We start from the raw sequence: 56,870 nt of genomic DNA on the forward strand, positions 1-56,870 counted from the left end.
CCGTCCGCGGCATCGGTGGGGGCTGGTCGTGCAGTTCCCCGCGCCCCTGAGGGTCCGCTGCCGTCCGCGGCGGGGTGGGTGGGCGATCGCGCAGTTCCCCGCGCCCCTGGGGGTGTTGCGGTGACCGCGTCCCGGAGGGGTGCGGGGAACTGCGCGCGCGACCCACGACGGCCCGCACCCGGGCCCCAAGGGCGCAGCAGGTCCCGCGCGGGCGGGCCCGGCGCGGGATTCGCGGAAGTGGTACGAGCACGTCACGCCCGCGCAGCACGCGGTTAACACAGCTTCGGCAGAGTGGTGGATGTCGGCAGGACGGGAGCGGCTCCCCGTTCCGGCCGACGGCCACACGGCGTCGAAGGACCTCCGGAGCGGCTCCCGGACCTCCATGGACGCCTGTGAAACGCACTACGCCCGTGGCGGAGCGCGTGTCCGCGGGGACCGCCGTCGTCCCGCCCCCCGGCAACGGGGGTGCGGCGGTCCCCGCGCAAATCCTTCCCAGGCCCCCGCGCCACTTCCCCGTGCGGCTCAGTCCTCCCAGGCGTCGTCGTCCCGTGCGGAGCGGCGGCCCCGGAACAGCGCCGGGTTGCCGCGCACCACCTGGACGACGTTCACGCCGACGATCCCGGCCCAGGCGACCAGCAGCCCCGGCAGGTCGGCCACGCCCCCGCCGATCGCGGACAGCGGCACCGCCAGCACCAACGACACGATCCCGAAGCCGAACCGCTCGCCCCAGGAGTCCGTGGCCTTCGGCGCCCGGGCGTCCCGGGCGGACGTCAGCTGATGCTCGGCCAGCTGCCGGCGCACCCGGCGCTCCACGGCGCCGTCGACGCGCTGGTCGACCTTCTCCAGGAACGAGTCGATCAGGGCGGACTCGTAGTCCTCGCCCAGTTCCCTGCGGGCCTGCAGGGAAGCGTGGAGTTCCTTCTTCAGCTCGGCGTCCCGCGCGTCCATTCCGGTCATGCTCCACAAGGTAGGGACGCGGAAGCCGGCGCGCACTGGGGGTAACCCCCGTTCCCGTCCTCGGGCGGGCCGCAGTCCCGCGGCCCTCGCGCGCCGGCCCGGGTCAGCCCTTGCACATCTTCTCGTCGGCCCGGGACTGCGGGACGTCGACCTTCTTCGGCGTCGCGACCGGCACCCCGGCCTTCGTGAAGTCGGGGCCGAGGGTCAGCGTCATCGGCGCGTCGCCCCCGGCCTCGCCCGCGGGCTTCATAGCGGCGGCGGGCAGGCCCATCAGGTCGGCCAGCTTGCGGGCCTGGTCCGCCTGGCCCGGGGCGTACACGAGCTGGGTGCGGGAGACCTCCGCCGGGGCGTTGCCCTGGTTCGCCGAACGGGACACCCCCTGGCTGTTCTGCAGCCAGGTGACCGTCTCCCCGGCCGCGCCCTGCGGGCCGCCGCCGTTGAGGACGTCGACGCGCACGGCGGACGCCTCGGCCCGCGCTCCCTTCAGCAGCGCGTCCTGCTTGTCCTTGGCCTTCTTCTTCTGCTTCTTCACCTCGGTGAACGACACGTCGTCCTGAAGCATGGAGAACACCTGCGGTGCTTTGGCCGGGTCCGGGACGACGGTGACGGGTTTCGGCTCGTCCGGGTTGTCGATCACCGGGAGCGTCATCAGGGTGATGTTCTTCAGGTCGATCTTGCCGAGTTCCTTGGCGAGGGTGAGCAGCTTGCCGGGGCTGCCGATGGCCTTGTCCACGGTGAGGGACTTGGTGGCCGCGTCGGCGACGTCCAGCATCTTCGTCGGGCTGCCGAGCGTGTCCTCCTTGAGACGGCGCAGCATCGACGCGACGAACTTCTGCTGCATCCCGATCCGGTCCAGGTCGCTCTCGTTCTTCAGCCCGTGCCGGTTGCGCAGGAACGACAGCGCGTCCTCGCCCGCGATGGTGCTCTTCCCCGCGGGCAGGTCGAGATCGGTGTAGCCCGAGCTGTCCTTCAGCGGCTCCTCCAGGCACACCTCGACGCCGCCGACCGCCGTGGACAGCGTCTTGACGGCGTTGAAGTCGAACATCATGAAGTGGTCCACGTCCACGCCGGTGAGCTGCTCGACCGTGCGCATGGTGCAGCCGGGGTCGCGGCCCTCGACGCCGTAGGACTCGTTGAACCGGGTGGTGCCCTCCGAGCCGGGGATCGTCTTCGTCGAGCCGTCGGACTGACGGGTCTCGCAGTCCGGTATCCCGGTCATCAGGTCCCGGGGGATGCTCACCACCGTCGCGTTGGACCGGTCCCCGGCGACGTGGAAGAGCAGCGTGGTGTCGGCGTGCCCGGTCACGTTGTCCCGGTTGCCGTACGCCTCGTTGCCCTTGCCGGTGCGGACGTCGTTGCCGATGACGAGGATGTTGGCCGGGCCGTCCCCGAGGACGGTGTCGCTGCCGACGTCACCGATGTCGACGGTGTCGATGTTCCCGCCCAGCCGGTCCCACCAGTAGTACGCGAACGCCGATCCGCCGACGAGCACCAGGCCCATCACGCCCCCGGTCCACATCAGCGCCTTGCGCCGGCCTGACCTCTTCGGCTGCTTGCGCTTGCGGCGGTGCGGGTCGCGAGGGCCGTCCGGGTCGGGAGCGCCGTCCCGGTCGCGCGGGTCCGGGTCACGCTCGCGCGGGCCGCCGGGACGCGGGCCGGGCTCCTGGCGGGTGCGCTGGCGCGGCACCGAAGGCGTCGGCGGCGGCGCGGCGCCCAGCCTCAGCTCGTACTCACCGGTCTGCGGATTGAGCACCCACTGGTCGGCGGGATCGGCCCCTTCCGCCCGCCCACGACTCTGCGCGTCCACGCCCCCACCCACTCCTGCGCCCTGTGCCCCGTGGGGCACCTGAGTCCTAAATTGCTTACTTGTTCGACGACTTACGCTATCCGGCCGTTCCTGGCCGCGCGGACCTCGTGGCGAAATCGTCGAGATCCGGACGTGTCCGGGAAGAGGGCCCCGGATCCGTGACATGGCGTGATCCGGGCAGGGGCCGGCGCCCGCCCGGCACGGTGCGGCGTTCGCCTGTATAACGGCATGCAGAAGTCACGACGGATGAATGGGCCGGGGACGGCCGAGGGGGAGTCAGGTCATGAGCGGCACCGAGAGCCCCGCGGCGCGTCTCCAGGCGCTCTTCGAGGGGCACCGGCTGACGCCCACCCAGCGGCGCATCGCCCACAGCATGGTGCGGCGCGCCGCGGACGTGCCGTTCCTGTCGAGCGTGGAGCTGGCCGAACTGGCCGGGGTGAGCCAGCCCTCCGTGACCCGCTTCGCGGTCGCCCTCGGCTTCGACGGCTACCCCGCGCTGCGCCGGTACCTCCGCGAGGTCGCGCCCGCCGAACCGGCCCCGGACACCGGCTCGTACAACGAGTACCAGCAGGCCGTCGAGGCCGAGATCGAGAACCTGCGCCATCTCGCGGAGGTGCTGGCCGACCCCGAGCCGGTACGGCGCGCGGGGCGGGTGCTCGCGGAGAGCCGCCCGCTGCCCGTCCTCGGCCTGCGGGCCGCCGCCGCCCAGGCGCACGGCTTCGCCTACTTCGCCGCCAAGGTCCACCCGGACGTACGGCTGCTCAACGAGGGCGGCACGATGCTGCTCGACCGGATCGACGCGGCCGTGCGGGCGGGGGCTTCGGCGCTGCTGTGCTTCGCGCTGCCGCGGCATCCGCGCGAGGTCCTCGACGCGCTCGTCCACGCCAAGGAGTCGGGGCTGACCGTCGTGACCGTCGCCGACTCGGCGTTCGCGCCCGTCGCCAAGGTGTCCGACCTGCTGCTGCCGGCAGCCGTCGGTACGGCGCTGGTGTTCGACACCGCGTGCGCGCCGATGCTGCTGGGGCGGGTACTGCTGGAGGCGATGTGCGACGACCTGGCCGACGCGCAGGCGCGGCTGGAGGAGTTCGACGCCCGGGCGGCGGCGCGCGGACTGTTCGTGGAGTGACGGGAGTGAGGCGGCGCGCGTCTTCTCAGACTCGTCTCAGTTTGCCCCGCTAGCGTCCGTCGCAGGGGACTTCCCTCGAAGGCGTTCCACAGGTAGGGACTTCCCACAGATGGACTTCCTCAGGAATCGGAAGACGGGAGGCTGGACGTGACGCGCGGAGGACAGGGGCTGGCCCGGGTGGCCGTCGTCGTACGGGCAGGGGCCGGGCCACTGTGGTGGCTGGGAGTCGTCGCCGCGGGCGCCGGGGCGTTCGTGCCGGGCCTGACGGGGTTGCGGATCGGCGCGCTCGGCGGAGCCGCGTTGTTCCTCGTGGCCGCGGCCCTCGTGGCGCTCACACGGCGGAACCGGTATCGCGCACTGGCCCGCGCGGCGGCCCGTGCGGGCCGCCACGACGTGCTGCAGGACCGCGCGGTCACCGCGCGCAACTGGCGCCGGGCGCACCGCTGGTGGCTGCTGCTCGCCTTCCTCGCGGCGCTCGGCTCGTCGTACGCGGCGCCCGCCGCGGCCGGACTGCTGCTCGCCGGGTGCGGCGTGGGGCTGTGGCTGAAGGCGGCGTGGATCGGCCGCCTGGAGCGGACCGAAGAGGTGCTGCTGTGGGTCCGCGTCGACTGGCTCCGCAAGGGCGCGGGCCGGCCCGCCGGCCGCGCCGTCAAGGGCTACCGCACGACGGGCATCGCCGCGGGCGACGCGGCCCCGGGCGGAGCACGCCGCAAGCTGACGACGGCGGCGTAGCGAGAACCCGGGCGCGTGGCGGTCACGCGCCCGGGGTGTTCCAGGCGTCCTGAGCCGCCGCGCGGCCCCAGGGTCGCCTTTCGCCGCAGGGCGCTCCGGCGCCTGCCGCGACGGGCGTTCTGAGCCGCTGCGTGGTCCGGGTTCGCCGGTGGCCGCGGGGTGCATCCGGCGCCTGCCGCGACGGGCGTTCTGAGCCGCTGCGTGGTCCGGGTTCGCCCTTCGCCGCGGGGTGCTTCGGCGCCTCGCGAGGGGCGTTCCGAGCCGACGCGCCCCGAGGTCCCTTTCGGCCGCGCGGGGTGCATCCGAGGCCTGCCGCGAGGGGGTCTCGAGCCGCCGCGTGGCCCCGGGCGCCACTCACCGCGGGTGCGTCCGGGCGCCTGCCGGGCCGACGCCCGCAGGAAAGCCCGGGCGCGACGGGCGCGGGAACCAGGGGCTCGGGCCTGACGCGTGCGCCGGCCCGTCGTCGTGGGGCCCGGGCGGGACCTGGGCCGGGGACGCCCGGGGCAGGCACGTCCGCCCGAGGCGCTGAGGGGCGCGGGCGGATGCCCGCGCCCCGTCCGGTCCCGCCGGAGGCGGCTCAGCCCAGGCCTGTCAGGGACTCGGTGTGGGCAGCGCCCGACTCCGTGACGATCTCCTCGATCGGCTGGGCCGGGCGGACCGTGGCGAAGGTGATCTCGCCCGAGGGAGACTGCGCGTAGCCGAGGACGGCCGGGCGCGGGAGCGAGTTGTAGGCGTAGTGGTGCGCGAAGTAGTACGCGCCCGTGTCCAGCGCCGCCGCGTGGTCGCCCTGCTCCAGCAGCGGCAGCTCCTGCCCCTGCGCCAGCAGGTCACCCGCGAAGCAGGCCGGCCCTGCGACGTCCTGGACGACCGCCGGGCCCTCCTTGGGCAGCCCCTTCGCGTCGTACGCGGCGATCCGCAGCGGCCACGACTGCGGCGCGTACACCGTGCGCGTCGCGACCTGCACGCCCGCGTGGGTCACCGCGACCGGACGGCCCCCCGCGCTCTTGGCGTACTCCACGCGCGTGACCACCGTGCCGTGCTTCGCCAGCAGGGACCGGCCGAACTCGGTGACCAGCCCGTACCGCCCGTCGAACAACCCCGGCACCGTCTCCTTCAGCAGCCGCGCGTACTCCGCGTAGGTCGGGCGGTTCTCCTCGGAGGCGAAGTTCACCGGCAGTCCGCCGCCGATGTCGAGGGTGTCGACCTGCCGGCGTCCGGCCCGCCGGTTGATCTCCTCCGCCAGCTCGTACGTCTCCACGACCCCGCGCGCCATCATCGTCAGGGCGATGCCCTGGGAGCCGGTGTGGGCGTGCAGCCGGGTCAGCCACGGACGGTCCAGGTACGCCTGGACCACCCACTCCCGCGCGCCCTCGTCCCGCAGCGCCACACCGAACTTGGAGGTGGCCGTCGCGGTCGACAGCGCCTCGATGGACCCGCCCCCGACCTGCGGGTTCACCCGGATACCCAGCGGCGACCGCACGTCCGTGCCGGCTACCAGCGCGTCGATCCGGTCGAGCTCCTGCGGGTTGTCCGCGTTGACGGCGATGCCCAGCTCCAGCGCCTCCCGCAGCTCGGCGGGCGTCTTGGCGGGCGAGTCCAGCACCGTGTGCCCCGGTTCCACGCCCGCGGCGCGCGCCAGCGCCAGCTCGCCCGGGCTGGCCACCTCCGCGCCGATGCCCTCCTCACGCAGCAGCCGCAGCACCGGCACCAGCGGGCTGGCCTTCACCGCGAAGGCGTGCAGCACCGGCGTGCCGGGCGCGGTCACGGCCTCGAAGGCGGCCCGCAGGTCCGCCGCCGACTCTCGGATGCCGGTGACGTCCAGCAGTCCCACGAGGGGCGCGTCGGTGTCCAGAAAGCCCTGCTCCACGGCCGCCCGCACCGCGGCGTCCCGGCGGGCCGCCCGCCCGGCGGCCCTCGGGTCGCCCCCGGCCGTCACGTCGCCCGTCCTGTCACGTATCTGCTCGTTCGCGCGCATGCATCCAGCCAAACATCCCCCGGACGGAGGCGCTGACGCACCCCCTGTATTGACTAGGTCTATTCAGCCAGTGAGGATGTGAATATCTGCAGACGTCGTGGCCACCTGGAGGCACCCCATGTCAGGACCTCTCCCTCCCGTCTCCCCCCACCACCCCCGACCGAGGCCATACGGGCCACCCCCCGGTGTCGTCCGAGCACCGCGCGGCAGCGAGCTGAGCACCCTGGGATGGCAGCAGGAGGCCGCCCTGCGGATGCTGCAGAACAACCTCGACCCCGAGGTCGCCGAGCACCCCGACAAGCTCGTCGTCTACGGCGGCACCGGCAAGGCGGCCCGCGACTGGCGCTCCTTCGACGCCATGGTCCGCACCCTGAGGACCCTCAAGCAGGACGAGACGATGCTCGTCCAGTCCGGCCGCCCCGTCGGCGTCATGCAGACCCACGAGTGGGCGCCGCGCGTCCTCCTCGCCAACTCCAACCTGGTCGGCGACTGGGCGAACTGGGAGGAGTTCCGCCGCCTGGAGCAGCTCGGCCTGACCATGTACGGGCAGATGACCGCAGGCTCCTGGATCTACATCGGCACCCAGGGCATCCTCCAGGGCACCTACGAGACCTTCGCCGCCGTCGCCGCCAAGCGCTTCGGCGGCTCCCTCGCCGGCACCATCACCCTCACCGCCGGACTCGGCGGCATGGGCGGCGCCCAGCCGCTCGCGGTCACCATGAACGACGGCGTCGTGATCTGCGTCGACTGCGACCCGCGCGCCATCGACCGCCGCATCGAGCACCGCTACCTCGACGTGAAGGCCGACTCCCTCGACCACGCGCTGCGGCTCGCCACCGAGGCCCGCGACGCCCGACGCCCGCTGTCCGTCGGCGTCCTCGGCAACGCGGCCGAGGCCGTCCCGCAGCTCCTCGCCATGGGCGCGCCGATCGACATCGTCACCGACCAGACCTCCGCCCACGACCCCCTCGCCTACCTGCCCGTCGGCACGGCCTTCGAGGACATGGCGGACGCCGCCGCCAAGGACCCGGCCGGTTTCACCACCCGCGCCCGCGAGTCCATGGTCAGGCACGTCGAAGCGATGGTCGGCTTCCAGGACGCCGGCGCCGAGGTCTTCGACTACGGCAACTCCATCCGCGGCGAGGCCCAGCTCGCGGGGTACGAGCGGGCGTTCGCCTTCCCCGGCTTCGTCCCCGCCTACATCCGCCCCCTGTTCTGCGAGGGCAAGGGCCCCTTCCGCTGGGCCGCCCTCTCCGGCGACCCCGCCGACATCGCGAGGACCGACCGCGCCGTCCTCGACCTCTTCCCGGAGAACGAGTCCCTCGCCCGCTGGATCAAGATGGCCGGGGAGCGCGTCCACTTCCAGGGTCTGCCCGCCCGCATCTGCTGGCTCGGCTACGGCGAACGCGACAAGGCCGGCGAGCGGTTCAACGACATGGTCGCGAGCGGCGAACTGTCCGCGCCTGTCGTCATCGGCCGCGACCACCTCGACTGCGGCTCCGTCGCCTCCCCCTACCGGGAGACCGAGGCCATGCTCGACGGGTCCGACGCCATCGCCGACTGGCCCCTGCTCAACGCCATGGTGAACGTGGCTTCGGGCGCCTCCTGGGTGTCCCTGCACCACGGCGGCGGCGTCGGCATGGGACGGTCGATCCACGCCGGACAGGTCACCGTCGCCGACGGCACCGCCCTGGCCGGCGAGAAGATCCGCCGCGTGCTCACCAACGACCCCGGCATGGGCGTCGTCCGGCACGTCGACGCCGGGTACGACATCGCCGAGTCGGTGGCGGACGAGCGCGGTGTGCGCATCCCCATGCGCGAGGGCGGGCAGGCATGACCCGCCCGACTCCCGCCGCCCCGGAAGCCTCCGTCCGGCCCGCGCCCGAGCGGGACTCCTTCCACGAGATGTGGCGGCAACTGCTGCCCGTCGGGCGGAACTCCGCGAGCGGCGGCTACCGCCGGTTCGCCTGGACCGGCGCCGACGCCGACTGCCGGGACTGGTTCCGCGAGCAGGCCCGCCGCCGCGGCCTCACGTACGAGGTGGACCGCAACGGCAACCAGTGGGCCTGGCTCGGAGACCCCGCCGAGGGCGACGCCGTGGTCACCGGGTCGCACCTGGACTCGGTGCCCGACGGCGGCGCCTTCGACGGGCCCCTCGGCGTCGTCTCCGCCTTCGCCGCCCTCGACGAACTGCGCCGCCGGGGAGTCCGTCCCACGAAGCCGCTCGGCATCGTCAACTTCGGCGACGAGGAGGGCGCCCGCTTCGGGCTCGCCTGCGTCGGCTCCCGGCTCACCGCGGGCGCGCTCACCGTCGACCAGGCGCACCGGCTCACCGACGCCGACGGCATCACCCTCCCGCAGGCCATGGAGAGTGCCGGTCACGACCCGGACGCCATCGGCCCCGACCCCGTACGCCTCGGCCGCATCGGCGCGTTCGTCGAGCTGCACGTCGAGCAGGGCCGGGCCCTGGACCTCACCGGCGACCGGGTCGGCGTCGCCTCCGCGATCTGGCCGCACGGCCGCTGGCGGTTCGACTTCCGGGGCGAGGCCAACCACGCCGGCACCACCCGGCTCGCCGACCGGCACGACCCGATGCTGCCGTACGCCGAGACCGTCCTCGCCGCCCGCCGGGAGGCCGAACGGGCGGGCGGGGTCGCCACGTTCGGCAAGATGGCCGTCGAGCCGAACGGCGTCAACGCAGTGCCCTCCCTGGTGCGCGGCTGGCTCGACTCCCGCGCGAGCGACCAGCAGCGCCTGGACGCGGTGGTCGGCGGGGTGGAGCGGGCCGCCCGCGCGTACGCCGCCGCCCACGGCGTCCAGCTGGACGTGGAGCGCGAGTCCTTCACCCCCGTCGTCGAGTTCGACCACGCCCTTCGCGACCGGCTCGGCCGCATCCTCGGCAAGGACGCCGGTCTGCGGGTGCCCGTCCTCGGCACCGGCGCGGGACACGACGCGGGAATCCTCGCCGGACGCGTCCCGACCGCCATGCTGTTCGTACGGAACCCCACCGGCGTCTCGCATTCCCCGGCCGAGTACGCCGCCGAGGACGACTGCGTGGCCGGGGTCCTCGCCCTCGCCGACGTACTGGAAGGACTGGCCGCCCCGTGACCGCCACCCCGCGGACGTACTGGCTGGAACACGCCTGGCTCGGCACGCACGTCGAGCCCGGCGTCGCCCTCGACGTGACGGACGGGTGCGTCGCCGCCGTCCGCACCGGCACCCCCGCACCCCCGCCCGGCGCCGAGATCCTGCGCGGACTGACCCTCCCCGGACTGGCGAACGCCCACAGCCACGCCTTCCACCGCGCCCTGCGCTCCACCGTCCAGGTCGGCTCCGGCACCTTCTGGACCTGGCGCGAGGCCATGTACGCCACCGCCGACCGGCTCACCCCGGACCGCTACCACGCCCTCGCCCGCGCCGTGTACGCCGAGATGGCGCTGGCCGGGATCACCGCCGTCGGCGAGTTCCACTACGTGCACCACGCGCCCGGCGGCACGCCCTACGCCGACCCCAACGCCATGGGGGAGGCGCTCCTCGCGGCCGCCGCCGAGGCCGGCATCCGGATCACCCTCCTCGACGCCGCCTACCTCTCCTCCGGCTTCGGCCGGCCGCCCACCGCGCACCAGCTCCGCTTCTCCGACGGCGACGCGGAGGCCTGGGCCGCACGCTCTTCACTTCTCAAGGACCAGGACCACGCGCGGATCGGCGCGGCCGTGCACTCCGTGCGGGCCGTGCCCGCGGAGCAGCTGTCGACGGTGGCGCGCTGGGCCGAGGAACGGCGGGCTCCGCTGCACGTGCACCTGTCCGAGCAGACCGCCGAGAACGACGCCTGCCGGGAGGCACACGGCTGCACCCCGGCCCAGCTGCTCGCCCTGCACGGCGTGCTCGGACCGCGCACCACCGGCGTGCACAACACCCACCTCACCGCCGAGGACATCTCACTGATCGGCGGCAGCGGCACCGGCACCTGCATGTGCCCCACCACCGAACGCGACCTCGCCGACGGCATCGGACCCGCCGCGGCCCTCCAGAACGAAGGCTCCCCGCTCTCCCTCGGCTCCGACAGCCACGCCGTCGTCGACCTCTTCGAGGAGGCGCGCGCGATGGAGCTGAACGAGCGGCTGCGCACCCGCACCCGCGGTCACTGGACGGCCGCGGCCCTGCTGCGCGCGGCCACCGCCGACGGGCACGCGGCGCTCGGCTGGGACGGCACCGGCGTCATCGAGGCCGGGGCGCGCGCCGACCTCACCACCGTCGCGCTGGACTCGGTCAGGACGGCGGGGCCACTGCCCCGGCTGGGCGCCGAGACGGCCGTATTCGCCGCGACGGCCGCCGATGTGCGGCACACGGTCGTGGCAGGCCGGCACGTGGTGCGCGACGGGGCGCACACGCTGGTCCCCGACGTGCCCGGAGCCCTCGCGCAGGCGATCCAGGACTTGCGCGCCTGACGACCCATGAGTACGCGACCCATGAGGACACCATGAGCGCCACCGTCATCACGAACATCGCCACGCTGGTCACCAACGACCCCTCCCTCCGTGACTCGGACCCCCTAGGCCTGGTCTTGGACGCGGCCGTCGTCATCGAGGGCGACCGCGTCGTGTGGACCGGTGGATCAAGCAAAGCACCCGCCACCGACAACCGGGTCGACGCGGGAGGCCGCGCGGTCCTGCCGGGGTTCGTCGACTCCCACTCCCACCTGGTGTTCGCCGGTGACCGCACGGAGGAGTTCAACGCCCGCATGTCGGGCCGCCCGTACAGCGCGGGCGGTATCCGCACCACCGTCGCCGCCACCCGCGCCGCGGGCGACGCGGAGCTGGAGGCCAACCTCACCCGCTACCTCGCGGAGGCGCTCCGTCAGGGCACCACGACCTTCGAGACCAAGTCCGGCTACGGGCTGACCGCCGAGGACGAGGCCCGTGCTCTGCGGCTGGCCGCCCGCCACACCGACGAGGTCACCTACCTGGGCGCGCACATCGTCGCCCCCGAGTTCGCCGACGACCCCGCCGGCTACGTCGCCCTGGTCACCGGCGACATGCTGAACGCCTGCGCGCCGTACGCCCGTTGGATCGACGTGTTCTGCGAGAAGGGAGCCTTCGACGGCGACCAGGCCCGCGCGATCCTCACCGCCGGCAAGGCACGCGGCCTTCACCCGCGGATCCACGCCAACCAGCTCTCGTACGGCCCCGGCGTGCAGCTGGCCGTCGAGCTGGACGCGGCCAGCGCCGACCACTGCACCCACCTCACCGACGCCGACGTGGACGCGCTGGCGAACAGCGCGACCGTGGCGACGCTGCTGCCCGGCGCGGAGTTCTCCACCCGGGCCGCCTGGCCGGACGCCCGGCGGCTGCTGGACGCGGGGGCGACCGTGGCGCTGTCCACCGACTGCAACCCCGGTTCGTCGTTCACCTCGTCGGTGCCGTTCTGCGTCGCGCTCGCCGTGCGGGACATGGGGATGACGCCCGACGAGGCGGTCTGGGCGGCCACCGCGGGCGGGGCGGCGGCGCTGCGGCGCACCGACGTCGGCCGGCTCGTCCCGGGCGCGTACGCGGACATGGTGCTGCTGGACGCCCCCAGCCACGTCCACCTGGCCTACCGGCCGGGCGTACCGCTGGTCACGGCCGTGTGGCGCAGGGGCGTACGGGAGGTCTGAGAGGGCGCCGGACGGTCCTGAACCTCTGAAAGGCGGCCCGGATCCTCCGGGCCGCCCCCTGAGGGACGTACGTCACACGGCGGGGATCACTCCTCGACCGTGAGGCCCTTGCGCAGTTTCACCAGCGTCCGGGACAGCAGACGGGAGACGTGCATCTGGGAGATGCCGAGCTCCTCGCCGATCTCCGACTGGGTCATGCCGGCGACGAACCGCAACGACAGGATCTTCCGGTCCCGCGACGGCAGTTCGGCGATCAGCGGCTTCAACGACTCGATGTACTCGATGCCTTCGAGTCCGTGGTCCTCGTAACCGATGCGGTCGGCCAGCGCGCCCTCGGCGTCGTCCTCCTCCGGCTGGGCGTCCAGGGAGGAGGCGGTGTACGCGTTCGACGCCGCCATGCCCTCGACGACCTCTTCGGTGGTGATGCCCAGCCGGTCGGCCAGCTCGGCCACCGTCGGCGCGCGGTCGAGCTGCTGGGCCAGTTCGTCGCCGGCCTTGGCCAGGTCCAGCCGCAGCTCCTGCAGGCGGCGCGGTACGCGCACGGACCACGAGGTGTCGCGGAAGAAGCGTTTGATCTCGCCGATGATGGTCGGCATCGCGAAGGTGGGGAACTCCACACCGCGCGTGTGCTCGAAGCGGTCGATCGCCTTGATCAGGCCGATGGTGCCGACCTGGATGATGTCCTCCATGGGCTCGCTGCGGGAGCGGAACCGGGAGGCGGCGAACTTGACCAGGGCGAGATTCAGTTCGACGAGTGTGGTGCGTACGTACGAGTACTCGGGACTGCCTTCGTCGAGCGACTCCAGGCGCTCGAACAGGGTCTTGGACAGGGCCCGTGCGTCCACCGGGCCCACCTCGTCGTACGGCGGGATCTCCGGGAGTCCGGCGAGTAGACCGTCCGGGACGACTTCCAGGTCGTCCTGCTCGATGGGATCCAGATGTTCCGGAGGTGGTGTCGACGTCGCTTCTTGGGTAGGCGATGCGTCGAGCCGGGGTGACATGATGTCCTCCATCGTTCTCGGCATATGGCTGCCGAAGCCGATACGTGCACTGCGGTGTGCGGCGCCTCCAAAGCCGGCCGTGTCGGGTACGTGTCTTTACTAGCCCTACCGGCTGCTCGGAGCATGCCGCAAGTGCGTTCTGTTCACTTATGTCCGTTTGTGCGTGATTGTTAGAGTGTCGATGCGTGGCCGGAAGGCGTAATGTTCGAGAACGTCAGGAACAGCCACGACCTCGGGAGAGAGACGGCATGGACCGCGGGACGGTCGGCAGCGCACAGTCGGGCCGGCTTCTGGTCGAGGTGCGAGAAGAGGGCCCCAGTGCCGTCGTGACCCCGGCGGGTGAGTTGGACCACCACACCGCCGATCTGTTGCGGGAGCCACTGGAGGACTGTCTCGCCAAGGGTTTCAAGCGGCTCGTCATCGACTGCTCCCGGCTGGAGTTCTGTGACTCCACGGGGCTGAACGTGCTGCTCGGCGCCCGGTTGAAGGCCGAGGCGGGCGGCGGCGGGGTGGCCCTCGTGGGCATGCAGCCCGTCGTTGCGCGCGTGTTCGAAATCACGGGAGCGGACGCGGTGTTCGCCGTCCACGACACGGTCGAGGCGGCTCTGGCCGAAGATTCGGCGTGACGCGGTCGGGCAGGCCCGGCGGGGTGCTCGTGCCGCACCTCCTGGCGGCGGGGGGCTCCCGGCGCGTCTTTTCGTGCGAATACGGGGGTGTTCCGTCGGACGGGTCGGGCAGGAGACACCCTGTACGTCCCGGACGCGGTGGTCGGGAGGGTGCCGAGAACCATTCGGGCCGTCCGTGCGTGACCGGCCGAGTACGGAAGATTTTGCATTGTGAACTGGTGACACGGTGAGGTGAAGCGCTGATGAGCACCACCCGGCCCTATTCGCCGGGCGACCGCGGTCCGGAGCCCAGCGGCGCTTCCGGGACGTCCGGGGGCGCTGCACCGTCCGCAGGCGCCCCGGACGGCGGTGTGGCCACGCCGACCGCCGAGCCGGTGCCCCCTCAGGGGCCGCCCGGCGGCGCACAGGTACGCCGGCTGAGCTTCGAGGACCAGAGCGGGGTCGTCCCGCTCGCGCGGGACTTCACGCGGCAGGCGCTGTACGACTGGGGCTGGCTGCCGGCCGCCACGGCAGACCGGCGGGCCGCCGCGGAGGACGTCCTGCTCGTCGTGTCCGAACTGGTCACCAACGCGTGCCTGCACGCCGAAGGGCCGGACGTGCTGACCATCACCTGCGACCGCAAAGTGATCCGGCTCGAGGTCACCGACCGCGGCACCGGCCAGCCGTCCCCCCGCACGCCCCATCGCGCGGGCCGCCCGGGCGGCCACGGCATGTTCATCGTCCAGCGTCTCTGCCTGGACTGGGGCGTGCAGCGCACGCCCGACGTGGCGGGCAAGACGGTCTGGGCCGAGCTGGGCACCCCGTCGTAGTTCCCGGTACGCACCGGCCTCCAGGACCCTGAACGGGTTCCCGGGGGCCGCTTCGTTTTCCGGGCGAGGTCGCCTGTACGCGCCTGAGCACCCGTGGAACGACCGGACCCCGCCCCGGGCCCGCCCCAGGGACTCCCAGGCCGTCACAGCCCCACCTGAACGCCTCCAGCGCCCGGCCCGCCCGGGCCGGGTGCAAGAGCCACCGGTGTCGGTCCGGGACGGGGGGTCCGCGCACCTCGGCGCCGACGAGGTGCCGCCGCGCCCACCCGTGCCGCCCTGCGGCACGACTGCCCGCAGCTGCGGCGCCCTTGGGGGCGCTGGGAACCGCGCGCTCAGCCACGCAGGTCCCGCACCCGCCGTCGGCGGGGTGCCGCCCCTGAGGGGCGCGGGGAGCTGCGCGACCGGCCGCAGCCGGCCGGCACCGGCAAGAACCCCCCACCCCGGCCGCGCTGAACAGCGCACACCCCCGCGCCGACGGGCACCCGAAACCCCGGAACCCCGAAGGGCTCCCAGCCGCACCGGCCGGGAGCCCTTCGTCTCAGTGCGCGACGCGCGACACCCGCCTCAGCGGACATCCCCCATCAGCGACTTCACCTTGTTGCGGTACATCCAGATCGCGAACCCGGCCACGACCGCCAGGGTCGCCTCCAGGGCGACGATGCCCGTCTTGTTGAGGTCGACGCCGGCGATGGACAGCAGACCGGTCGTGGCGTCACCCGCGGTGACGGCCAGGAACCAGACGCCCATCATCTGCGAGGCGTACTTCGCGGGCGCCATCTTCGTGGTGACCGACAGGCCGACCGGGGAGAGCAGCAGCTCACCGACGGTCTGGACGAAGTAGATCGCCACCAGCCACAGCGCGGCCGCCTTGTGACCGCCCTCGGCGATCGACAGCGGGGCGAGGAACAGGAAGAACGAGACGCCGACCAGCATCAGACCGGACGAGAACTTCACGATCGTGCTCGGCTCCTTGCCGCGCCGGTTCAGCGCGAGCCAGATCCAGGCGAAGACCGGGGCCAGGGCCATGATCAGGACCGGGTTGACCGACTGGTACCAGGAGACCGGGAAGTCCCAGCCCAGCACGCTGTTCTCGGCCGACGAGTCGGCGAAGATCGACAGGGTCGAGCCGCCCTGGTCGTAGATCATCCAGAAGATCGCAGCGGCGACGAAGAACCAGATGTACGCGGACATCTTCGACTGCTCGGTGCGGTCGAGGTCCTTGTCACGCTTGATGCGCGCCAGCACCATCACCGGGATGATCACGCCGAGCAGGGTCAGCGGGACCAGGATCCAGTTCAGGGTGTAGTGGCCGGAGAAGCCGACGATCGCGTACGCCACGACGGCGATGCCCGCCCACAGCGCGGCCTTGCGCAGCGTGGAGGCCTTCTCCTCGGCCGACAGCGGCTTCGGGACGACGCTGGACTGCGGGTCCAGGTGGCGGGTGCCCAGCAGGAACTGCGTGACGCCCAGGCCCATGCCGAGCGCGGCGAGCGCGAAGCCCAGGTGCCAGTTGACGCTCTCACCGACGGTGCCGATGATCAGCGGCGCGGCGAAGGCACCGAGGTTGATGCCCATGTAGAAGACGGTGAAGCCGCCGTCCCGGCGCGGGTCGTCCGGACCCTTGTAGAGCTGGCCGACCATCGTGGAGATGTTGGCCTTCAGCAGACCGGAGCCGATCGCGACGAGGCCGAGGCCGCCGTAGAACGTGCCCGAGTAGGGCAGGGCCAGCGTCAGGTGGCCGAGCATGATGACACCGCCGGCGACGGCGACGGTCTTGCGGGGGCCCCAGACCCGGTCGCCGAACCAGCCGCCGGGCATGGCGAGCAGGTACACCAGCGACAGGTACACCGAGTAGATGGCGGTGGCAGTGCCCGCGCTCAGACCGAGACCGCCCGGCGCGACGAGGTACAGCGGGAGCAGAGCCCTCATGCCGTAGTAGGAGAAACGCTCCCACATCTCGGTCATGAAGAGAGTGGCCAGTCCGCGGGGGTGGCCGAAGAAGGTCTTCTCGGATCCGGGGGTGCCCGGGGAGACCGAGTCCTTCGTCAGGCTGGACGCCATGGTCGTTCCTTGCTGTCGGGACGCGTCGCGCCAGACGGGTACGCGCCCGGTGGGGGGCTGGCCGGCACCGGCGGGCCGTACCGTCCTCCCCACGCCTGGGGGGTGCCGCCCCGGGTCACGGAGCGACGGACGGCGACCACCGGGATCCACGCCCCCGCCGTGCGTCGACGCGCGGCGAAGGCCCGGCCACAGGTCATTCCTTCAGGGGCCGGCAGCGTGTGCCGGCCCGCACACAAAAGAGACCTTCAGCGTCAACTGCCGCCAAAGGTCCCCGCGGTGCAACAGGCGTTGGTTCACCATACGGCAGGACACTGCCGGATATGGAAGGACTTGAGACGCGAATCACAGGTTTCGAAGGAACCGTGATCGCCTATTCGAAGGTCCGCCCAGCATCGCACCTCGCACCCGCAGGTCCGTCCCGGGGGGTGGGACGGTGAGAATCGGGTGAGGCGCCGGTAAGAAGCGAGCCCGGCGATCACACCCCTCCGGCTCGGGCCGCGGGTCTACCATCATCCGCATGACCCGTGTACTGCTCGCCGAGGACGACGCGTCCATCTCTGAGCCGCTGGCCCGCGCCCTGCGCCGGGAGGGCTACGAAGTCGAGGTGCGTGAGGACGGACCCGGCGCCCTGGACGCCGGAATGCAGGGCGGCGTCGACCTGGTCGTGCTGGACCTCGGGCTGCCGGGGATGGACGGCCTGGAGGTCGCCCGCCGGCTGCGCGCCGAGGGGCACACGGTCCCCCTGCTGATCCTCACCGCGCGCGCCGACGAGGTGGACACGGTCGTCGGCCTCGACGCGGGCGCCGACGACTACGTCACCAAGCCGTTCCGCCTCGCCGAACTGCTCGCCCGGGTCCGGGCCCTGCTGCGGCGCGGCGCCGCCGAGCCGCAGCAGCCGCCCGCGACCCACGGCGTGCGCATCGACGTCGAGTCGCACCGCGCGTGGATGGGCGACGAGGAGCTCCAGCTCACCGCCAAGGAGTTCGACCTGCTGCGGGTGCTGGTGCGCGACGCGGGCCGGGTGGTCACCCGCGACCAGCTGATGCGCGAGGTCTGGGACACCACCTGGTGGTCCTCCACCAAGACCCTCGACATGCACATCTCCTGGCTGCGCAAGAAGCTCGGCGACGACGCGGCCAACCCCCGCTACATCGCCACGGTGCGCGGCGTGGGCTTCCGTTTCGAGAAGAGCTGAACCCCCGCCGGGGTTCCTCCGCCGGGTAAGAGAACATGCGCCGCCGACTGATCCAGTCCACGCTCGCCGTGGTCCTCGTCGTGATCGCCGTCTTCGGGGTCTCCCTGGTGATCGTCGAGACCCGCACCATCACCGAGACCGCCAAGGAGCGCGTGGAGTCCGAGGCGGTGCGGCTCGCCAGCATCGTCGACAGCCGCCTCCTCGTCGAGGACAAGGTCACCGCCGAGATCATCGGCGACCAGATGCCCGACGACCGGTACGCCGTCGTCCGGATCCCCGGCAGGCCGCCCATCGAGGTCGGCTCCAGGCCGGACGGCGACGTGATCAGCGCCACGGCGCCCGGCGAGGAGGGCGAGACGGTCACGGTCCAGGAGCCGCGGTCCTCGGTGACCGAGGAGGTCGCCCGCACCCTGCTGATCATCGGTCTCGTGGCGCTGCTCGCCGTGATCGCGGCGGTGCTGCTGGCCATCCGGCAGGCCAACCGGCTCGCCTCCCCGCTGACGGACCTCGCCGAGACCGCCGAGCGCCTCGGCTCCGGCGACCCGCGCCCCCGCCACCGCCGCTACGGCGTCCCCGAGCTGGACCGGGTCGCCGACGTGCTGGACGCCTCCGCCGAGCGCATCGCGCGCATGCTGACCGCGGAGCGGAGGCTCGCCGCCGACGCCTCCCATCAGCTGCGCACCCCGCTCACCGCGCTGTCGATGCGGCTGGAGGAGATCACCGTGACCGACGACCCGGACACGGTGAAGGAGGAGGCGACGATCGCGCTCGCGCAGGTGGAGCGGCTGACGGACGTGGTGGAGCGGCTGCTGACCAACTCCCGCGACCCGCGCACCGGCTCCGCCGTCACCTTCGAGCTCGACGACGTGATCAAGCAGCAGCTCGCCGAGTGGCGCCCCGCCTACCGCAGCGCCGGCCGGGCCATCGTGACGTCCGGCAAGCGGAACCTGCGGGCCGTGGGCACCCCGGGCGCGGTCGCCCAGGTGCTGGCCGCACTGATCGAGAACTCGCTGATGCACGGCGGCGGCACGGTCGCGCTGCGCACCCGGGTCACCGGCAACCAGATCGTCGTGGAGGTCACCGACGAGGGTTCCGGCGTGCCCGCCGAGCTGGGGTCGCGGATCTTCGAGCGGGCGATCAGCGGCCGCAACTCCACCGGGATCGGCCTGGCGGTCGCCCGTGACCTCGCGGAGGCGGACGGCGGCCGTCTGGAGATGCTCCAGGCCAAACCACCCGTGTTCGGCCTGTTCCTCTCCAGCACGCCCCCGCGGAAGGACCCCGACGAGGAGACCCGCAGGACGGTGCGCTGAGACGCGCGGCGGTCACCCGGCCCGGTACGGCCGCTACGGCACGCGCTGCCGGGGCCGCCGGCCGGCCATCGTGGCGCCGCCGCCCGCCACGGTTTCCTCCCGCACCGGCAGGGCGCGGAACACCCACGTGCGGTAGGACCAGAAGCGGAACAGCGTCGCGATGCCGATGCCGAGGAACTTGAAGACGTTGCTCTGCAGGGAGCTGTCCCAGCCGAAGCCGTACGTCGCCGTGTAGAGCACGCCGTTCTCGATCACCAGGCCGATGACGCTGAACAGCAGGAACAGCGACATCTCTCGCGTGCGCCGGGACTTGTCGCGGTCCCGGTAGGTGAAGTACCGGAAGCCCACGTAGTTGAAGACGATCGCGACCACGGTGGCGATCACGCTCGCGCGCACCACCTGGAGGTCGGTCGCCTGACGGACCAGGTTGAACACACCGAGGTTCACCAGAACCCCGGCTCCCCCCACCGCGCCGAACTTGGCCACTTCGCGGAAGAGCCGTCGAAGCCCCGAGGAACCTTGTTCCATCGCCCACAGGCTCCCGTCGGTCGAGTGAGTCAACTCCGCCATGCTAACCACCCGCACGCGCGATCTTCCTGCGGACGCCGTGTCGCACGGGCCCCATGTGCCCCTCCCGTCCCGGCGGACGGGCGGGAATCGGCCACCCTGGCGCGGGCGGATACCCTGGGATCGTGACGTTCCCGGTAGTCGGCATGGTCGGCGGCGGTCAGCTCGCTCGTATGACACACGAGGCAGGCATCCCGCTCGGCATCAGGTTCAAGCTTCTCAGTGACACCCCGCAGGATTCCGCGGCCCAGGTGGTGAGCGATGTCGTCGTCGGCGACTACCGCGACCTGGACACGCTGCGCGACTTCGCGCGCGGCTGCGACGTGATCACCTTCGACCACGAGCACGTGCCCACCGAGCACCTGCGGGCCCTGGAGGCCGACGGCATCCCCGTCCGGCCCGGGCCCGAGGCGCTGGTGCACGCCCAGGACAAGGGCGTGATGCGCGCGAAGCTCGACGCGCTCGGCATCCCCTGCCCGCGCCACCGCATCGTGTCGGATCCGGCCGATGTGACCGCGTTCGCCGCGGAGGGCGAGGGTTTCCCCGTCGTACTCAAGACCGTCCGCGGCGGGTACGACGGCAAGGGCGTGTGGGTCGTGGACTCCGCCGAGGAGGCCGCCGAGCCGTTCAAGGCCGGGGTGCCCGTGCTCGCCGAGGAGAAGGTCGACTTCGTGCGCGAGCTGGCCGCCAACGTGGTCCGTTCCCCGCACGGCCAGGCCGTCGCCTATCCGGTCGTGGAGTCGCAGCAGGTCAACGGTGTGTGCGACACCGTGATCGCGCCCGCGCCCGACCTCGACGAGGAGCTGGCGCTGAAGGCCGAGGAGATGGCGTTGACCATCGCCAAGGAGCTCGGCGTGATCGGCCACCTCGCGGTGGAGCTGTTCCAGACCCGCGACGGCCGCATCCTCGTCAACGAGCTCGCGATGCGCCCCCACAACTCCGGCCACTGGTCCATGGACGGCGCGATCACCTCGCAGTTCGCCAACCACGTCCGCGCCGTCCTCGACCTCCCGCTGGGCGACCCGCGCCCGCGTGCGAGGTGGACGGTCATGGTCAACGTCCTCGGCGGCGACTACCCGGACATGTACTCGGCGTACCTGCACTGCATGGCGCGCGACCCCCAGCTGAAGATCCACATGTACGGCAAGGACGTGAAGCCCGGCCGCAAGGTCGGTCACGTGAACACCTACGGCGACGACCTGGACGACGTGCTGGAGCGCGCCCGTCACGCAGCCGGCTACCTGAGAGGCACGATCACCGAATGAGCCCGGTTGTAGGAATCGTCATGGGGTCCGACTCCGACTGGCCCGTCATGGAGGCCGCGGCCAAGGCCCTCGACGAGTTCGAGATCGCCTACGAGGTCGACGTCGTCTCGGCGCACCGCATGCCCCGCGAGATGATCACGTACGGCGAGCAGGCCGCCGACCGCGGGCTCAAGGCGATCATCGCGGGCGCGGGCGGCGCCGCCCATCTGCCCGGCATGCTCGCCTCGGTGACCCCGCTGCCCGTGATCGGTGTGCCCGTGCCGCTGAAGTACCTCGACGGGATGGACTCGCTGCTGTCCATCGTGCAGATGCCGGCCGGTGTGCCGGTCGCCACCGTCTCCGTCGCCGGCGCGCGCAACGCGGGCCTGCTCGCGGCCCGCATGCTCGCCGCCCACGACGAGGAACTGCTCGGCCGGATGAAGGAGTTCCAGCAGGAGCTGAACGACCAGGCGACCGAGAAGGGCAAGCGGCTGCGGGCCAAGGCCGAAGGCGCCGGCGCCGGTTTCGGCTTCGGCAAGTGAGCGGGGTGGACCGAATGACCTCCCTGGACGACGCCCGCGCCCTGCTCGCCGAGTTCCCCGTCGTCGACGGGCACAACGACCTGCCCTGGGCGCTGCGCGAACAGGTCTCCTACGACCTCGACGCCCGCGACATCGCCGGCGACCAGTCCGCCCATCTGCACACCGACATCCCCCGGCTGCGCGCCGGCGGCGTCGGCGCGCAGTTCTGGTCGGTGTACGTCCGCGCCGACGCCCCGGACCCGGTGCCGGCCACGCTGGAACAGATCGACTGCGTACGGCAGTTGCTGGACCGGCACCCGCGGGACCTGGCGCCCGCGCTGACCGCCGCCGACATGGAGGCCGCGCGCCGTGAGGGCCGTATCGCCTCCCTCATGGGGGCCGAGGGCGGCCACTCCATCGCCAACTCCCTCGGCACGCTGCGGGGGTTGTACGACCTCGGGGTGCGCTATCTGACGCTCACCCACAACTTCAACGTGGCGTGGGCCGATTCGGCGACCGACGAGCCCGGCGTGGGCGGACTGTCGGCGTTCGGCCGCGAGGTGGTGAAGGAGATGAACCGGCTCGGCATGCTGGTCGACCTCTCCCACGTCGCCGCCACGACCATGCGGGACGCGCTGGACACCAGCACCGCGCCGGTGATCTTCTCCCACTCCTCGGCCCGCGCGGTCTGCGACCACCTGCGCAACATCCCCGACGACGTGCTGGAGCGGCTGCCCGCCAACGGCGGCGTCGCGATGGTGACGTTCGTGCCGAAGTTCGTGCTCCAGGCCGCCGTCGACTGGACGGCCGCCGCCGACGAGAACCTCCGCGCGCACGGCTTCCACCACCTCGACACCAGCCCGGAGGCGATGAAGCTGCACCGCGCCTTCGAGGAGAGCCGTCCGCGGCCCGTCGCCACGGTGGCCACGGTCGCCGACCACCTCGACCACATGCGCGAGGTCGCCGGGATCGACCACCTCGGCATCGGCGGCGACTACGACGGCACGGCCTTCACCCCCGACGGCCTGGGCGACGTCTCCGGCTACCCCCGGCTGATCGCCGAGCTGCTGGACCGCGGCTGGTCCCGCGCCGACCTGGCCAAGCTGACCTGGCAGAACGCGGTCCGGGTACTGGGCGCGGCCGAGGACGTGGCCCGTGACCTGCGCGCCACGCGCGCGCCGTCCAACGCCACGATCGAGGCGCTGGACGGCTGACCGGCGGACGCGGCGCGGGGGCGGACGACCCGTCTTACCCCGAACGCCGCGTTCACCAGGAAGCCCACGGGTGCTCCGTGCGACGGTGACCGTACCGCCCGAGGTCACGACGTACGGAGCCCCGTTATGGCCGATCTCCAGGACGACCTGCATACCGCCGCCGAAGTGGGCCGCGCCGACGAGCCGTACCCGCAGGAGGCGGTGGTCGTCGGACCGGAGGAGTACCGGCCGGTCTCCGACCCGGACGACGCCCCCCTCGACCGCGCGCGGGCCGTCCTCGCCGCCCACCCCGTCTGCGACGGCTACAGCGGCCTGCCGTGGACGCTGCGCGGACTGCCCTGGTACGACCTCGACCTCGGGGAGAGCGCCGTCGACGCGGACCTGCCGCGACTGCGCCAGGGGCAGGTCGGCGCCGTGTTCTGGTCGCTGCACCTGCCCGACGGCCACGACAGTGACCGGGCGCTCACCACGACCCTGGAGCAGCTGGATCTGGCGCAGGGGGTCGTCGCCGCCCACGACTCGGGGCTGCGGCCCGCCCGCACCGCCGGGGAGGTCGTCGACGCCCGCAACTGCGGCCGGGTCGCCGTGCTGTTCGGTCCCGCGGGCGCGCCCGCCCTCGGCGACTCCTTGAGCGTCCTGCGTTCCCTGCACGCCCTTGGCGTCCGGGTGCTCACCCTCACCGGCACCTCCTGGGCGGGCCCGGCCGGGCTCTCCCGCTTCGGTGAGGAGGTCGTACGCGAGATGAACCGGCTCGGCATGGTCGCCGACCTCTCCTACGCCTCCACCCCCACCGTCCGCCGGACGCTCGTGGTCTCCAAGGCGCCGGTGCTGTTCACCCGGTCCGGCGCCCGCGACCTGCGTCCGCACCCGGCCAACCTGCCCGACGACCTGCTCGCCGCGGTGGGCGAGGCGAAGGGGCTGTGCCTGGTGCCGCTCACCGCCGAGCAGGCCGGCCCGACCGTCCGCGACGTCGCCGACCACCTCGACCACGTCCGCACCGTCGCCGGCCCGGAGTGCGTGGGCCTCTCCGGCACGTACGACACGGGCACGGCGCACCCGCAGGAGCTGAGCGACCCGTCCTGCTATCCCCGCCTGATCGCGGAACTCCTGCGCCGAGGCTGGGAAGAGTCCGATGTGGCCCTCCTGACCTGGGGAAACGTCCAACGCGTCCTCCGCGCGACGGCCTTCACGGCCCACACGGCCCAGCAACGCCGCAAGCCGTCGACGGCGACGATCACCGCCCTCGACGGCTGAGGCGACACCCGGCCGCGGCCCGGCTCACCTGTGGCGTGCGCGCCCCTTCAGCGGCGCGGAGAACCGCGCGCCCAGCTACGGGCTGCCCGCACCCGGCGTTGGCGGGGTGCCGCTGCGCCCACCCGTGCCGCCCCTAGCGGCACGACTGCCCGCAGCGGCGGCGCCCTCCAGGGGCGCGGGGAACTGCGCGCCCAGCCACGGAGGCCCCGCACCCGGCGGCGTCCTACGGCTGCTCGATGCGGCACAGGCAGAAGGGGTGCCCCGCAGGGTCGGCGTAGACGCGGAAGTCCTTCTTCTCGTAGTCCTCGCTGTCCAGGACGCGTGCCCCGAGTGCCAGCACCTTCTCCTCCGCCGCGTCGATCTCCTCCCACGTGCCACCCGCGTCGAAGTCGAGGTGGAACTGCTGGGAATCGTGGTCGGCGGCCGGCCAGGCCGGCGGGGTGAAGCCGGGGGCGCGCTGGAAGGCGAGGCGGGGGCCCGAGGGGACCTGGAGGACCACCCAGTCCTCGTCCTCCGCCACGGGCGTGCCGCCCGCGACGGCCGCGTAGAAGACCGCCAGTTCACTCGGGTCGGGGCAGTCCAGGACGACACTGCGCAGTCGTGCCACGGGGGCCATCGGTTCCTCCATGTCTCGTCAGGACGTCTCGTCGGCTCTCAGCAGGCGCACAGGCAGAACGGGTGCCCGGCCGGGTCCGCGTAAACCCGGAAGGTCCGCGAGCGGTCCTCCACGTCCAGCGGCTTCGCGCCCAGCGCCAGGATCTCCTTCTCGGCCGCGTCCAGGTCCTCGACGGTCAGGTCGAGATGGAACTGCTGGGAGCGGTCGGCCGCGGGCCACCGCGGGGGGACGTGGCCCTCGGCCCGCTGGAAGGCCAGCGTCGGGCCGCCGGGGACCGCGAGGTCCACCCAGTCGCCTTCGCCGTCCGGCGTGCCGCCCACGATCCCGGCGTAGAAGCCGGCCAGCGCGTGCGGGTCAGGACAGTCCAGGACGACGACGCCCACCTTTGCTACGGACATGACTGCCTCCTCGTGTTACCGCTTTAAGCGGTCTACAGGTAACCGTTACCGCATGCTGCCTCAGTACCGGTAACCTCGCAAGGAGATTTGGGAAAGGTACCGTCGCGTCATGAGCGAGAGAGCGGCCCCGCCGGGGCGGCTGACCCTGGTCCACGACCTCGTCAACACCGTGGACCTCGCCACCGGTGCCGACGCGCTGGACACCCCCGAGGGCCGCGCGCCCTTCGGGATCGCCGAGGACGCCGTCGACGACGCCCGCGAACTGCGCGAGTCGCTGCGCGCCACCCTGCTGGCGCACGCCGGCCACCCCGCCCACCGCCCGGTCGTTCCGCTCGGCGAGCTGCTCGCCCACGCGCCCCTGGTGGTCACGGTCGACCCCGCCGACGGCTCCGCCGCCCTCGCGCCGGTCGACAACGGGCCGCTGCTGTCCCGGGTCGCCGCCGCCGTGGCCGAGGCGGTCACGGCCGGCACCTGGCAGCGCCTGAAGGCGTGCGAGTCCCCGGCCTGCCACTGGGCCTACTACGACCGCAGCCCCGCCGGGCGCCGCCGCTGGTGCTCGATGCAGGTGTGCGGGGCCCGCGCGAAGATGCGCCGGTACCGGGCGAAGCAGGGGTAGTCCCGGCACGCCCGCGCCCGGTGCGGCAGAATGCAGGACGACGCCGGTTCGGCCGACTGAGCCTCGGCCGAACCGGCGTCACCCGCGCGCGGGAAGCGCGTCTCAGGCGCCGGGGCGTCCCATCGCCCGGAAGCGCCAGCCGGCCCGCCGCCACGTCTCCGCGTCGAGCGCGTTGCGCCCGTCCAGCACGACCCGCTCGGCCGTCACCTCGCCCAGCTCCGCCGGGTCCAGCTCACGGAACTCCAGCCACTCCGTCAGGTGCAGCACGACATGGGCGCCGCGTACCGCCTCCAGCGCCGAGTCGGCGTACCCGAGCGTCGGGAACAGGCTGCGGGCGTTGTCCATGCCCTTCGGGTCGTAGACGGTGACCTGGCCGCCCTGGAGGTGGATCTGCCCGGCCACGTTCAGCGCGGGCGAGTCGCGGACGTCGTCCGAGTCGGGCTTGAACGTCGCGCCCAGCACCGCCACCCGCTTGCCGAGGAACGGCCCGCCGCCCAGCTCCTGCCGGGTCAGCTCCACCATCCGGCCCCGCTGGCGCATGTTGATCGAGTCGATCTCGCGCAGGAACGTCAGCGCCTGGTCCGCGCCCAGCTCACCGGCGCGCGCCATGAATGCCCGGATGTCCTTCGGCAGACACCCGCCGCCGAAGCCGATCCCGGCGCGCAGGAACTTCCGGCCGATCCGGTCGTCGTGGCCGATCGCCTCGGCCAGCTTGGCGACGTCGCCGCCGGTGGCCTCGCACAGCTCCGCCATCGCGTTGATGAAGGAGATCTTCGTGGCGAGGAAGGAGTTCGCGGACGTCTTCACCAGTTCCGCCGTCGGGAAGTCCGTCACCACGAACGGCGAGCCCTCCTCGACCGGCGTGGCGTACACCTCGCGCAGCAGCTTCTCCGACCGCTCGCTGCGCACGCCCACCACGATCCGGTCCGGGTGCAGGGTGTCCTGCACCGCGAAGCCCTCACGCAGGAACTCCGGGTTCCAGGCCAGCTCCGCGTCCGCCCCGGCCGGCGCGTGCTCGGCGAGGTAGGCGGCCAGCCGGTCGGCCGACCCGACGGGCACCGTCGACTTGCCGACGACCAGCGCGGGTCCCTTCAGATGCGGGGCGAGCGAGGCGATCGCGGAGTCGACGTACGACATGTCGCAGGCGTACTCGCCGTGCCGCTGCGGGGTGTTGACGCAGACGAAGTGGATGTCGCCGAACTCGCCCAGTTCGGCCCAGTCCATGGTGAACCGCAGCCGGCCGGTCGAGCCCTCGATCCCGGCCACGTGCCGGCGCAGCAGCTCCTCGAGGCCCGGCTCGTACATCGGGACCTCGCCGCGGCGCAGCTTGTCGATCTTCTCGGGCACCACGTCGAGGCCCATCACCTCGAAGCCCAGCTCGGCCATGGCCGCGGCGTGGGTCGCGCCGAGATAACCGGTGCCGATCACGGTGATCTTGAGGGCCATGGGGGTGCTCCAGAGGTCGCGGCAGGCACGTGCGCGCCCGAGCATATCCGGGGCGCCCGTACGCCTCCCGTCCGGTTGTTCCACCGCTGTCGCCCAGCTCACCTATCCACGAGCACGGGGGAAGGCCTAACATTTGAGTTACTTAACGGTAGTTAGCGTGATCAGCATCGCAGTGTTTTGGAGCGTGAGAGACCTTGGCCGGATCGGCTGACTTCGACCTGTACCGCCCGTCCGAGGAGCACGACATGCTCCGGGACGCCGTCCGCTCGCTGGCCGAGGCGAAGATCGCGCCGCACGCCGCCGCGGTGGACGAGGAGGCCCGCTTCCCCCGTGAGGCCCTCGACGCGCTCGTCGCGAACGACCTGCACGCCGTGCACGTCCCCGAGGAGTACGGCGGCGCCGGCGCGGACGCGCTCGCCACGGTCATCGTGATCGAGGAGGTGGCCCGTGTCTGCGCGTCCTCCTCCCTCATCCCCGCGGTGAACAAGCTGGGCTCGCTGCCGGTCATCCTCTCCGGCTCCGAGGCGCTGAAGAAGAAGTACATGGCCCCGCTCGCCAAGGGCGAGGGGATGTTCTCCTACTGCCTTTCCGAGCCGGACGCCGGTTCCGACGCCGCCGGCATGAAGACCCGCGCCGTCCGCGACGGCGACTTCTGGGTGCTCAACGGCGTGAAGCGCTGGATCACCAACGCCGGCGAGTCCGAGTTCTACACGGTGATGGCCGTCACCGACCCGGAGAAGCGCTCCAAGGGCATCTCCGCGTTCGTCGTGGAGAAGGGCGACCCGGGCGTCTCCTTCGGCGCCCCGGAGAAGAAGCTCGGCATCAAGGGCTCGCCCACCCGCGAGGTCTACCTGGACAACGTCCGCATCCCCGCCGACCGCATGATCGGCGAGGAGGGCACCGGATTCGCCACGGCGATGAAGACCCTGGACCACACCCGCATCACCATCGCCGCGCAGGCTCTCGGCATCGCCCAGGGCGCCCTCGACTACGCCAAGGGCTACGTCAAGGAGCGCAAGCAGTTCGGCAAGCCGATCGCGGACTTCCAGGGCGTGCAGTTCATGCTCGCCGACATGGCCATGAAGATCGAGGCCGCCCGCCAGCTCACGTACGCGGCCGCGGCGAAGTCCGAGCGGAACGACAGCGACCTGACCTTCCAGGGCGCCGCCGCCAAGTGCTTCGCCTCCGACGTGGCCATGGAGGTCACCACGGACGCCGTCCAGCTCCTCGGCGGCTACGGCTACACGCGCGACTACCCGGTCGAGCGCATGATGCGCGACGCCAAGATCACGCAGATTTATGAAGGCACGAACCAGGTCCAGCGGATCGTCATGGCCAGGAACCTTCCGTAGCAGGGTTTTTGCAGGTCAGAGGCGGTTCTGAGGCGCCGGAGGAGCGCTCTCGGCTTTCTGCCGGTTGCGGCCTGGTCAGGGCCGTTCATGGACGTCATGCTGGGGAAATCCTGGGGAGCTGGCGATTCAAAAGAAGCCGCTGGAAGGGCGCCCGGGATCTCCCGGGCGCCCTTCCGCGTCCTCCAGCCGTCACCGGCTCACCGCGCCGGGCTCACCGGCGCCGGAACAGGTGGTGCGTCACACCGCTCGGGCGGGCACGGCCGAGGGGGGAACTCGTCGCCACGCGCTCACAGGAAACGCCGGATCGGGGTGACCGCCGCCTCCGCCAGACGCGCGCGCAGCGGACGGCGCCGCCAGCGGGCCGGGTCGACGGCCTCGCTCTGCTTGCGGTCGGCGTCGAAGTCGTCGTCGAGCCGCGCGGTGAAGTCCTCGTCGAGGACGGCCAGCATGACCTCCTCGTCGTGCTCCAGCGAGCGTCGGTTGAAGTTGGTCGAGCCGATCAGGGAACAGACGCCGTCCACCGTGATGATCTTCGTGTGGAGCATGGTCGGCTGGTACTCCCGCACGTCCACGCCCGCGTCCACCAGCGTCTGGTAGTGCTGACGCCCGGCCAGCAGACAGGCGCGCTGGTCGGTGTGCGGCCCGGGCAGCAGGATCTCCACCTTCACGCCCCGGCGGGCGGCGGCCGCCAGCAGGTCGATGAAGTACTCGTCCGGCGCGAAGTACGCCGTGGACAGCCGGAACCGCTCCTGCGCCGAGGTGATCACCACACGCAGCAGGGTCTGCATGTCCTGCCAGCCGAAGCTGGCCGAGCCGCGCACCACCTGCACCGTGGCGTTGCCGGGCTGCTCCTGCGAGGTGAAGCGGTCGCAGTCGTCGTACAGCTCGTCGTGGCACTCGGCCCAGTTCTGGGCGAAGGCCGCCGCGATGCCGTCCACGGCCGGGCCCCTGACCCGCACATGCGTGTCGCGCCACTCCTCGGGATTGCGGGCGTCACCGCACCACTCCTGCGCGATGCCCACCCCGCCGGTGAAGGCGGTGTGCTCGTCGGTGAGCAGCACCTTGCGGTGGCAGCGGTGGTTCTGCCGCATCGGCGACAACCGGGTCGGCTTGCGGAACCACGCCACGTGGACGCCGGCCTCCTCCATCGCCTCCAGCAGCTCCGGCTCTATCTCCTTCGCGCCGAAGCCGTCCAGCAGCAGCCGCACGCGGACGCCCGCGCGGGCGCGCTCGGCCAGCGCCTCCGCGAACTCGTGCGCGATGTCGCCCCGCCAGTAGACGAACGTCATCATGTCGACCGTGTGCTCCGCGGCGCGGACCGCCTCCAGCATCGCCGGGAAGATCTCGTCGCCGTTGCGCAGCGGCACGAGTTCGTTGCCCTCGGTCGCCGCGATGCCGATGAGCCGCTCCAGCCGTCTGCGCAGCCGCTGCCGCTCCGTCCGTGCCGTCATGGTCCTCTCCCTGTCCGTCCCGCGATACGCCCCCTCGGCGCCGCGGTCACCGGCGCCACCCTCCCTGGTTGCCGCTCCCGGCCCGGCCAAGCAGCGTCCTGTGGTGGTCATGGACACAGGGGCGTAGGACGGGAGGTGCGAGGACCGAGCGCCGGTCCTCGCCGACCCTGGGAGGAACCATGACCCAGCAGCAGCCGGCCACGGAACCGCTGAGCAAGGAGATGCAGGACTGCATCCAGGCGTGCATGGCCTGTCACGGCGTGTGCGAGGAGGCCATGAGCGCGTGTCTGCAGAGGGGTGGCGAGGCTCAGACGCGGATCATGCGGGCGCTTCTCGACTGTTCGGAGATGACCCGCATGTGCGCGGACATGATGATGCGGCGCTCGCCGCTGCACAACGAGATGTGCATGATGTGCGCGCAGGCCTGCGACCTCTGCGCGGAGGCGTGCCTGACGATGCCGGAGGACGAGCTGATGACGCGGTGCGCCGAGTCGTGCCGCCGCTGCTCCGAGATGTGCCGCGCGATGGCGGGCGCCCCGATGTGACACCCGCGCCGGACATGCGCGAGGGCACCCCCGGCGGGGGTGCCCTCGTCGTGGTGACCGGCGGTGTCAGTCGCCCGTGACGGTCACCTTCTCGTCGTTGTTCAGCTGGCTGACCAGCTGCTTCACCTTGTCCTTGTCCCACAGCAGGTTGCCGCCGCTGGAGCCGGCGAGCGGCATGTTCATCGAGGTGCCCTCGCCGCCGCTGACGCCCTTCATCGACCAGAACATGTCGGCCAGGTCGAACAGGCCCATCTCCTTGTCGACGATCAGGGAGTCCAGTCCGGCGCCCATGGTCGGGTAGAGCCGGAAGGGGTTGAGGACGGTGCTCGGGGTGGCCACCTGGTTGGCCAGGGCCGAGAGGAACTTCTGCTGGTTCTTCGTGCGGTCCAGGTCGGAGCCGGGCAGGGCGTAGCGGGTGCGGACGAAGGCGAGCGCCTCCTCGCCGTTCAGGGTCTGCTTGCCCTTCTTGAGGTCGGCGCCGGACTTGGTGTCCTTGATGTCCTGCGGGATGTCGATCTCCACGCCGCCGACCGAGTCGACGATGTTCGCGAAGCCGCCGAAGCCGATCTCCACGTAGTGGTCGATGTGCAGGCCGGTGTTGAACTCCACCGTGCGCACCAGCAGCTCGGGGCCGTCCTCGGCGTACGCGGCGTTCAGCTTCACCTGGCGGCCGGTGCCCTGGTAGGTCTTCCCGGACTCGGAGCCCTTGAAGGTGGGGATCTCCACGTTCGAGTCACGGGGCAGCGATATGAGGGTCGGGCCGTTGTCGCCGGTGTGCAGGATCATCACCGAGTCCGTGCGCTTGCCCTCGGCGGATCCGGTGCGCAGCCGCTTCTTGTCCTCGGCGGACAGCCCTTCACGGCTGTCGGAGCCGACGATGAGGTAGTTGGTGCCCGCGCCCTTCTCGGGCCGCTCGATCACCTTCGACAGGTCGACCTCGCGGTTGAGCTTGGAGTCGGCCCAGAAGTACGTGGCGACGGTGGTGACGAACAGCACGGTCACCAGGGTGATCGCCGTCCACTTGATACGACGCCGCCAGTCCGGCGCCGGGTGCTGCGGGCCGTAGCCGTCACCGCCGCCGCGTCCGCCACCGCCGCCGTAGACCTGGCCGGTGTTGTAGCCGCTGTCGTAGTCGTCGTAGCCGCCGCTGCCACGGCCGTCGACGTACTGGGGCTGCTGCGGGACCCCGCCGTAGGCACCCTGCCCGGGAGGGGCCGGCTGACCCCGCCGGACCTGCCGCATGACACGGGGGCCCTCGGGCTGTGCGCTCGCGCTCCCGCGTCCGTAACGGCGGCCGCGGTTGTCGTCGGACCATGCCTCGGGCCAATCATTCATGCCAGACAGTGTGCAGGTCCGCCGGGCCGGCCATACAAGGGTCGTCGGAAAATCAGAGCCGCGCTGTTGCGAAGCTGACACAAAACAACCGCTTGTCACCTCGGCATAAGGTGGAGGCCATGACAGACCAGGCCCCTGCCGCGCAGACGGACAGTCCGGAGATCCCGGGCAAGCCCGTCTCGGCGTCCCGCACCACCCTCAGCCACATCATGACCCACAACGACACCAATCTTCTGGGCACCGTGCACGGTGGGGTGATCATGAAATTGGTCGACGACGCGGCGGGCGCCGTCGCCGGCCGGCACTCCGGAGGGCCGGCCGTGACGGCCTCCATGGACGAGATGGCGTTCTTCGAGCCGGTCCGCGTGGGTGACCTTGTTCACGTCAAGGCCCAGGTCAACTGGACCGGCCGGACCTCGATGGAGGTCGGGGTGCGGGTGCTGGCCGAACGCTGGAACGAGTCCGCGCCCGCCACGCACGTCGGCTCGGCCTACCTCGTCTTCGCCGCGGTCGACGCCGACGGCAAGCCCCGGCGGGTGCCGCCGGTCCTCCCCGAGAGCGACCGCGACCGCCGCCGCTACCAGGAGGCCCAGATCCGCCGCACCCACCGCCTCTCCCGCCGCCGCGCGATCCTGGAACTCCGCGAGAAGCGCGCGGCGGAGGGCTTCGACGACTGAGGGCGTCGCCCTCTCCAGCCGCCCCTGGGCGGGGCGCTCTCCAGCCGCCCCTCGGCGCGGCGCTCTCCAGCCCCGGGTACGCCGGGATGCTCCCGGCCACGGCGCGCAGGGGCCAGGAGGAACCGCCGTGGGCGGGGTCAGCCGCAGTTGACCTCGTCGCCGCGGACGACCCCGAGCTCTCCCTGGCCCGGGTCCTCCGGGCGGACCTTGCGGACCTTCTCGAAGTCGGTGCCCGCGATGACCTTCAAGGTCGGGCCCTGGCCCTTCACCGCGCGCAGCTCGCTGCCGGGGAGGGCCGCCGCGAGGGACTTCGCGGAGCGGTCCCAGCGGGGGTCGTAGGCGACGACCGTGCGCTCGTGGTCCTGGCGGGCGGCATTGACGGGGGCCTTGGTGGTGGCGAAGCCGGTCGCCGCCAGGGCCGCGTCCACGCGCCGGCCGAGGCCCGGCGTGCGGGTGCCGTTCTCGACCTGCACCCGGATCTGCTTCGGGTCGACCGGCACCCGCAGCGCCGCGCCGGCCGAGGGCCGCGTGGACAGCGGCTCGTCGCGTCGCAGCGCGTCGAAGATGTGCTCGGACTTCTCCGCGTCCCACTTCAGCGTCGAGCCGATGCCCTTCACGACGTGCCCCGGCGTCACCACGGGCACGGTGGTGAACTCCGACGACGACGGGGAGAAGTTCCGCATCGCCCGCCCCAGGTCGAGCAGCTCACCGGTGCCGAACCCCTCGTCCGCGCGGACCGAACCGAGCACAGCGCGCGTGACGTCCCGGAACCGCATCGGGTTCAGCAGGATCCCCGACGACGTGGCCCGCTCCACCAGAGCCGCCAGGAAGTGCTGCTGCCGCCGCATGCGGCTGAGGTCGGACCCCCCGTCGACGTACCGGGCACGGACGTACTGGAGGGCCTCGCCGCCCTTGAGGGTGTGCCGGCCCGGGGACAGGTCGAGCCCGCTGTGGCTGTCCTTCAGCCGCTGGTCGGTGCAGATCTCCACGCCCCCGACCACGTCGACGGTCTTCATGAAGCTGGCGAAGTCGACCTCCAGGTAGTGGTCGATCTTCACCCGGGTCATCTTCTCCACCGTCCGCACGGTGAGCTGCGGCCCGCCCTCCGCGTAGGCCGCGTTCAGCTTCAGCGGGTGTCCCTTGTGCTGCTGCCCGCTGACCCGGTCGGTGTGCGGGGGCGTCAGGGCGTAGGAGTCGCGGGGCAGGCTGACGACGCTGGCCCGGTCCCGGTCCTCCGAGATGTGCACGATCATGATCGTGTCGGTGCAGTGGCAGGGCGCCCCGCCGAGCCGGTACTTCTCCCGCTCCGCCTTGCCGATGCTGTCCCGCCCGTCCGTGCCGACCAGCAGGATGTTCATGCCGTGCCCGGCCCGGGGCCGGTTCTTCATGTCGCGGAACGGGTCGACGCGCGCGATGTCGTCGTCGAGCCCGCTGAGCACCGCGTGCCCGATCCCCGCGGAGGCGAGCACCACGACCGACAGCGCGGTGACCGTGCGCATGACCCACCGCGGCCGGCGGCGCGGGGGCGCCGGCGGGCGCGGGGCCGGGCGGGCCGGCCGCGCCGGGCGCCGGTCGGGGTTTCGGGGCCGGGGGGAGCGCGGCGGCGTGGGCAAGGGGGGCACCTCCGGACGACGGCCGAGCGTGGAATCGTGAGCACCGTAGGCCGATACGATCTGCGGCCCTTCGCACAGCACCCCGGCACGCGCAGACGTGTCCCCCGTTCGCGGTAACGTGAGGCTCCTATGAACGCCAATCCCGACGTGCGGCCCCCGGCCGTTTCCGTGATCATGCCCGTCCTCAACGAGGAGCGGCATCTGCGCGGCGCGGTCCGCGCGATCCTCGCCCAGGAGTACGCCGGCGAGATGGAGGTCGTGATCGCCCTCGGTCCGTCCACGGACCGCACGGACGAGATCGCCGCCGAGCTCGTCGCCGAGGACCCGCGGGTGCACACCGTGCCCAACCCGACGGGCCGCACCCCGGCCGCCCTCAACGCGGCGATCAAGGCCTCGCGCCATCCGATCGTGGTCCGCGTCGACGGCCACGGGATGCTCTCCCCGAACTACATCGCCACCGCCGTGCGTCTCCTGGAGGAGACCGGCGCGCAGAACGTCGGCGGCATCATGCACGCCGAGGGCGAGAACGACTGGGAGCGGGCCGTCGCCGCCGCGATGACCTCGAAGATCGGTGTGGGCAACGCCGCCTTCCACACCGGCGGCGAGGCGGGCCCCGCCGAGACCGTGTACCTGGGCGTGTTCCGGCGCGAGGCGCTGGAGCGGCAGGGCGGCTACAACGTGGAGTTCATCCGCGCCCAGGACTGGGAGCTGAACTTCCGCATCCGTGAGGCGGGCGGGCTGATCTGGTTCTCACCCGAGCTGCGGGTGTCGTACCGCCCCCGCCCTTCCGTGCGGGCGCTCGCCAAGCAGTACAAGGACTACGGCCGGTGGCGCCACGTGGTGGCCCGCTACCACGCCGGCTCCATCAATCTGCGCTACCTCGCGCCGCCGACCGCGGTGTGCGCGATCGCGGCCGGGATCGTGGTGGGCGCGGTGCTCACCCCGTGGGGCTTCGTCGTCCCCGGCGCCTACCTCGCGGCGATCGTCGCGGGCTCCATACCCGCCGGCAAGGGCCTCCCGCCGAAGGCACGGCTGCAGATTCCCGTGGCCCTCGCCTCCATGCACATGTCGTGGGGCTGGGGCTTCCTGACCAGCCCGCGCTCCCTGGCGAAGAAGGTCATCGCGTCCCGCCGGCCCGCCGTCAAGGCGGAGGACGCCACGGCGGCCTGACGCCCCGTCCGCCCCTCGCCCGTCCGAAGGCCCCTTCCCGCACCGGGAGGGGGCCTTCCCGCGTCACCAGGTGAAGCCGGGGCTCACATGCATGCAGGCCTTGTCGTCCGCGCCGTTGAGCGCCTGCGCCGACTCGGGCGTGGTGTCGTCCTCCTCGGGCGCCTCGTACCGCGTGCCCTCGCGCCAGTCCGCGCCCACGACCAGCGTCACGCCGGACACGTCCGTGGACCGCTTCACCGCGTCCGCCGGGATGCCCAGGACCGCGGCGACACGGCGGGCGTCGCCCTCCAGGTCGGCGCTCGGGTAGCGCACCACGGTCCGCTTCTCGGTGAACGCGCCCGCGGTGTCGGCGGTGGCGCTGGTGAAGCCCTTCTCCTGGAGCTCCCCGGCGACCGCGGAGGCCCGGCCCGGGGCGGGCGCGAGGGTGTCGGTGCGGGTGCCGTTGCGGACCTGCACGGCGATGGCCGAGTCGTCCGCGGCCGGGTCGGCGGGCGGCTTCACCACGGGCGGCTTCGGCTTGGCGTCCCTGCCGTCCAGGGCGATGTCCTCGCGCACCAGCCGGAACAGCTTCTCGGCGTCCTCCGTGGGCTCCACGCGGGCGCCCACGTACCGGTTGGGCATCGTGGTCATGGTGATGCGCTCCGGCTCCACCTTCCGCAGCTCGGTGCTCAGGTCGTACAGCTTCTTCACCGTGTCGAGGCCGGGGTCCACGGTGAGCGCCCGGGTGGCCTCCTCGGCCAGCCGGCGCAGGTTGTTGGGGCTGCTCAGCGTCGCGTTCTCGCGCAACTGCCGGGCCAGCGAGTTCATGTACATGTGCTGCGCCTTTGCACGCGCGAGGTCGCTGCCGTCCTCGAAGCCGTACCGGGTGCGCAGCCACTGCAGGGCCTGCTCGCCCTTGACCGGGTGGGTGCCCTTCGGCAGCTTCAGCCCGGAGCCGTGGCCCTGGCTGTCGCGCGAGTGGATGTTGGCGTCGACGCAGACAGGGACGCCGCCGACCGCGTCCGCCATGGCGACCACGCCCGCGAAGTCCACCATCACGAAGTGGTCGATGTGGATGCCGGTGAGCTCCTGCCAGGTGGCCACCGTGCAGCCCGGACCGCCGTGCCCGAGGCTCTCGTTGGCCATGCGGCGGCCCTCGCTCGCCGGGTACACCGTGCCGTCGTCCGGGTCGGTGCACTTGGGGATGTGCAGCAGGGTGTCGCGCGGCATGCTGATCACGGACATGTTGCTGCGGTCCGCGGACAGGTGCACCAGCATCTGCACGTCCGCCAGCGGCGTCGCGCCGAACGTCTCCCGGGCCCCGCCGAGCTTCTGGTTCTCCTCGCTGTCCCGCGCGTCGCTGCCGATCAGCAGGATGTTCAGCGGGGTCTGGCCCGCCGCGTTCGGCGTCGGCTCGGCGACCTTGCTGTCGCCCAAGTTCAGCGGGTCCTTGCGGATGTTGTCGTTGAGCTTGCGGTAGTACAGGTAACCCGCCGCGCCGGCCGCGAGTATGAGCAGCGCCAGCACCGCGGCGGACCACTTGAGTATCCGCCGGAAGCGCCTCGGACGCGGGGCCGAGCCGTCGGCGGGCGGGGCGTCGTCGGGAGCCGGTGCGAGCTCCTCGTCGCGGACCGTCTCCCGCGTGGCGTTCTGTGTCACTGCCCCGTCCTTCCCACCCCTGGAAACACCTCGCTCCGGAACGCAGGCCCCGCCCTGCGTCCTGTTAGACGCTTGACGGGCCCGTCAGTTGCCCCGGGTTTTCCCTCGATTTCCCCAAGAGGTGACGGGGAGACCCCGCCCGCCGCGAGGGCTACCAGCGGTACGGCGCGTACACGTCCATGCAGGCGGTCTTCTCGTCCGCGCTGAGCGCGTCGGCGTCGTCCGGCAGGTCGCCCGCCTTCGGCGGCTCCGGCTCCCGGTACGTGCCGCCCTCGCGCCAGTCCGCGCCGACCACCACGGTGACGCCGGGGACGCCGGCCGACTTGCGGACCGAACTCATCGGGATGCCCAGGGACTTGGCGACCCGCTGGGCGTCCCCCTTGAGGTCGTCGGCCGGGTAGCGTACGACGGTCCGCTCCTCGGCGCCCGCGGCGGAGGTGTCCGGCGCGGCACGGATGAACCCCTGCTCGGTCAGCTCCCCGGCGATCGCGCTCGCCCGGCCGGTGACCGGCCCCTCGGTCGCCGACCGGGTCGCGTTCCGCACCAGCACGCCGATCTCGTCGTCGGGCGCCGACGGGTCCGCGGTGCGCTCCTCGCGGGACGCCTTCCCGGCCCCGCCCGGGCCGCCCTTCGCGCCCTCGTCACCCTCGCCGCCCTTGTCGTCGAACGGCACGTCGTCGCGCAGCAGTGCCCAGACCTGCTCCGCGTCGTCCCCGGCGGGCAGCAGGTGGTTGGCGTTCTGCGGGTCCTGGACGGTCGGCAGGGTCGTCATCGTGATGCGGTCCGGGGGCACCGTCCTCAGCTGCATCCCCAGGTCGTACAGCTTCTTCACCGACCCGATCTCCTCGGAGACCTTCAGCGACCTCGTGGCGGCCTCCGCGAGGTCGGTGAGCCGCCCGGTGTCGGTGAACACGTTCTGCCCGCGCAGCGTGCGGATCATCGAGTTCATGTACATCCGCTGCGCCCGCGTGCGCAGGATGTCGCTGCCCCACGCGTGCCGGGTGCGCAGCCACTGCAGCGCCTGCACGCCCTCCACCTTGGTCGTGCCGGCCCGCAGCTTCAGGCCCGAGCCGCCGGGCACGCCGGGCAGCGGACGGTCCCACACGTTCTGCCGGACGCAGACCTCGACGCCGCCGACCGCGTCCGCCATCCTCACCACGCCCGCGAAGTCGATGGTCATCCAGTGGTCTACGTAGACGCCGGTGAGGTTCTCCCAGGTGGCGAGCGTGCAGCCCGGACCGCCGCGGGCCAGCGAGGTGTTGATGATGTCGTTGGTCCCCGGGTACGTCGTCCCGGTGTCCGGGTCGGTGCACCGGGGGATGTCGACACGGGTGTCGCGGGGGATGCTCACCACCGCCGCGCTCTTCCGGTCGGCGGCCAGGTGGATCAGCATCTGTACGTCGCCGAGCGGTGGGTTGCCGCGGTTGGCCTTGCCGCCGCCGAGCGCGACGTTGGCGTCGGAGGCGCGGCTGTCGGAGCCGATCAGCAGGATGTTGAGGGGCGTCTGCCCGGCCGCGTTCGGCGCGGACCGCTCGGCCTTGGAGTCGCCGCTGCTGCGCTCGCCCTTCACCAGGTTGTCGTTGAGATGGTCGTAGTACAGGTAACCGGCGCCCGCCGTGCCGAGTATCAGCACGGCCAGGGTCGTCGCCGACCAGCGCAGGGCGCGCCGTGCCCGTCCGCCGCGCGGTCTCCCGCCGCCGTCGCCGCCCTCGGCGGCGCGCGTTCCCTCGGGACGGCCCTCCTCGGGCGGGCCGGACCGGCGCGGGGCGCCGTCCTGCCGTGCCCCCTCCTCGTACACGTCACTTCGCGTCATCGTGCGGTGCTTCTCCCCACCCCTGGACATGGAACGGGCCCGTCCGCGCCCCGTAGGACGCGAGACGGGCCCGTCAGGTGCCTATTCGGCGCAGACGACCTTGTCCGCCGTGGATTTCTTGATGTCGTCCGGAGCCTTGTCCGGAGGCGTGAGCGAAACGCCCGCGCCCTTGAAGTCCTTGCCGAGGGTCAGCGTCATCGCGGGCACGCCCTGCGAGTTGGTGACGCTCTCGCCCGGCTTCAGCGCCGACGCGGACAGGCCCATGATGTCGGCCAGCCGCCGCGCCTGGTCGGCCTGGTCGGGCGCGTACTCGAGCGTGGTCTTCGCCAGCTCCGCGGGCGCGTTGCCCGCGTTCTCCGACTTGTCGACACCCTGCTCGACCTGGAGCCAGCTCAGGGTCGACTGGGCGCTCCCGGCGGCAGCGCCGCCGTTGAGGATGCGCACCCGCACCTCGGCGGCGGGGGCCTTCTCGCCCTTCAGCCGGGCGGCGACGGCGGCCTTCTCCTTCTTCTGCTGCTTCTTGACCTCGGTGAACGACACGTCGTTGCGGATCAGGTCGAAGACCTCCGGCGCCTTGGCGTCGTTGAGGACGACGGTCGCCTTCACCTTCTCCGCCGGGTTGTCGAGCACCGGGACCGTGGTGAAGGTCAGGTTCTTGACGTTCAGTTTGCCCAGCTCCAGACCGAGGTCCTTGAGCTTGTTGATGCTGTTCAGCGTGGAGTCGACGGTGAGCGCCTCGGTGCCCGCCTCGGCCAGCTTGATCATCTTGGACGGGCTGGTGAGCGTGTCGTTCGACTTCAGCTCGCGCATCAGGGAGCTGAGGAACTGCTGCTGCAGCTCGATACGGCTCAGGTCGCCGCCCAGGCCCACCGAGTGACGGGTGCGGACGAACGCCAGCGCTTCCTCGCCCTCGATCCGGTGCGTGCCCTTGGGCAGGTTCAGGTGCGAGTCCGGGTCGTTGATGTCCTTGCCCAGGCACACCGGAACGCCGCCGACCGCCGAGGTCAGCGTCTTCACCGCGTTGAAGTCCGCCACCATGAAGTTGTCCGGCTTGATGCCGGTCAGCTCGGTCACGGTCCGCATGGTGCAGCTGGGCGTACGGCCGGCCTGGCCGAGGCTGGTGTTGAAGCGGACGCCGGTCTCGCCCGGGATGACCTTCTGGCTGCCGTCCTCCTGCTCGGTGGGGCAGTCCGGGATGTCGACTATCAGGTCACGCGGGATGCTCAGCGCGGTGGCGTTGGAGCGGTCTTTGGAGACGTGCAGCAGGATCGTGGTGTCGGCGTGACCCTCGCTGCCTTTGTCGCCGTAGCCCTCGTTGCCGGAGCCGGTGCGCTTGTCCGTGCCGATCAGCAGGATGTTGATGGCCTGGTCCTTCTTGAAGCCACCGGTGCCCGCGCCGTCGTCGGAGACGGACGTGATGTTGTCGTTCAGGTGCTCCAGGTACAGATAGCCGCCCACACCCGTGGCGAGCACCAGGAAGGCCACCGTGCCGCTGGTCCACAGCAGAACCTTCTTGGCCTTCTTGGGCTTCTTCGCCGGCCGGCGCCCTCGGCGGCCCGCCGGAGGCTCCTCCTCCTGCGCACCCCGGCGCCGGCGCTGCGGCGGCACGTCCCGCCCGGGCGTCTCAGGCCCGGGGGAGGCGCGGCCGGGGCGCTCGGGCGCCTGGTCGGGCGAGGCCGACCGGGCACGCGGATTTCCCGCCCCCGGGTTCCGCGGCCCGCGCGGGGCCGGAATGGGCGACTGCGGTGCGGAAGGGCTCAGTCGCAGTTCGTATTCGCCGGTGTTCGGATTGAGTACCCACTGGTCTGCGGGATCGATGTTCTCTCCCCGCCCACGGCCTTGCGCGTCCACGGTCGCTCGAATCCTCCGTCGGGGCCACGCGGCGCCTTTCCCCTCCCAAGGCGCTCGGGTCTCGGTCACACAGTGCGGGATCTCAGGACGGACCTGAAGGAACGGACGCACCGGAGGGCTCACACTAACGGGCCCGATCGGCGTCCGGCGACGTCGGTGACGAATTCCACGCCTTCACAAGGGGCAATCCGCCCATTTCCGTGGACAGGAGTTCGCAGCCTGGGAGTTGTCTTTGAGTTTCCTTTACGCGCAGGTGTCCTCGGCGGCGGTGTTGCCGGAGAACGTGGGCTCCGAGGACGCGCTGTCCGCCGGGGCCGTTGTTTTCTTTTCCGTGGCCTTTCGCTCACCGTCCGTGCCCACGCGTACGGCTTCGTCCTTGCGCAGCCGCTCGAACAGCTCCCCGGCGGCGGGCTGGGCGAGCTGGTCCCGATTCACGTCCCCGGCGTAGGACTCCCGTGGCACGGTGAGGAATTGCACCCCTTCCGTAGGGATGTCACGGAGCCCTCGTACGAGTTCGTACAAACCACGCAAGCTGGCGAGTTCGGGGTCGGTCGTGAGGGACGAGGTGGCCGCGTCCAGTACGGGATACAGCTTCACCGGATTCAGCAGGATCTCGTTGCTGCGGACCTTGTTGACCAGCGCGCCGAGGAATCGCTGCTGGCGTTCGATGCGGCCGGTGTCGCTGCCGTCCCCGAGGCTCTTGCGGGCCCGGACGTAGCCGAGGGCCTGCTCCCCGTCGAGCGTCACGCGCCCCGCGGGCAGGTGCAGGTGGGCGTCCTCGTCGTCGATCGGCCGGCTCAGGCACACCTCGACGCCGTCCACCGCGTCGACCATCTCCTTGAACCCCTCGAAGTCGACGACGACGTGGTGGTCCACGCGGATGTCGGTGAGCTTCTCGACGGTGCGGATGGTGCAGGCCGAGCCGCCCACCTCGAAGGCCGCGTTGAACTGGGCGAACATCGGCGCGGAACGCGATCCGTCGGGGCGGCGGCAGTCGGGCACGTCCACCATCAGGTCCCGCGGTATCGACACCGCGGTGGCGCTGCGCCGGCCCGCCGACAGATGCAGCAGGATCACCGTGTCCGAGCGCTCGGTGCCCGGATCGCGCCCGTAGCGGCGGTTCTCGGCGCCCGCCCGCGAGTCCGACCCGATCAGCAGGATGTTGAGTGCGTCCTTCACCAGAGCGGTGGGGCGGTCCTCCTCGAACCGGGCGAGCTCGGCCGCCGCCGCCTCGTCCGGGGTGATGTTCCCCTCCAGCTTCATGTACACCGCCCACCCGGCGGCCGCGGCGCCCACCAGCGCGAAGGACACCCCGATGCCCACCCCCCACACCCAGCGCCGGCGACGACGGCGGACCGCGCCGCGCCCGCTCGGCGAAGAGCCTGAGCCCGGACCGAGATCGCGCCCCGCCCCGCCCTGTCCCTCGGGGGGTATGCCTGCGGTGTCGCTCATGCCGGTTCCACCCCTCCCTGTGTACGGGCCGGGACGGCGTACGGGTGCGGGCCGCTCCGCTTGCCGCGCGGGTGCGCCCCGCGGGGTGCCTGCCGCTCGGTGTGCCGCTTCCTACGACTGTGGCCCGGAGAAGGGAGGGGTGGGAGGTGGTGCTGCGCCGAACGAGTGAGGGCGGTGCGCGCCGGGGCCGGGTCAGCGGGCGATGACCGTGACCCGTTCGCTCTCCACGCGCTTGTCCAGGGCGTCGGCGTCCAGCCGGTCGAGGTTGCGGCACAGCACCACGGAGCCGCCGGTCGCCAGCGGCGCGTACAGCCCGGCGTTCAGCCCTTCCCAGGTGTCGTACGGCAGCCCGGACAGGATTCGGGAGCCGGGGCCGGTCAGTCCGAGGTCCGGCGCCTCCGCGCGGGCCCGCTCGACGACCTCCGCGCCCGAGAACTCCCGGCCTGCCACGATCAGCGCCGGCTCCTCGGGGTCGACGGGCGCGTACGGCGCGAACCGGTCGCCCTGCCCCGGCACCTCCACGGCGTAGTCGGCGAAGCCCTCCGGAGCCTGAGGGAAACGCCCGCCGAGCGGCCGCAGCGCCAGCGCGACCCGCGGGCCCGAGCAGGCGCGTGCGGCCTCCAGCGACTCCGGCTCCGGGCCGCTCACCACCACGTCCGCCGCGGACGGGTCGCCGCAGACGTCCGCGACCACGCCGACCGACGCGCACGCCAGCAGCCACACCGCGGTCTGCCAGTGCGCGGGCAGCAGCAGGGTCACCCGGTCGCCCGGTTCGACGGACAGCTCGTCCTGGAGCAGGTTGGCGGTCTTGGCCACCCAATTGGCGAAGGTGGCCACGGACAATTCGACCCGTTCGCCCGTGGCGTCGTCGTAGAAGGTCACCAGGGGGCGTCCCGGGTCCGCGGCGAGCGCGGAACTCAGCAGGTCGGCAGGGGTGCGGTCGGTGGCGTTCACCCGCGCAAGCGTACGCGGCCCCCGCCGGGCGCACCCTCCGTGCGGGCCAGGGGCGGGCCACCGGTTCGGGGGAACGGCAGCCGACAGACCGTCATATGAGCGATGGACAGATTTGTCTGACTATGTCCAAGCTCAGGAGCATGCGTGGAATTCTTGCTTCCTCAATCGGCGTCACCTGCGCCGCGGCCCTCGCCCTTCCGCTCGCCCCGCCCGCCGCCGCGTCCGACGTGCCCACGCGCACCGTGGGGACGGCCGGCGCCCGAGTCGATGCCCGGGCCGATGTCCCGGGCAGTACCCAGTCGCTGCCCCTGCGGCCTCTCACTCATGACCGTGCATCAGGCGCCGTGCTCGGCCTGACGCCCCGGACGGTACGGACCTTCTCCCTCCTCGGTGTCGTCTGGGACGACCCCTCCGCCGACCTCCACGGCCGCGTGCAGGTCCGCACCCGTACGGCCTCCACGGGGGAGTGGACCGACTGGCAGGACGTCGAGACCCACTACACCGAGCACGGTGCGGACCCGGACTCCTCGGAGGCCGCCTCCGGGAAGACGCGGGGCGCCACCGCGCCGCTGTGGGTGGGGGAGTCGGACGGGGTCGAGGTGCGGGTGCTGCCCGAACCGGATTCCGGCGAGCCGGAGGATGTGGACCCCGTCGACACGGTGTCGGACGAGGGTGTGTCAGGCGGGGAGGGGGCCGGCGCTGGTGAGGTGTCCACCCTGCCGGCCGGGATGCGGCTCGATCTGGTCGATCCGGGGGAGGCGGAGTCCGGGGGGTCCGACGAGGCCGGCGAGGCCGGGGAGACTGCGGGGGGCGCGGAGCCCGCCGAGCCTGCGGAGCCCGCTGAGCCCGCTGGGCCCGCCGAGGGACCTCGTACGGGCGCCATGACCGCCGCGGCCAAGGCCGCCTCCGCCGCCAACTCCGCCCTCGTGCCGCTCGGCGCCACCCAGATCCCCTCGCTCACCGCCGAGGAGACACGGGAGGAACTCGTCGCCCTGCGCGGCACCGAACTGACCGAGCAGCAGCAGGCCAAGCCGTACATCGGGCCGCGGCCCGCCATCACCACCCGGAGCGGCTGGGGGGCGGACGAGAGCCTGCGCGAGAAGGGCTTCGTCTACACGAGCAAGGTCAAGGCGGCGTTCGTGCACCACACCGCCTCCGGCAACAACTACTCCTGCTCGCAGGCGCCCTCCCTGATCCGCGGCTTCTACCGCTACCACACCAAGAGCCTGGGCTGGCGGGACATCGGCTACAACTTCCTCGTCGACAAGTGCGGCCGCATCTACGAGGGCCGGGCAGGCGGCGTGGCCAAGCCGGTCAAGGGCGCGCACACGATGGGGTTCAACTCCAAGACCACGGGCATCGCCGTCATCGGCTCCTACGGCTCCAAGAAGCCGTCCTCCAAGGCGGTGAAGGCCGTCGCCCGGCTCACCGCCTGGAAGCTCGGGCTGCACGGCATGAACCCGAAGAAGAAGACATCCCTGACGTCCGGCGGGGGCAACCTGTACGCGAAAGGCAAGAAGGTGAAGATGAAGGTGATCTCCGGCCACAGGGACGGGTTCAACACCTCCTGCCCCGGGGGGAAGCTGTACAAGAAGCTGGGCAGCGTGCGGTCCAAGGCCGCCGGTTACCAGGGCCGCTGAGAGAGCCGGCCGGGGGCCGGCCGCTCCGTTCCCGCCGGGGGCCGTCTGCATACACTGGCCGGCCGAAAGACAGTTCGGCCGGTCCCGGCAGGAAGCGAAGACGACAGGTGACAGAAGCGATCCTCCTGGTCGGCGGCAAGGGCACGCGACTGCGTCCCCTCACGGTGCACACGCCCAAGCCCATGGTCCCGGCGGCCGGGGTGCCGTTCCTCACGCACCAGCTCGCGCGGGCGCGCGCGGCGGGCGTGGAGCACATCGTCCTCGCCACGTCGTACCTCGCCGAGGTGTTCGAGCCGTACTTCGGCGACGGGTCCGCGCTGGGGCTGCACATCGAGTACGTCACGGAGGAGGAGCCGCTCGGCACGGGCGGCGCCATCCGCAACGTCGCCTCGCGGCTGAACTCCGGGCCGGACGAGCCGGTGCTGGTGTTCAACGGGGACATCCTGACGGGGCTGGACATCCGGGCGCTGGTGCGGACGCACGAGACGTCCGGCGCCGATGTCTCGCTGCACCTGACGCAGGTGAGCGATCCGCGGGCGTACGGGCTGGTGCCGACGGACGGGACGGGGCGGGTGCTGGCGTTCCTGGAGAAGCCGCAGACGCCCGAGGAGATCGTCACCGACCAGATCAACGCGGGGGCGTACGTGTTCCGGCGGTCGGTCATCGACACGATCCCCGCGGGACGGGTGGTGTCGGTCGAGCGGGAGACCTTCCCGGGGCTGCTTGCGGCGGGGGCGCATCTCCAGGGGATGGTCGACTCGACGTACTGGCTGGACCTCGGGACGCCGGCGGCGTTCGTACGCGGGTCGGCGGACCTGGTGCTCGGGAAGGCGCCGTCGCCTGCGGTGCCGGGGCGGTGCGGGGACCGGCTGGTGCTGCCGACGGCGCGGGTGGCTCGGGACGCGAAGCTGGAAGGCGGGACGGTGGTGGGCGAGGGGGCGTTCGTCGCGGAGGGCGCGAGGGTGTTCGGCTCGACGATCCTGCCGGGCGCGGTGATCGAACCGGGGGCGGTCGTGACGGACTCGCTGATCGGGACGCGGGCGCGGGTGGGGGAGCGGGCGGTGCTGACCGGGGCGGTCATAGGGGACGGGGCGGTCGTCGGCGCGCGCAACGAGCTGAGGGAGGGCGTGCGGGTGTGGTGCGACGCGCGGATCCCCGCCGGGGCGGTGCGGTTCTCTTCGGACCAGTAGGGGGCTGCGGTGTGACGCCTGCGGCGCATTCACCTGTCCGGTGGAGGTTGCTGTAGCGCCCACGGTGGGGTGGTGGTGCGGGGCCGCGGTGGGGGTGGTCGTCCTCGGTCTGGCGCGATGAGGGCGTTGACAAGGGGAAGGGCGCGGACGCGCCGGCCGCTGCGGGCGCCCACCGCCCCCCCGTCCCCTCCCCGCCGTACGCGGCTGCCGCTATCCGCGGGCATGCGTGCCGCCTGGGGCGGCACGGGTGGGCGCGGCGGCACCTCGTTGGCGCCGAGGTGCGCCGACACCCCCCGGCCCGCACCAACGCCGGGTGAGTAAAGGGGTACGGGTGTGCAACACCCGTACGGTGCCGCACAGCACGGAGTGCTAGAGCCGCCCGATGTCCCCGTGCGGCATACGGGGCGCCCGCCGCGCAGGCGTCCTTCCGCTCAGCAGGATGAGCCGCACGGCACGATGCCGCTGCCCCGCATACGGCTCGAGCAAGGACAGCATGACGGAGTCGTCCGCATCCCGGTCCCCCGCCAACGCCCACCCCACGATCCCCGGCAGATGCAGATCCCCCGTCGTCACCGCATCCACCGCCCCATGACTCCGCTGCACCGTCTCCGCCGACGTCCACGGCCCGATCCCGGACACCAGCTCCAGCCGCGCCCGCGCCTCCTCGGCAGACATACGAGCCGCCTCCTCCAGCCGCGCGGTGACCCGCACCGCGCGCAGCACGGTCGACGCCCGCTTGTCGTCGACACCGGCGCGGTGCCACTCCCAGGACGGGATCAGCGCCCAGGTGCGCGGCGCCGGCATGACCGCCATCCGCTCGGGCGCGGGTCCGGGCGCGGGTTCGCCGAACTTGCGGACCAGCAGCCGCCACGCCCGGTACGCCTCCCCGGTCGTGACCTTCTGCTCCAGGATCGACGGGATCAGCGATTCGAGGACCAGGCCGGTGCGCAGCAGACGCAGGCCCGGCAGGCGGTGGTGGGTGGACGCCAGCAGCCGGTGCCGGGGCACGAACGCGGACGGGTCGTCGGCGGCGCCGAGCAGTTCGGGGAGCCGGCCCAGGAGCCAGTCGGCGCCGGGGCCCCACGCCTGGCCGCGGACCGTGTCGTCGTGCACGGTCACCCGGAGGGTGCCGGGGCCCACGGGTGTGAGGCTGGTGCGCCACGCGGCGCCGTCCGGGGTCGTGCGGAAGGTGGGGTCGCCGGTGCCGCGGCGCAGCGGGCCGAGGACCAGGCCCAGCTCCAGGGGGCCGTCCGGCACCCAGGTCCGGGTCCGGGGCGAGGCCGGCGCGCTGCGGGGGCCTCGTGGCGACGGCATCGCGACATGGCCGCCGCGCACGGTGGTCCGCGTCGGGCGGGGAGCGAAGCGTCCGGCCACGAGAGTCCCTGGGGTGAGAGTGAGAGCTCCTACGAGAGTAGGGCCTCGCTCACCGCACCTCGATGAAACGGGCCGCGTCCCGCTCGGGACGGGGGCGTGGTTCCTCGGCCGGGTGGCCCACCGCCACCGCGCCCATCGGGTCCCAGTCGGCCGGCAGGTCCAACACGTTGCGGACGACTTCGCGGCAGAACATCGTCGACGACACCCACGCCGAGCCGAGCCGCTCGCCCGCGAGGGCCACCAGGAAGTTCTGCACGCCCGCGCCGGTGGCGACGACGAACATCTCCCGCTCCGCGCCGTCCCTGCGGGCGTCGCCGTAATGGTGCGAGCCGTCCATGACCAGGCAGGGCACGACCAGGTACGGGGCGTTGCGCAGGACGTCGCCGCGGCGGATCCTCCTGGCGACGGACTCCTCGGACTTGCCGTCCCGGCGCAGGTCCGCGATCCAGGCGTCGCGCATCGCGTCGAGGAGACGGGTGCGGGTCTCGGGGGATTCGAGGAGTACGAAGCGCCAGGGGGTGGTGTGGTGGGGCGCGGGGGCCGTCACGGCGGCGGCCACCGCGCGGCGGACCGCCTCGGGGTCGACCGGCTCGTCCGTGAAGGACCGCACCGTGCGGCGCTGGGTCACCGCTTCGCGGACCGCCTCGGACGTGCCGAGGCGGAACATGTCGTCGCGCGCGGCGCGGACCAGGGCGCCGGCGCCCTCGGTGTCGTCGGGCGACGTGGTGTGCGGCAGGCCGCGGACCACCGCCACCGGGAGGCCCGCTGCCTTGCCCTTGACCAGGTCGCCCGCGGCGGCCAGCTCGTCGGCGGTGGCGACGACCGTGGCGGAGAGCGGGTTGCCGTGCGCGTCGGTGCCGCCGCGCAGGTCGTCCAGCACGCGCACGCCCGCCGCGCCGATCGCCACGTCGGTCAGGCCCGCGCGCCAGGGGCGGCCGAAGGTGTCGGTGACGATCACGCCGACCTCGACGCCGAGCGCCTCGCGAATGCCCTGGCGGATCGTGCGCGCGGAGGCGTCCGGGTCCTCGGGGAGGAGCAGGACCGTGCCCGGCGCCGTGTTGGAGGCGTCGACGCCGGCGGCGGCCATGACCAGACCCTGCCGGTTCTCGACGATGCGCAGGGGGCCGCGCCGGGCCACCACCCGTACGGTCTCCGCGTCGATCGCGGCCTCCCGGTCGGCCGCCTCGACGATCCGGCCCTCCGCCTTGGAGACGATCTTCGAGGTGACCAGGAGGACGTCGCCGTCGGCGAGGTCGGGCGCGGCGGCCGCGATCAGCTTGGCCAGGTCGTCGCCGGGACGGACCTCGGGCAGGCCGGGGAGGGCCCAGACCCGGTAGGCGGGGAGCGCCTCGCTCATGCCGTACGGACCTCCTCGGCCAGGGCCAGCGCCTCGCCGGCCATCCGGGCGGCCGCGTCCACGTCGGTCATCATCAGCGGCACGGCCCGGCAGCGGATGCCCGCCGCCTCGACCCGCTCCGCGCTCGCCGCGTCCACGGTGTCCACCAGCCAGCCGTCCAGCAGCCCGGAGCCGTAGTGCTCGGCGACCGCGGCCGCCGTGGACTCCACGCCGACGGCGGCGAGCACCTTGTCGGCCATGCCGCGCACCGGCGCGTCCCCCACGATCGGGGAGAGGCCGACCACCGGCACGCCCGCGTCGGCGATGGCCTCGCGGATGCCGGGGACGGCGAGGATCGTCCCGACGGACACCACCGGGTTGGACGGCGGAAAGAGGACGACGTCGGCCTCGCCGATCGCCTCCAGCACGCCCGGGGCGGGCTTGGCCTGCTCCGCGCCGACCGGCACGACGGCCTGGGCGGGCACCGAGGCCCGCAGCCGCACCCAGTACTCCTGGAAGTGGATCGCCTTGCGCTCGCCGTCCAGCTCCACCGCCACGTGCGTCTCCACGCGGTCGTCGGTCATGGGGATCAGGCGTACGCCGGGCTGCCAGCGGTCGCACAGCGCCTCGGTGACCGCACTGAGCGGGAAGCCCGCGCCGAGCATCTGGGTGCGCACGATGTGCGTGGCGAAGTCGCGGTCGCCGAGCCCGAACCAGTCCGGGCCGACGCCGTAGGCCGTGAGTTCCTCCTTGAGGTGGAAGGTCTCGTCGCTCCGCCCCCAGCCCTGCTCCTCGTCGATACCGCCGCCGAGCGTGTACATCACCGTGTCGAGGTCCGGGCAGACCTTCAGCCCGAAGAGGTGGATGTCGTCGCCGGTGTTGCCGATGACCGTGACGTCCGCGTCCGGCGCGGCCTGCTTCAGACCGCGCAGGAAACGGGCACCGCCGATGCCGCCTGCCAGAACCACAATGCGCATGGGGCCATCCTCGCAGGCCGCCACGACATCGCGTCAGCCAGTCACCGGACCGTTGCCGGGCGTGCCTCGCAGTGCGGGGCGCCCGGGGAGGCGGCGGCCGGACGGAGCCGGGACGCGGGGTGCATCGGCATCTCCGTCAGGCCCGGGTGGTAGACGTGCAGGCTGACCGCGGGTTCCAGGGTGTCGTTGACGACGTCGTGCGCGTAACCGGGGGCGAAGACCCGCTGGTTCCCGGCGGTCAGCACGCGCGTGCCGCGGTCGGTGCGCTCGGTCAGCGCGCCGTGCAGGACGGTGAGCACGCCGGAGGAGCGGCCGTGGTCGTGCGGTCCGCTGCCCTGGCCGGGCACCCAGGACAGCAGCCACACCTCGTAGCCGGGGCCGGTGCGCAGCCGGTGGTACCAGCGGGTGGTGGCGTCGTAGCGCACGAGGGGTTCCCACTGGGCGCGGTCGGCGGCGACGGCGCGGGCCAGGCCGGCGAACTCGGCCACGGTGGAGGGGTGTTCACGCTCGGGCTGGAGCAGGTGCGGGACTTCGAGGATGTCGCCGGCGATCTGGAGGTCGCTGTCGCTGTTCATGGGATACGGAGGTCCTCGGCGCGATGAGGCGGGGCGGTGGGGGTGTCGCCGCGTGGGCCCGGATCGCGGGCGGGCGGCAGGGTCCGCCCCGGTCGGGAGCGGGTTCAGCAGGGAGAAGGCCGGGTCGTCGAGGGACGCGGCGGCGGCGGGAGCGCGGTGGGGCTCAACAGCCGGTACGGCGACAGCTACAGCGAGCGCGGGCAGCACCGAGGAACCCGACGGAGCGGGTCGAGGTGAGTGCCGGATTCGCGAGCATGCCCACAAGGAGAGCGGTTCACACCATTGAAGTCAACTCGACGCCCGGTATGTGGGACCGGGTTCACCTCATCCGGTTCATCTGACAGGTGAAAGGTTTGCTCAGTCGGTTGCCGGGACACAAGGTGCGCACGGCCGGGCCCCCCGCGCGCCGTTGCGATCCTGTGATCGGAATGTGATCCGGATCGCCGCGGCGAGGGGTGTCGGAACGAGATCGAACCTCTGGGCGTCCTCTCTCGTGAGCCTCTGTGCGGGGCCGGACACCCTCGCGGGTACCGTCTGCGTGTCAAGGTTTAGGGTGATTTGAACACTTTCCGCTCGGCCTTGGTTCCGCAGAGTGAATAAGGGGCCCAATAGCAGATCTCGGCTTGACTCGCCCGGAGCAGCACACTTGTAATTTCACTCGTGTCGTTCAGCCGGAATCGGTAACGGCCACATCACGGGGACGCGAAAGACGGACGAGGGGCGCACATGACCGAGCTGGTGCAGCAACTGCTGGTCGACGACGCGGACGAGGAACTCGGCTGGCAGGAGCGCGCGCTGTGCGCCCAGACCGACCCCGAGTCCTTCTTCCCCGAGAAGGGCGGCTCCACCCGGGAGGCCAAGAAGGTCTGCCTCGCCTGCGAGGTCCGGTCCGAGTGCCTCGAGTACGCCCTCGCGCACGACGAACGCTTCGGCATCTGGGGCGGCCTGTCCGAGCGGGAGCGCCGCCGCCTCAAGAAGGCCGCCGTGTGACGTGCGGCGCCCCGGGCACCGCCCGGCGCACTCCCGATATACACACGCTTCTTCGTACAAACGTCACTTAAGGCCCGTCGCCGGTGGGTTGTCCACAGGCGGCGGGCCCCCTTGTTGTGCAGCCGATAGTGTGGTCGCTCGTCCGAGACGCCCCGCCGCCCCCATCGGGCACGGGCGTCCCCACAGTCCACCGAACCGGGGCCCGTACCTCGATGTCCGTGCACAGCCACACGGCAGCCCGTCAGGATTCCGCTGCCGCACCTGAGTTCCCGCGTCACGTGGTGACCGCGGTCCTCGTCTCCCACGACGGCGCCCGCTGGCTGCCGGACGCGCTGGCCGGCCTGCTCGGCCAGGAGCGCCCCGTCCAGTCCGTCATGGCCGCCGACACCGGCAGCGCCGACGACTCCGCCCGGCTGGTCACCGAGGCCCTCGGCGACGACCGCGTCCTGCACCTCGCCCGGCGCACCGGCTTCGGCCAGGCCGTCGAGGAGTGCCACCGCGGCGCCCCCCGCCTCACCCCCGACGACCTGCCGTACCTGAAGCGGCCGAGCGGCTGGGACCCGGTCACCCGCAGCTGGCGCGACGACGCCTACGACCTTCCCGAACTGCCGTACGGCGAACCGGTCGAGTGGCTGTGGCTGCTGCACGACGACTGCGCGCCCGAGCCCGACGCGCTGGCGGAGCTGCTGCGCGTCGTGGAGAACGAGTACGAGCTCGGCCGTGAGGACGTCGCCGTCGTCGGCCCCAAGCTCCGCGGCTGGTACGACCGCAGGCAGCTGCTCGAGGTCGGCGTCTCCATCGCCAACTCCGGCCGTCGCTGGACGGGCCTGGACCGCCGCGAGCAGGACCAGGGCCAGCACGACCACGTGCGGCCCGTGCTGAGCGTGTCCACCGCGGGCATGCTCGTCCGCCGCGATCTCTTCGAGCAGCTCGGCGGCTTCGACCGGCATCTGCCCCTCATGCGCGACGACGTCGACCTGTGCTGGCGGTTCAACGCCGCCGGCTACCGGGTCCTCGTCGCGCCCGAGGCGGTCGTCCGGCACGCCGAGGCGGCCTCCCGCGAGCGCCGCACCGTCGACTGCGTGGGCCGCACCGCGGCCTCCCCGCACAAGGTGGACAAGGCCGGCGCCGTCCACACCCTCCTCGTCAACGCCCGCACCGCCGCCCTGCCCTGGGTGCTGCTCCGGGTCGTCCTCGGCACGCTGCTGCGCACCCTCGCCTACCTGGTCGGCAAGGTCCCCGGCCAGGCCGTCGACGAGATCCGCGGCCTCATGGGCGTCCTGCTGCGCCCCGAGCGCATCCTCGCCGGACGCCGCGACCGCGGCAGCCCCCAGGTGGACAAGGGCGAGCTGCGCCCGCTGTTCCCGCCGCCCGGCGCGACCGTCCGCGTCACCGTGGAGCAGGTCGCGAGCAACCTCGTCGGCCGCTCCGACCCCGAGGCGGCCTCCGGCGCCGGACGGCACGGCAGCGCGATCGAGTCAGGACCCGGCGGCGACGACGCCGACTTCCTCGAGATCGAGCAGTTCGCCCGCCTCAAGCGCATCGCCCGCCGACCGGGACCGGTCCTCTTCCTGACGCTGCTGCTGGTCTCGCTGGTGGCGTGCCGTCAACTCCTCGGCGGCGGCGCGCTGGCCGGCGGAGCCCTGCTGCCCGCGCCCGCCGCGGCGGGCGACCTGTGGGCCCGCTACACCGACGCCTGGCACGCGGTCGGCGCCGGCGGCACCGGCACCGCGCCCCCCTACCTGGCGATCGTCGCGGCGCTGGCGACCCTGCTGCTCGGCTCCACCGGCCTCGCCGTCACCGTGATGCTCGTCTGCTCGGTGCCGCTGGCCGGCCTCACCGCGTACTTCGCCTCCCGTCCGCTCGTCGAGTCCCGGCTGCTGCGCGCCTGGGCGGCCGTCGCCTACGCCTTCCTGCCCGCCGCGACCGGCGCCCTGGCCTCGGGACACATCGGCACGGCCGTGCTCGCCGTGCTGCTGCCCCTCCTCGCCCGCACCGGCATCGCCGCGAGCGGCCTCACCGCCCCCGACGGCCGCGGCAGCTGGCGCGCCACCTGGGCGTACGCGCTGCTGCTCACCCTCACCACGGCGTTCACCCCGATCGTGTGGCCGATGGCGCTGGTCCTCGGCGTCGGCGTGCTGGCCCTGCGCAGGGCCGCCCTCAAGACCTACGCGCCGCGCTTCCTGGCGCAGTTCGGCAGCCCCCTGCTGGTGCTCGCCCCCTGGTCGTTGTCCCTGCTGCCGTTCGGCTTCTTCCAGGAGGCCGGACTGCCGTTCGGGGCGTCTGCCGCGTCCGCGCTCGACCTGCTCGGCGTGAGCCCCGGCGGGCCCGGCACCGGAGGCGGGCTGCTGCTGATCGGCCTGGTCCTCGCCGCACTGGCCGCGCTGCTGCGCGCCGAGCGCCGCACGGCGATCCTCACCGCGTGGACGGCGGCCCTGGTGGGTCTCGTCTTCGCGGCCCTGTCCAACGGCTCCGCCTGGGCGGGCCCCGCCACCCTCGTCTACGGCATCGCCCTGCTGGCCGCCGGCACGCTGGGCGCGGACGGCGCCCGCTCGCGCGTCGCCGAGCAGAGCTTCGGATGGCGCCAGCCGGTCGCCGCGCTGATCGCCCTGGCCTGCGCCGTCGGCCCGCTGGTCCTCGCCGTCGGCTGGATGGTCCGCGGCGCCGACGGTCCCGTCGAGCGGCGCGACCCGGTGCAGGTGCCGGCGTTCGTCGCCGAGGAGAGCGCCACCCGCGACCAGGCCCGCACCCTGGTCCTCGACACCGACTCCGCCGACCGCGTCGACTACGTCCTGGTGCGCGGCTCCGGGGCCCGTATGGGCGACGCGGAGATCACCGCCCAGGACGGCGAGAACGAACTGCTCGACAAGGTCGTCGCCAACCTCGTCGCCGGCTCCGGCGCCGACCAGGCCGACCAGCTCGGCGGCTTCGCCGTCCGCTACGTCCTGGTGCACCCTGGCGCCCCGCGCGAGGTCACCCGGGTGCTGGACGCCACGCCGGGCCTGAGCCGGCTCAGCCAGCAGGCGGGCGGCGCGTTGTGGCGGGTGGACCGGCAGGTCGCCCGCGCGGCCGTCATGCCCGCCGGGGGCAAGGGCGAACCGGAGCCTGTGGCCGCGGGCCCGGTGGAGATCCACACCGAGATCGAGGCCGGAGCGGAAGGCCGCGTCCTGCGTCTGGCCGACTCCGCCGCGGAGGGCTGGACCGCCACCCTCGACGGCAAGGTGCTCACCCCGGCCACGGTCGACGGCTGGGCCCAGGGCTTCGAACTGCCCGCGTCCGGCGGGCGCCTGGACGTCACCTACGACGAGCCGTTCACGCACACCCTGTGGATGTGGGCGCAGGGGCTGCTCGCCGTGGTCCTCGTGGTCATGGCGCTGCCCGGCCGCAGCCGTGACATCGACGACGACCTGCCCGAGGAGGAGCCCGTCCCCGCCGAGGCCATGGCCGGCGAGGGCCGCCGCGCCCGCCGCCTGCGCGCCCAGGCCGAGGCGGAGGCCGCCGCGGCGGCCGGCGGCCCGGACGACGGCGCCCCGCAGGGGCCTGACGAACCCGGCCCCGAACCGGAGGCCGACATGCCCGCCCCGCCGGAGCACCCCCCGGCCGCCGTCCCGCACCAGGCGGACTACGGCGACTGGGACCAGAACCAGTACCGGAACGCGGGCTACGACGAGAACACCTATGCGGCCGCGCCCTACCAGCAGCAGTACCCGGCGGACGCCTACGGCGGACAGCAGTACCCGGCGGAGGCCTACCCGCAGCAGGAAGGCGCGTACGACCCGTACGGCTACGGCGCCCCGCAGCAGGGCTACGACCAGACGTACCCGCAGGGATACGACGGGACTGCGTACCCACAGGGCTACGACACCCCGTACGACCCCCACGGCACGGGCAACGAGCGTCCTGACGGGAGCCAGCAGTGAACCGCACCACCCTGTCCCTGATCGCGGGCGCCACCGCGCTCGCGGCCGTCACCGGCTTCGCCGCGGTCTCGGCGCCCGACCCCGAGGCCGCCGGGCAGCGCACCGGGGCGGCGGCCACCCTGCCCGTGGAGCGCACCGGCCTGCTGTGCCCGCAGCCCAGCACCTCCGACCTGGCCGAGACGACGTACACCTCGTTCACGCCGGTCACGGAGGGCGCGGACGACGAGGGCACGGCCGTGCTCCGGTCGGCCGCTCAGCAGTCGGCCCCGGACGGGGACGCCGAGGACGCCGGGGGCGAGAAGGACGGCGATGACGCCTCCGCCGACGAGGAGAGCGCGAAGGACGAGAAGGGCGAGAAGGGTGACAAGGACGCCGCGGAGGACGACAAGGCCGACCGGCCCGTCCTCCAGCTCAAGGAGCCCGGAAAACCGGTGACCGCCGAGACGGAGGGCGCCGACGCCCCCGCTCTCGTCGGCACCGCCGACGGCCGTTTCGCGTCCGGCTGGACCGCGCAGCAGACCACGGAGGTCGCGGCGGGCACCGGCCGCGGGCTCCAGGGCGTCGCCTGCTCCGCCGCCGACACGCAGTTCTGGTTCCCCGGCGCGAGCACGGACGACAGCCGCACCGACTACATCCACCTGACCAATCCGGACGACTCCGCGGCCGTCGTCGACATCGAGCTCTACGGCAAGGACGGCGAGCTGGAGACGACGGTGGGGGAGGGCATCACGGTCAAGCCCCGCTCCGCCGAGCCGGTGCTGCTGTCCACGCTCACCGCCGAGAAGCAGACCGACGTCACCGTGCACGTGGTGGTGCGCAGCGGCCGGGTCGGGGCCGCCGTGCAGGCCCTGGACGACGAGACGGGCGGCGACTGGCTGCCCGCGTCGGCCGACCCGTCGGGCCGTCTGGTCATGCCCGGCATCCCCAAGGACGCCAAGGCCGTGCGCCTGGTCGCCTTCACGCCCGGGGACGCCGGTGTCGACCTGAAGGTGCGGCTCGCCGCCCCGTCCGGTCTGATCACCCCGGCCGGCAACGAGACGCTGCACCTCAAGGGCGGCATGACGGCGGCCTTCGACCTGGGTGAGCTCACCCGCGGCGAGGCGGGTTCCCTCGTGCTGACGGCGCCGGACGGCTCCGTGCCGGTCGTGGCGGCCGTGCGGGTGCTGCGCGGCGAGGAGGGCAAGCAGGAGTCGGCGTTCATCCCGGCGGCGCGCCCGATCGAGACGCGGGCGACGGCGCTGGACAACACCGCCAAGGGCACCACCCTCTCGGTCACCGCGCCCGAGGGCGGGGCCGAGATCAAGGTGACGGCCTCCGCGGGTACCAAGGGCGGGACGCCGCAGACGAAGACGTACAGCATCAAGTCGGGGACGACGCAGGACATCGAGGCGCCGGTGCCCGCAGGGCTGAAGGGCAGCTACGCACTGACGGTCGAGACGCGGTCCGGCGGTCCCGTCTACGCCTCGCGCACCCTGGCCTCGACGGAGGGCGGCGTCCCGTTCTTCACGGTGCAGCCGCTCCCGGACGACCGGGGCGTGGTGGCGGTGCCGGACGCGTCCGAGGACCTGTCCGTCCTCCAGCGGTAGCCGCCTCCAGCGGTGGGCGTCCTCCAGTGGTGGGCGTCCTTCGGCGGTGCCCGTCCGCAAGCGGTGGCCGTACGAAGCCCCCGGTACGTCAGTCCTCGCCGTACCGGGGGTCGACCGTTTCGGGGGTGAGTCCCAGCAGGTCGGCGACCTGCTCGACGACGACCTCGTGGACCAGCGCCGCCCGCTCGTCACGCCCCTTGGAGCGGATCTCGACCGGCCGCCGGTAGATCACCACGCGCGCGGGGCGGCCGTCGCGCGCGGTCACCGTCCCGCCCAGCGGGACCCCCTCGTCCCAGCCGGGTC

General features: G+C 72.6%; 46 protein-coding genes (1 of these 46 cut by a window edge). 24 read left to right on the plus strand and 22 right to left on the minus strand.

Features of this window, described 5'->3' with window-relative positions; translation table 11 throughout:
- Nucleotides 1-522 precede the first annotated feature (522 nt).
- Nucleotides 523-948, minus strand: coding sequence for a hypothetical protein (locus ACF1AG_RS21675; RefSeq protein ID WP_391810242.1), 426 nt, complete (start codon nucleotides 946-948; stop codon nucleotides 523-525).
- A gap of 112 nt (nucleotides 949-1,060) precedes the next feature.
- On the minus strand, nucleotides 1,061-2,764 hold the full coding sequence (locus tag ACF1AG_RS21680; protein WP_391810219.1) for an LCP family protein: 1,704 nt from the start codon (nucleotides 2,762-2,764) through the stop codon (nucleotides 1,061-1,063).
- 283 nt (nucleotides 2,765-3,047) lie between these two features.
- On the opposite strand from ACF1AG_RS21680, the gene ACF1AG_RS21685 reads away from it, so the two are divergent.
- A complete protein-coding gene (locus ACF1AG_RS21685) occupies nucleotides 3,048-3,890 on the plus strand; it encodes a MurR/RpiR family transcriptional regulator (protein WP_359601120.1) in 843 nt (280 codons plus the stop codon).
- Between the two features lie 147 nt (nucleotides 3,891-4,037).
- Entirely contained in the window at nucleotides 4,038-4,622 is a 585-nt protein-coding gene (locus tag ACF1AG_RS21690) for a hypothetical protein (protein WP_391810220.1), read from the plus strand.
- 577 nt (nucleotides 4,623-5,199) lie between these two features.
- On the opposite strand, the gene ACF1AG_RS21695 is transcribed toward ACF1AG_RS21690, so the two are convergent.
- A complete protein-coding gene (locus ACF1AG_RS21695) occupies nucleotides 5,200-6,597 on the minus strand; it encodes a diaminopimelate decarboxylase (protein WP_391810221.1) in 1,398 nt (465 codons plus the stop codon).
- Between the two features lie 118 nt (nucleotides 6,598-6,715).
- Here ACF1AG_RS21695 and hutU point away from each other — a divergent pair, with 118 nt between their 5' ends.
- The 4 genes from hutU to hutI are packed head-to-tail and all read left to right on the plus strand — an operon-like array spanning nucleotide 6,716 to nucleotide 12,250.
- Nucleotides 6,716-8,434 carry a urocanate hydratase gene (gene hutU / locus ACF1AG_RS21700; protein WP_391810222.1) on the plus strand — a complete coding sequence of 573 codons (1,719 nt, stop codon included), beginning with the start codon at nucleotides 6,716-6,718 and terminating at the stop codon, nucleotides 8,432-8,434.
- Nucleotides 8,431-9,705, plus strand: coding sequence for an allantoate amidohydrolase (locus ACF1AG_RS21705; RefSeq protein WP_391810223.1), 1,275 nt, complete (start codon nucleotides 8,431-8,433; stop codon nucleotides 9,703-9,705). The genes hutU and ACF1AG_RS21705 overlap by 4 nt, the downstream gene beginning before the upstream one ends.
- Nucleotides 9,702-11,045 (plus strand): formimidoylglutamate deiminase, encoded by a 1,344-nt coding sequence (locus tag ACF1AG_RS21710; RefSeq protein ID WP_391810224.1) that lies wholly within the window; start codon nucleotides 9,702-9,704, stop codon nucleotides 11,043-11,045. Before ACF1AG_RS21705 ends, ACF1AG_RS21710 begins: the two co-directional genes overlap by 4 nt.
- A gap of 32 nt (nucleotides 11,046-11,077) precedes the next feature.
- Nucleotides 11,078-12,250, plus strand: coding sequence for an imidazolonepropionase (gene hutI / locus ACF1AG_RS21715; RefSeq protein ID WP_359601126.1), 1,173 nt, complete (start codon nucleotides 11,078-11,080; stop codon nucleotides 12,248-12,250).
- Between the two features lie 86 nt (nucleotides 12,251-12,336).
- Here hutI and ACF1AG_RS21720 read toward each other — a convergent pair whose 3' ends face one another.
- Nucleotides 12,337-13,251 carry an RNA polymerase sigma factor SigF gene (locus ACF1AG_RS21720; protein ID WP_359601133.1) on the minus strand — a complete coding sequence of 305 codons (915 nt, stop codon included), beginning with the start codon at nucleotides 13,249-13,251 and terminating at the stop codon, nucleotides 12,337-12,339.
- 248 nt (nucleotides 13,252-13,499) lie between these two features.
- Here ACF1AG_RS21720 and ACF1AG_RS21725 point away from each other — a divergent pair, with 248 nt between their 5' ends.
- Nucleotides 13,500-13,877, plus strand: a complete 378-nt coding sequence (locus ACF1AG_RS21725; protein WP_359601127.1) for an STAS domain-containing protein — start codon at nucleotides 13,500-13,502, stop codon at nucleotides 13,875-13,877.
- Nucleotides 13,878-14,119: 242 nt separating this feature from the next.
- Nucleotides 14,120-14,686 carry an ATP-binding protein gene (locus tag ACF1AG_RS21730; protein ID WP_359601128.1) on the plus strand — a complete coding sequence of 189 codons (567 nt, stop codon included), beginning with the start codon at nucleotides 14,120-14,122 and terminating at the stop codon, nucleotides 14,684-14,686.
- A 564-nt stretch (nucleotides 14,687-15,250) separates the two neighbouring features.
- Here ACF1AG_RS21730 and ACF1AG_RS21735 read toward each other — a convergent pair.
- Entirely contained in the window at nucleotides 15,251-16,747 is a 1,497-nt protein-coding gene (locus tag ACF1AG_RS21735; RefSeq protein ID WP_359601129.1) for an oligopeptide:H+ symporter, read from the minus strand.
- Nucleotides 16,748-17,264: 517 nt separating this feature from the next.
- Between ACF1AG_RS21735 and ACF1AG_RS21740 the strand changes: the two genes are divergently transcribed.
- On the plus strand, nucleotides 17,265-17,942 hold the full coding sequence (locus ACF1AG_RS21740) for a response regulator transcription factor (protein ID WP_019522689.1): 678 nt from the start codon (nucleotides 17,265-17,267) through the stop codon (nucleotides 17,940-17,942).
- Between the two features lie 35 nt (nucleotides 17,943-17,977).
- Nucleotides 17,978-19,252: an ATP-binding protein gene (locus tag ACF1AG_RS21745; RefSeq protein WP_359607702.1), complete on the plus strand. Its 1,275-nt coding sequence runs from the start codon at nucleotides 17,978-17,980 to the stop codon at nucleotides 19,250-19,252.
- A 33-nt stretch (nucleotides 19,253-19,285) separates the two neighbouring features.
- On the opposite strand, the gene ACF1AG_RS21750 is transcribed toward ACF1AG_RS21745, so the two are convergent.
- The gene (locus ACF1AG_RS21750) at nucleotides 19,286-19,780 is read right to left on the minus strand and encodes a GtrA family protein (protein WP_359607711.1); all 495 of its coding nucleotides are present in this window, start codon (nucleotides 19,778-19,780) and stop codon (nucleotides 19,286-19,288) included.
- A 164-nt stretch (nucleotides 19,781-19,944) separates the two neighbouring features.
- Here ACF1AG_RS21750 and ACF1AG_RS21755 point away from each other — a divergent pair, with 164 nt between their 5' ends.
- From ACF1AG_RS21755 to ACF1AG_RS21770, 4 genes are all read left to right on the plus strand, one after another.
- Nucleotides 19,945-21,084, plus strand: a complete 1,140-nt coding sequence (locus ACF1AG_RS21755) for a 5-(carboxyamino)imidazole ribonucleotide synthase (protein WP_359607703.1) — start codon at nucleotides 19,945-19,947, stop codon at nucleotides 21,082-21,084.
- Entirely contained in the window at nucleotides 21,081-21,605 is a 525-nt protein-coding gene (purE, locus tag ACF1AG_RS21760; RefSeq protein WP_359607705.1) for a 5-(carboxyamino)imidazole ribonucleotide mutase, read from the plus strand. Before ACF1AG_RS21755 ends, purE begins: the two co-directional genes overlap by 4 nt.
- A 14-nt stretch (nucleotides 21,606-21,619) precedes the next feature.
- Nucleotides 21,620-22,798 (plus strand): dipeptidase, encoded by a 1,179-nt coding sequence (locus ACF1AG_RS21765; protein WP_391810225.1) that lies wholly within the window; start codon nucleotides 21,620-21,622, stop codon nucleotides 22,796-22,798.
- A gap of 126 nt (nucleotides 22,799-22,924) precedes the next feature.
- Nucleotides 22,925-24,052 (plus strand): dipeptidase, encoded by a 1,128-nt coding sequence (locus ACF1AG_RS21770; protein ID WP_359607709.1) that lies wholly within the window; start codon nucleotides 22,925-22,927, stop codon nucleotides 24,050-24,052.
- Between the two features lie 223 nt (nucleotides 24,053-24,275).
- On the opposite strand, the gene ACF1AG_RS21775 is transcribed toward ACF1AG_RS21770, so the two are convergent.
- Both ACF1AG_RS21775 and ACF1AG_RS21780 read right to left on the minus strand, forming a co-directional pair.
- The gene (locus ACF1AG_RS21775) at nucleotides 24,276-24,668 is read right to left on the minus strand and encodes a VOC family protein (RefSeq protein WP_086701082.1); all 393 of its coding nucleotides are present in this window, start codon (nucleotides 24,666-24,668) and stop codon (nucleotides 24,276-24,278) included.
- A 38-nt stretch (nucleotides 24,669-24,706) separates the two neighbouring features.
- On the minus strand, nucleotides 24,707-25,066 hold the full coding sequence (locus ACF1AG_RS21780; protein WP_359608175.1) for a VOC family protein: 360 nt from the start codon (nucleotides 25,064-25,066) through the stop codon (nucleotides 24,707-24,709).
- A 109-nt stretch (nucleotides 25,067-25,175) separates the two neighbouring features.
- On the opposite strand from ACF1AG_RS21780, the gene ACF1AG_RS21785 reads away from it, so the two are divergent.
- The gene (locus tag ACF1AG_RS21785; RefSeq protein ID WP_359608176.1) at nucleotides 25,176-25,682 is read left to right on the plus strand and encodes a CGNR zinc finger domain-containing protein; all 507 of its coding nucleotides are present in this window, start codon (nucleotides 25,176-25,178) and stop codon (nucleotides 25,680-25,682) included.
- Between the two features lie 102 nt (nucleotides 25,683-25,784).
- Here ACF1AG_RS21785 and ACF1AG_RS21790 read toward each other — a convergent pair whose 3' ends face one another.
- Nucleotides 25,785-27,128, minus strand: coding sequence for a UDP-glucose dehydrogenase family protein (locus ACF1AG_RS21790; RefSeq protein ID WP_391810226.1), 1,344 nt, complete (start codon nucleotides 27,126-27,128; stop codon nucleotides 25,785-25,787).
- A gap of 194 nt (nucleotides 27,129-27,322) precedes the next feature.
- Here ACF1AG_RS21790 and ACF1AG_RS21795 point away from each other — a divergent pair, with 194 nt between their 5' ends.
- A complete protein-coding gene (locus ACF1AG_RS21795; protein ID WP_033276207.1) occupies nucleotides 27,323-28,480 on the plus strand; it encodes an acyl-CoA dehydrogenase in 1,158 nt (385 codons plus the stop codon).
- Nucleotides 28,481-28,767: 287 nt separating this feature from the next.
- Here the strand turns inward: ACF1AG_RS21795 and ACF1AG_RS21800 are convergent, their stop codons facing one another.
- Complete coding sequence (locus ACF1AG_RS21800) at nucleotides 28,768-29,931, minus strand: phospholipase D-like domain-containing protein (RefSeq protein WP_359605684.1); 1,164 nt, start codon at nucleotides 29,929-29,931, stop codon at nucleotides 28,768-28,770.
- Nucleotides 29,932-30,110: 179 nt separating this feature from the next.
- Here ACF1AG_RS21800 and ACF1AG_RS21805 point away from each other — a divergent pair, with 179 nt between their 5' ends.
- Nucleotides 30,111-30,476 (plus strand): four-helix bundle copper-binding protein, encoded by a 366-nt coding sequence (locus tag ACF1AG_RS21805; protein ID WP_359605686.1) that lies wholly within the window; start codon nucleotides 30,111-30,113, stop codon nucleotides 30,474-30,476.
- A 66-nt stretch (nucleotides 30,477-30,542) separates the two neighbouring features.
- Here the strand turns inward: ACF1AG_RS21805 and ACF1AG_RS21810 are convergent, their stop codons facing one another.
- Nucleotides 30,543-31,811 carry an LCP family protein gene (locus ACF1AG_RS21810; protein WP_391810227.1) on the minus strand — a complete coding sequence of 423 codons (1,269 nt, stop codon included), beginning with the start codon at nucleotides 31,809-31,811 and terminating at the stop codon, nucleotides 30,543-30,545.
- Between the two features lie 119 nt (nucleotides 31,812-31,930).
- On the opposite strand from ACF1AG_RS21810, the gene ACF1AG_RS21815 reads away from it, so the two are divergent.
- Nucleotides 31,931-32,488 (plus strand): acyl-CoA thioesterase, encoded by a 558-nt coding sequence (locus tag ACF1AG_RS21815; protein WP_019527162.1) that lies wholly within the window; start codon nucleotides 31,931-31,933, stop codon nucleotides 32,486-32,488.
- 137 nt (nucleotides 32,489-32,625) lie between these two features.
- On the opposite strand, the gene ACF1AG_RS21820 is transcribed toward ACF1AG_RS21815, so the two are convergent.
- A complete protein-coding gene (locus ACF1AG_RS21820; protein ID WP_391810228.1) occupies nucleotides 32,626-33,987 on the minus strand; it encodes an LCP family protein in 1,362 nt (453 codons plus the stop codon).
- A gap of 243 nt (nucleotides 33,988-34,230) precedes the next feature.
- Here ACF1AG_RS21820 and ACF1AG_RS21825 point away from each other — a divergent pair, with 243 nt between their 5' ends.
- The gene (locus ACF1AG_RS21825; RefSeq protein ID WP_391810229.1) at nucleotides 34,231-35,271 is read left to right on the plus strand and encodes a glycosyltransferase family 2 protein; all 1,041 of its coding nucleotides are present in this window, start codon (nucleotides 34,231-34,233) and stop codon (nucleotides 35,269-35,271) included.
- 63 nt (nucleotides 35,272-35,334) lie between these two features.
- On the opposite strand, the gene ACF1AG_RS21830 is transcribed toward ACF1AG_RS21825, so the two are convergent.
- The 5 genes from ACF1AG_RS21830 to ACF1AG_RS21850 all read right to left on the minus strand — a co-directional run bounded on the left by ACF1AG_RS21830 (nucleotide 35,335) and on the right by ACF1AG_RS21850 (nucleotide 42,979).
- Complete coding sequence (locus tag ACF1AG_RS21830; RefSeq protein WP_359605694.1) at nucleotides 35,335-36,909, minus strand: LCP family protein; 1,575 nt, start codon at nucleotides 36,907-36,909, stop codon at nucleotides 35,335-35,337.
- Nucleotides 36,910-37,060: 151 nt separating this feature from the next.
- Complete coding sequence (locus tag ACF1AG_RS21835) at nucleotides 37,061-38,722, minus strand: LCP family protein (RefSeq protein WP_391810230.1); 1,662 nt, start codon at nucleotides 38,720-38,722, stop codon at nucleotides 37,061-37,063.
- Between the two features lie 81 nt (nucleotides 38,723-38,803).
- Nucleotides 38,804-40,573, minus strand: coding sequence for an LCP family protein (locus tag ACF1AG_RS21840; RefSeq protein ID WP_391810231.1), 1,770 nt, complete (start codon nucleotides 40,571-40,573; stop codon nucleotides 38,804-38,806).
- 243 nt (nucleotides 40,574-40,816) lie between these two features.
- Nucleotides 40,817-42,025, minus strand: coding sequence for an LCP family protein (locus ACF1AG_RS21845; RefSeq protein ID WP_391810232.1), 1,209 nt, complete (start codon nucleotides 42,023-42,025; stop codon nucleotides 40,817-40,819).
- A 192-nt stretch (nucleotides 42,026-42,217) separates the two neighbouring features.
- Nucleotides 42,218-42,979, minus strand: a complete 762-nt coding sequence (locus tag ACF1AG_RS21850; RefSeq protein ID WP_359605701.1) for a TIGR03089 family protein — start codon at nucleotides 42,977-42,979, stop codon at nucleotides 42,218-42,220.
- A gap of 140 nt (nucleotides 42,980-43,119) precedes the next feature.
- On the opposite strand from ACF1AG_RS21850, the gene ACF1AG_RS21855 reads away from it, so the two are divergent.
- Both ACF1AG_RS21855 and ACF1AG_RS21860 read left to right on the plus strand, forming a co-directional pair.
- The gene (locus tag ACF1AG_RS21855) at nucleotides 43,120-44,619 is read left to right on the plus strand and encodes a peptidoglycan recognition protein (protein WP_391810233.1); all 1,500 of its coding nucleotides are present in this window, start codon (nucleotides 43,120-43,122) and stop codon (nucleotides 44,617-44,619) included.
- A gap of 107 nt (nucleotides 44,620-44,726) precedes the next feature.
- The gene (locus ACF1AG_RS21860) at nucleotides 44,727-45,809 is read left to right on the plus strand and encodes an NDP-sugar synthase (protein ID WP_359752369.1); all 1,083 of its coding nucleotides are present in this window, start codon (nucleotides 44,727-44,729) and stop codon (nucleotides 45,807-45,809) included.
- Nucleotides 45,810-46,178: 369 nt separating this feature from the next.
- On the opposite strand, the gene ACF1AG_RS21865 is transcribed toward ACF1AG_RS21860, so the two are convergent.
- From ACF1AG_RS21865 to ACF1AG_RS21880, 4 genes are read right to left on the minus strand one after another with little or no spacing between them, the layout of a single operon-like run.
- Nucleotides 46,179-47,183 (minus strand): DNA-3-methyladenine glycosylase family protein, encoded by a 1,005-nt coding sequence (locus ACF1AG_RS21865; RefSeq protein ID WP_391810234.1) that lies wholly within the window; start codon nucleotides 47,181-47,183, stop codon nucleotides 46,179-46,181.
- Nucleotides 47,184-47,232: 49 nt separating this feature from the next.
- Nucleotides 47,233-48,540, minus strand: a complete 1,308-nt coding sequence (locus tag ACF1AG_RS21870) for a coenzyme F420-0:L-glutamate ligase (protein ID WP_359605340.1) — start codon at nucleotides 48,538-48,540, stop codon at nucleotides 47,233-47,235.
- Nucleotides 48,537-49,496, minus strand: coding sequence for a 2-phospho-L-lactate transferase (cofD, locus tag ACF1AG_RS21875; RefSeq protein ID WP_391810235.1), 960 nt, complete (start codon nucleotides 49,494-49,496; stop codon nucleotides 48,537-48,539). Before cofD ends, ACF1AG_RS21870 begins: the two co-directional genes overlap by 4 nt.
- Nucleotides 49,497-49,537: 41 nt before the next feature.
- Complete coding sequence (locus ACF1AG_RS21880; RefSeq protein WP_359605336.1) at nucleotides 49,538-50,071, minus strand: cysteine dioxygenase family protein; 534 nt, start codon at nucleotides 50,069-50,071, stop codon at nucleotides 49,538-49,540.
- A gap of 726 nt (nucleotides 50,072-50,797) precedes the next feature.
- Here ACF1AG_RS21880 and ACF1AG_RS21885 point away from each other — a divergent pair.
- The 3 genes from ACF1AG_RS21885 (at nucleotide 50,798) to ACF1AG_RS21895 (ending at nucleotide 56,567) form a co-directional block, all read left to right on the plus strand.
- Complete coding sequence (locus ACF1AG_RS21885; protein ID WP_006134669.1) at nucleotides 50,798-51,061, plus strand: WhiB family transcriptional regulator; 264 nt, start codon at nucleotides 50,798-50,800, stop codon at nucleotides 51,059-51,061.
- Between the two features lie 212 nt (nucleotides 51,062-51,273).
- The gene (locus ACF1AG_RS21890; protein ID WP_391810236.1) at nucleotides 51,274-54,981 is read left to right on the plus strand and encodes a glycosyltransferase; all 3,708 of its coding nucleotides are present in this window, start codon (nucleotides 51,274-51,276) and stop codon (nucleotides 54,979-54,981) included.
- Nucleotides 54,978-56,567 carry a DUF5719 family protein gene (locus tag ACF1AG_RS21895; RefSeq protein ID WP_391810237.1) on the plus strand — a complete coding sequence of 530 codons (1,590 nt, stop codon included), beginning with the start codon at nucleotides 54,978-54,980 and terminating at the stop codon, nucleotides 56,565-56,567. The genes ACF1AG_RS21890 and ACF1AG_RS21895 overlap by 4 nt, the downstream gene beginning before the upstream one ends.
- An 88-nt stretch (nucleotides 56,568-56,655) precedes the next feature.
- Here the strand turns inward: ACF1AG_RS21895 and ACF1AG_RS21900 are convergent, their stop codons facing one another.
- Nucleotides 56,656-56,870 carry the 3' portion of a metallopeptidase family protein gene (locus tag ACF1AG_RS21900; RefSeq protein WP_391810238.1) on the minus strand. It continues 166 nt past the right edge of the window, so the window shows 215 of its 381 coding nt (coding positions 167-381); the start codon falls outside the window, past its right edge; it ends in the stop codon at nucleotides 56,656-56,658.

The organism is Streptomyces sp. NPDC014764 (genome assembly GCF_043082785.1).
In the GTDB taxonomy this organism is placed as follows: domain Bacteria; phylum Actinomycetota; class Actinomycetes; order Streptomycetales; family Streptomycetaceae; genus Streptomyces; species Streptomyces althioticus.

Excerpts from the sequence above, each read along its gene's own strand:
- ACF1AG_RS21675 (WP_391810242.1), bottom strand. The coding sequence starts at position 948 with ATGGACGCGCGGGACGCCGAGCTGAAGAAGGAACTCCACGCTTCCCTG.
- ACF1AG_RS21685 (WP_359601120.1), top strand. The coding sequence starts at position 3,048 with ATGAGCGGCACCGAGAGCCCCGCGGCGCGTCTCCAGGCGCTCTTCGAG.
- ACF1AG_RS21695 (WP_391810221.1), bottom strand. The coding sequence starts at position 6,597 with ATGCGCGCGAACGAGCAGATACGTGACAGGACGGGCGACGTGACGGCC.
- hutU (WP_391810222.1), top strand. The coding sequence starts at position 6,716 with ATGTCAGGACCTCTCCCTCCCGTCTCCCCCCACCACCCCCGACCGAGG.
- ACF1AG_RS21705 (WP_391810223.1), top strand. The coding sequence starts at position 8,431 with ATGACCCGCCCGACTCCCGCCGCCCCGGAAGCCTCCGTCCGGCCCGCG.
- hutI (WP_359601126.1), top strand. The coding sequence starts at position 11,078 with ATGAGCGCCACCGTCATCACGAACATCGCCACGCTGGTCACCAACGAC.
- ACF1AG_RS21720 (WP_359601133.1), bottom strand. The coding sequence starts at position 13,251 with ATGTCACCCCGGCTCGACGCATCGCCTACCCAAGAAGCGACGTCGACA.
- ACF1AG_RS21725 (WP_359601127.1), top strand. The coding sequence starts at position 13,500 with ATGGACCGCGGGACGGTCGGCAGCGCACAGTCGGGCCGGCTTCTGGTC.
- ACF1AG_RS21730 (WP_359601128.1), top strand. The coding sequence starts at position 14,120 with ATGAGCACCACCCGGCCCTATTCGCCGGGCGACCGCGGTCCGGAGCCC.
- ACF1AG_RS21735 (WP_359601129.1), bottom strand. The coding sequence starts at position 16,747 with ATGGCGTCCAGCCTGACGAAGGACTCGGTCTCCCCGGGCACCCCCGGA.
- ACF1AG_RS21740 (WP_019522689.1), top strand. The coding sequence starts at position 17,265 with ATGACCCGTGTACTGCTCGCCGAGGACGACGCGTCCATCTCTGAGCCG.
- ACF1AG_RS21745 (WP_359607702.1), top strand. The coding sequence starts at position 17,978 with ATGCGCCGCCGACTGATCCAGTCCACGCTCGCCGTGGTCCTCGTCGTG.
- ACF1AG_RS21750 (WP_359607711.1), bottom strand. The coding sequence starts at position 19,780 with ATGGAACAAGGTTCCTCGGGGCTTCGACGGCTCTTCCGCGAAGTGGCC.
- purE (WP_359607705.1), top strand. The coding sequence starts at position 21,081 with ATGAGCCCGGTTGTAGGAATCGTCATGGGGTCCGACTCCGACTGGCCC.
- ACF1AG_RS21765 (WP_391810225.1), top strand. The coding sequence starts at position 21,620 with ATGACCTCCCTGGACGACGCCCGCGCCCTGCTCGCCGAGTTCCCCGTC.
- ACF1AG_RS21770 (WP_359607709.1), top strand. The coding sequence starts at position 22,925 with ATGGCCGATCTCCAGGACGACCTGCATACCGCCGCCGAAGTGGGCCGC.
- ACF1AG_RS21775 (WP_086701082.1), bottom strand. The coding sequence starts at position 24,668 with ATGGCCCCCGTGGCACGACTGCGCAGTGTCGTCCTGGACTGCCCCGAC.
- ACF1AG_RS21780 (WP_359608175.1), bottom strand. The coding sequence starts at position 25,066 with ATGTCCGTAGCAAAGGTGGGCGTCGTCGTCCTGGACTGTCCTGACCCG.
- ACF1AG_RS21785 (WP_359608176.1), top strand. The coding sequence starts at position 25,176 with ATGAGCGAGAGAGCGGCCCCGCCGGGGCGGCTGACCCTGGTCCACGAC.
- ACF1AG_RS21790 (WP_391810226.1), bottom strand. The coding sequence starts at position 27,128 with ATGGCCCTCAAGATCACCGTGATCGGCACCGGTTATCTCGGCGCGACC.
- ACF1AG_RS21800 (WP_359605684.1), bottom strand. The coding sequence starts at position 29,931 with ATGACGGCACGGACGGAGCGGCAGCGGCTGCGCAGACGGCTGGAGCGG.
- ACF1AG_RS21805 (WP_359605686.1), top strand. The coding sequence starts at position 30,111 with ATGACCCAGCAGCAGCCGGCCACGGAACCGCTGAGCAAGGAGATGCAG.
- ACF1AG_RS21810 (WP_391810227.1), bottom strand. The coding sequence starts at position 31,811 with ATGAATGATTGGCCCGAGGCATGGTCCGACGACAACCGCGGCCGCCGT.
- ACF1AG_RS21815 (WP_019527162.1), top strand. The coding sequence starts at position 31,931 with ATGACAGACCAGGCCCCTGCCGCGCAGACGGACAGTCCGGAGATCCCG.
- ACF1AG_RS21820 (WP_391810228.1), bottom strand. The coding sequence starts at position 33,987 with ATGCGCACGGTCACCGCGCTGTCGGTCGTGGTGCTCGCCTCCGCGGGG.
- ACF1AG_RS21825 (WP_391810229.1), top strand. The coding sequence starts at position 34,231 with ATGAACGCCAATCCCGACGTGCGGCCCCCGGCCGTTTCCGTGATCATG.
- ACF1AG_RS21835 (WP_391810230.1), bottom strand. The coding sequence starts at position 38,722 with ATGACGCGAAGTGACGTGTACGAGGAGGGGGCACGGCAGGACGGCGCC.
- ACF1AG_RS21845 (WP_391810232.1), bottom strand. The coding sequence starts at position 42,025 with ATGAGCGACACCGCAGGCATACCCCCCGAGGGACAGGGCGGGGCGGGG.
- ACF1AG_RS21855 (WP_391810233.1), top strand. The coding sequence starts at position 43,120 with ATGCGTGGAATTCTTGCTTCCTCAATCGGCGTCACCTGCGCCGCGGCC.
- ACF1AG_RS21870 (WP_359605340.1), bottom strand. The coding sequence starts at position 48,540 with ATGAGCGAGGCGCTCCCCGCCTACCGGGTCTGGGCCCTCCCCGGCCTG.
- cofD (WP_391810235.1), bottom strand. The coding sequence starts at position 49,496 with ATGCGCATTGTGGTTCTGGCAGGCGGCATCGGCGGTGCCCGTTTCCTG.
- ACF1AG_RS21880 (WP_359605336.1), bottom strand. The coding sequence starts at position 50,071 with ATGAACAGCGACAGCGACCTCCAGATCGCCGGCGACATCCTCGAAGTC.
- ACF1AG_RS21885 (WP_006134669.1), top strand. The coding sequence starts at position 50,798 with ATGACCGAGCTGGTGCAGCAACTGCTGGTCGACGACGCGGACGAGGAA.
- ACF1AG_RS21890 (WP_391810236.1), top strand. The coding sequence starts at position 51,274 with ATGTCCGTGCACAGCCACACGGCAGCCCGTCAGGATTCCGCTGCCGCA.